General features: G+C 73.2%; 44 protein-coding genes and 2 pseudogenes (1 of these 46 cut by a window edge). 19 read left to right on the top strand and 27 right to left on the bottom strand.

Translation table 11 applies throughout. The features are described 5' to 3' along the window. Positions 1–93: 93 nt before the first annotated feature. Complete coding sequence (gene mgrA / locus IE94_RS0112515; RefSeq protein ID WP_030182516.1) at positions 94–1086, bottom strand: L-glyceraldehyde 3-phosphate reductase; 993 nt, start codon at positions 1084–1086, stop codon at positions 94–96. A 128-nt stretch (positions 1087–1214) separates the two neighbouring features. Here mgrA and IE94_RS0112510 point away from each other — a divergent pair, with 128 nt between their 5' ends. Together IE94_RS0112510 and IE94_RS0112505 are read left to right on the top strand one after the other, a co-directional pair. Continuing rightward, positions 1215–2099 carry a LysR family transcriptional regulator gene (locus tag IE94_RS0112510; protein WP_030182514.1) on the top strand — a complete coding sequence of 295 codons (885 nt, stop codon included), beginning with the start codon at positions 1215–1217 and terminating at the stop codon, positions 2097–2099. A 40-nt stretch (positions 2100–2139) separates the two neighbouring features. Beyond that, positions 2140–2655 (top strand): mycothiol transferase, encoded by a 516-nt coding sequence (locus tag IE94_RS0112505; protein ID WP_030182511.1) that lies wholly within the window; start codon positions 2140–2142, stop codon positions 2653–2655. Here the strand turns inward: IE94_RS0112505 and IE94_RS0112500 are convergent. From IE94_RS0112500 to IE94_RS41820, 5 genes and pseudogenes are all read right to left on the bottom strand, one after another. After that, positions 2637–3716, bottom strand: a complete 1080-nt coding sequence (locus tag IE94_RS0112500; protein ID WP_030182509.1) for an adenosine deaminase — start codon at positions 3714–3716, stop codon at positions 2637–2639. The genes IE94_RS0112505 and IE94_RS0112500 overlap by 19 nt on opposite strands. A 68-nt stretch (positions 3717–3784) precedes the next feature. After that, positions 3785–4180: a VOC family protein gene (locus tag IE94_RS0112495; RefSeq protein WP_030182506.1), complete on the bottom strand. Its 396-nt coding sequence runs from the start codon at positions 4178–4180 to the stop codon at positions 3785–3787. A 500-nt stretch (positions 4181–4680) separates the two neighbouring features. Beyond that, positions 4681–5571 (bottom strand): glycoside hydrolase family 19 protein, encoded by an 891-nt coding sequence (locus IE94_RS0112490; protein WP_030182501.1) that lies wholly within the window; start codon positions 5569–5571, stop codon positions 4681–4683. 238 nt (positions 5572–5809) lie between these two features. Continuing rightward, positions 5810–6013: pseudogene (locus IE94_RS0112485) on the bottom strand (LLM class flavin-dependent oxidoreductase); the annotation flags it as partial. 224 nt (positions 6014–6237) lie between these two features. Continuing rightward, positions 6238–6321 (bottom strand): putative leader peptide, encoded by an 84-nt coding sequence (locus IE94_RS41820; RefSeq protein ID WP_350891961.1) that lies wholly within the window; start codon positions 6319–6321, stop codon positions 6238–6240. Positions 6322–6546: 225 nt separating this feature from the next. On the opposite strand from IE94_RS41820, the gene IE94_RS0112480 reads away from it, so the two are divergent. Next, complete coding sequence (locus IE94_RS0112480; RefSeq protein WP_030182497.1) at positions 6547–6990, top strand: SPW repeat protein; 444 nt, start codon at positions 6547–6549, stop codon at positions 6988–6990. A gap of 144 nt (positions 6991–7134) precedes the next feature. Further along, entirely contained in the window at positions 7135–7404 is a 270-nt protein-coding gene (locus tag IE94_RS0112475; RefSeq protein ID WP_030182495.1) for a GlsB/YeaQ/YmgE family stress response membrane protein, read from the top strand. Between the two features lie 11 nt (positions 7405–7415). Here IE94_RS0112475 and IE94_RS35430 read toward each other — a convergent pair whose 3' ends face one another. Further along, positions 7416–8333, bottom strand: coding sequence for an SDR family oxidoreductase (locus IE94_RS35430; RefSeq protein ID WP_167343954.1), 918 nt, complete (start codon positions 8331–8333; stop codon positions 7416–7418). 197 nt (positions 8334–8530) lie between these two features. Here IE94_RS35430 and IE94_RS0112465 point away from each other — a divergent pair, with 197 nt between their 5' ends. Next, on the top strand, positions 8531–9016 hold the full coding sequence (locus IE94_RS0112465; RefSeq protein WP_030182494.1) for a nucleoside deaminase: 486 nt from the start codon (positions 8531–8533) through the stop codon (positions 9014–9016). A gap of 86 nt (positions 9017–9102) precedes the next feature. On the opposite strand, the gene IE94_RS0112460 is transcribed toward IE94_RS0112465, so the two are convergent. Next, positions 9103–9867 (bottom strand): chaplin, encoded by a 765-nt coding sequence (locus IE94_RS0112460; protein WP_030182493.1) that lies wholly within the window; start codon positions 9865–9867, stop codon positions 9103–9105. 233 nt (positions 9868–10100) lie between these two features. Between IE94_RS0112460 and IE94_RS0112455 the strand changes: the two genes are divergently transcribed. The 4 genes from IE94_RS0112455 (at position 10101) to IE94_RS0112440 (ending at position 15604) form a co-directional block, all read left to right on the top strand. Next, a complete protein-coding gene (locus IE94_RS0112455) occupies positions 10101–11741 on the top strand; it encodes an alpha/beta hydrolase (protein ID WP_030182491.1) in 1641 nt (546 codons plus the stop codon). A gap of 52 nt (positions 11742–11793) precedes the next feature. Then, positions 11794–12888, top strand: coding sequence for a baeRF3 domain-containing protein (locus IE94_RS0112450; protein WP_030182489.1), 1095 nt, complete (start codon positions 11794–11796; stop codon positions 12886–12888). 124 nt (positions 12889–13012) lie between these two features. Then, the gene (locus IE94_RS0112445) at positions 13013–14032 is read left to right on the top strand and encodes a Gfo/Idh/MocA family protein (RefSeq protein WP_030182487.1); all 1020 of its coding nucleotides are present in this window, start codon (positions 13013–13015) and stop codon (positions 14030–14032) included. A gap of 273 nt (positions 14033–14305) precedes the next feature. Beyond that, positions 14306–15604 carry a PAS domain-containing protein gene (locus tag IE94_RS0112440; RefSeq protein ID WP_030182484.1) on the top strand — a complete coding sequence of 433 codons (1299 nt, stop codon included), beginning with the start codon at positions 14306–14308 and terminating at the stop codon, positions 15602–15604. A gap of 35 nt (positions 15605–15639) precedes the next feature. Here the strand turns inward: IE94_RS0112440 and IE94_RS0112435 are convergent, their stop codons facing one another. After that, positions 15640–17148 carry a DNA-binding protein NsdB gene (locus IE94_RS0112435; RefSeq protein WP_030182482.1) on the bottom strand — a complete coding sequence of 503 codons (1509 nt, stop codon included), beginning with the start codon at positions 17146–17148 and terminating at the stop codon, positions 15640–15642. A 298-nt stretch (positions 17149–17446) separates the two neighbouring features. On the opposite strand from IE94_RS0112435, the gene IE94_RS0112430 reads away from it, so the two are divergent. Together IE94_RS0112430 and IE94_RS0112425 are read left to right on the top strand one after the other, a co-directional pair. Then, on the top strand, positions 17447–18589 hold the full coding sequence (locus IE94_RS0112430; protein ID WP_030182480.1) for an aminoglycoside phosphotransferase family protein: 1143 nt from the start codon (positions 17447–17449) through the stop codon (positions 18587–18589). 291 nt (positions 18590–18880) lie between these two features. After that, positions 18881–20818, top strand: coding sequence for an N-acetylmuramoyl-L-alanine amidase (locus IE94_RS0112425; RefSeq protein ID WP_051777448.1), 1938 nt, complete (start codon positions 18881–18883; stop codon positions 20816–20818). A 21-nt stretch (positions 20819–20839) separates the two neighbouring features. Here IE94_RS0112425 and IE94_RS0112420 read toward each other — a convergent pair whose 3' ends face one another. From IE94_RS0112420 to IE94_RS0112400, 5 genes are all read right to left on the bottom strand, one after another. Beyond that, positions 20840–21337 carry a hypothetical protein gene (locus tag IE94_RS0112420; RefSeq protein ID WP_003971896.1) on the bottom strand — a complete coding sequence of 166 codons (498 nt, stop codon included), beginning with the start codon at positions 21335–21337 and terminating at the stop codon, positions 20840–20842. 58 nt (positions 21338–21395) lie between these two features. Further along, positions 21396–22001, bottom strand: coding sequence for an ABATE domain-containing protein (locus IE94_RS0112415; protein ID WP_030182476.1), 606 nt, complete (start codon positions 21999–22001; stop codon positions 21396–21398). 36 nt (positions 22002–22037) lie between these two features. Next, the gene (locus IE94_RS0112410) at positions 22038–22940 is read right to left on the bottom strand and encodes a universal stress protein (protein ID WP_030182475.1); all 903 of its coding nucleotides are present in this window, start codon (positions 22938–22940) and stop codon (positions 22038–22040) included. Positions 22941–23023: 83 nt separating this feature from the next. Continuing rightward, positions 23024–23266, bottom strand: a complete 243-nt coding sequence (locus IE94_RS0112405; protein WP_030182473.1) for a DUF397 domain-containing protein — start codon at positions 23264–23266, stop codon at positions 23024–23026. 281 nt (positions 23267–23547) lie between these two features. Continuing rightward, a complete protein-coding gene (locus tag IE94_RS0112400; protein WP_030182471.1) occupies positions 23548–25047 on the bottom strand; it encodes an acyl-CoA synthetase in 1500 nt (499 codons plus the stop codon). A gap of 172 nt (positions 25048–25219) precedes the next feature. Between IE94_RS0112400 and IE94_RS0112395 the strand changes: the two genes are divergently transcribed. Further along, positions 25220–26995 (top strand): serine hydrolase domain-containing protein, encoded by a 1776-nt coding sequence (locus tag IE94_RS0112395; protein WP_030182469.1) that lies wholly within the window; start codon positions 25220–25222, stop codon positions 26993–26995. On the opposite strand, the gene IE94_RS0112390 is transcribed toward IE94_RS0112395, so the two are convergent. The 4 genes from IE94_RS0112390 to IE94_RS0112375 all read right to left on the bottom strand — a co-directional run bounded on the left by IE94_RS0112390 (position 26992) and on the right by IE94_RS0112375 (position 32216). Then, entirely contained in the window at positions 26992–28572 is a 1581-nt protein-coding gene (locus IE94_RS0112390; protein ID WP_051777445.1) for a phytoene desaturase family protein, read from the bottom strand. The genes IE94_RS0112395 and IE94_RS0112390 overlap by 4 nt on opposite strands. Before the next feature lie 61 nt (positions 28573–28633). Then, positions 28634–30874, bottom strand: coding sequence for a serine/threonine-protein kinase (locus tag IE94_RS0112385; protein WP_030182466.1), 2241 nt, complete (start codon positions 30872–30874; stop codon positions 28634–28636). A gap of 21 nt (positions 30875–30895) precedes the next feature. Further along, positions 30896–31798 carry an oxygenase MpaB family protein gene (locus tag IE94_RS0112380; protein ID WP_030182463.1) on the bottom strand — a complete coding sequence of 301 codons (903 nt, stop codon included), beginning with the start codon at positions 31796–31798 and terminating at the stop codon, positions 30896–30898. 40 nt (positions 31799–31838) lie between these two features. Beyond that, positions 31839–32216, bottom strand: a complete 378-nt coding sequence (locus IE94_RS0112375; protein WP_030182460.1) for a four-helix bundle copper-binding protein — start codon at positions 32214–32216, stop codon at positions 31839–31841. A gap of 125 nt (positions 32217–32341) precedes the next feature. Here IE94_RS0112375 and IE94_RS0112370 point away from each other — a divergent pair, with 125 nt between their 5' ends. Both IE94_RS0112370 and qcrB read left to right on the top strand, forming a co-directional pair. Then, on the top strand, positions 32342–32701 hold the full coding sequence (locus IE94_RS0112370) for a DUF6479 family protein (RefSeq protein WP_030182458.1): 360 nt from the start codon (positions 32342–32344) through the stop codon (positions 32699–32701). Between the two features lie 158 nt (positions 32702–32859). Then, positions 32860–34521 carry a cytochrome bc1 complex cytochrome b subunit gene (gene qcrB / locus IE94_RS0112365; RefSeq protein WP_030182455.1) on the top strand — a complete coding sequence of 554 codons (1662 nt, stop codon included), beginning with the start codon at positions 32860–32862 and terminating at the stop codon, positions 34519–34521. On the opposite strand, the gene ctaF is transcribed toward qcrB, so the two are convergent. From ctaF to IE94_RS0112335, 6 genes and pseudogenes are all read right to left on the bottom strand, one after another. Next, positions 34497–34907: an aa3-type cytochrome oxidase subunit IV gene (gene ctaF, locus IE94_RS0112360; protein WP_030182453.1), complete on the bottom strand. Its 411-nt coding sequence runs from the start codon at positions 34905–34907 to the stop codon at positions 34497–34499. The two genes, qcrB and ctaF, sit on opposite strands and share 25 nt — an antisense overlap. After that, a complete protein-coding gene (gene ctaD, locus IE94_RS0112355) occupies positions 34904–36580 on the bottom strand; it encodes an aa3-type cytochrome oxidase subunit I (RefSeq protein WP_471544490.1) in 1677 nt (558 codons plus the stop codon). The genes ctaF and ctaD overlap by 4 nt, the downstream gene beginning before the upstream one ends. 140 nt (positions 36581–36720) lie before the next feature. After that, positions 36721–39525 (bottom strand): alpha/beta hydrolase, encoded by a 2805-nt coding sequence (locus IE94_RS0112350; protein ID WP_030182451.1) that lies wholly within the window; start codon positions 39523–39525, stop codon positions 36721–36723. 107 nt (positions 39526–39632) lie between these two features. Further along, positions 39633–40256 carry a hypothetical protein gene (locus IE94_RS0112345; RefSeq protein WP_030182450.1) on the bottom strand — a complete coding sequence of 208 codons (624 nt, stop codon included), beginning with the start codon at positions 40254–40256 and terminating at the stop codon, positions 39633–39635. Next, positions 40253–41751, bottom strand: a pseudogene (locus IE94_RS35425) (ATP-binding protein). Before IE94_RS35425 ends, IE94_RS0112345 begins: the two are co-directional and overlap by 4 nt. An 11-nt stretch (positions 41752–41762) precedes the next feature. Next, positions 41763–42452, bottom strand: coding sequence for a response regulator transcription factor (locus tag IE94_RS0112335; RefSeq protein WP_030182449.1), 690 nt, complete (start codon positions 42450–42452; stop codon positions 41763–41765). A gap of 113 nt (positions 42453–42565) precedes the next feature. Here IE94_RS0112335 and IE94_RS0112330 point away from each other — a divergent pair, with 113 nt between their 5' ends. Beyond that, entirely contained in the window at positions 42566–43474 is a 909-nt protein-coding gene (locus IE94_RS0112330) for a DUF3152 domain-containing protein (RefSeq protein WP_030182446.1), read from the top strand. A 294-nt stretch (positions 43475–43768) separates the two neighbouring features. On the opposite strand, the gene IE94_RS0112320 is transcribed toward IE94_RS0112330, so the two are convergent. After that, positions 43769–44818 (bottom strand): SPFH domain-containing protein, encoded by a 1050-nt coding sequence (locus IE94_RS0112320; RefSeq protein WP_037922397.1) that lies wholly within the window; start codon positions 44816–44818, stop codon positions 43769–43771. 2 nt (positions 44819–44820) lie between these two features. Next, entirely contained in the window at positions 44821–45252 is a 432-nt protein-coding gene (locus tag IE94_RS0112315; protein ID WP_030182440.1) for an NfeD family protein, read from the bottom strand. A gap of 323 nt (positions 45253–45575) precedes the next feature. Between IE94_RS0112315 and IE94_RS0112310 the strand changes: the two genes are divergently transcribed. Next, entirely contained in the window at positions 45576–46025 is a 450-nt protein-coding gene (locus tag IE94_RS0112310; protein ID WP_030182438.1) for a DoxX family protein, read from the top strand. Positions 46026–46087: 62 nt separating this feature from the next. Here IE94_RS0112310 and IE94_RS0112305 read toward each other — a convergent pair whose 3' ends face one another. Next, positions 46088–47209 carry an FAD-dependent oxidoreductase gene (locus IE94_RS0112305; RefSeq protein ID WP_030182437.1) on the bottom strand — a complete coding sequence of 374 codons (1122 nt, stop codon included), beginning with the start codon at positions 47207–47209 and terminating at the stop codon, positions 46088–46090. 148 nt (positions 47210–47357) lie between these two features. Between IE94_RS0112305 and IE94_RS0112300 the strand changes: the two genes are divergently transcribed. From IE94_RS0112300 to IE94_RS0112290, 3 genes are all read left to right on the top strand, one after another. Continuing rightward, positions 47358–48068, top strand: coding sequence for a TetR/AcrR family transcriptional regulator (locus IE94_RS0112300; protein WP_030182434.1), 711 nt, complete (start codon positions 47358–47360; stop codon positions 48066–48068). Positions 48069–48364: 296 nt separating this feature from the next. Further along, positions 48365–49549 (top strand): beta-ketoacyl-[acyl-carrier-protein] synthase family protein, encoded by a 1185-nt coding sequence (locus IE94_RS0112295; RefSeq protein WP_030182431.1) that lies wholly within the window; start codon positions 48365–48367, stop codon positions 49547–49549. A 167-nt stretch (positions 49550–49716) separates the two neighbouring features. Continuing rightward, positions 49717–51609: the 5' portion of a SpoIIE family protein phosphatase gene (locus IE94_RS0112290; RefSeq protein ID WP_030182429.1), read on the top strand. The gene runs 267 nt beyond the window's last position; 1893 of the gene's 2160 nt are visible here — the first part of the coding sequence; it begins with the start codon at positions 49717–49719; its stop codon lies off the right edge, out of view.

The following is a 51609-nucleotide window of genomic DNA, read 5'->3' as shown; positions in this document are numbered from 1 at the left end:
ACGAGGTACGACAAACTCGCCGTCCGCTACGAAGCGACCGTGCTGGTCGCAGCCATCAATGAATGGCTGTGACCAGCACTTTCGCAACAGGCCCTAGCCCTGGACGATCTTGTCGACGCGGGCCAGTTCGTCGGCGTCGAAGTCGAGGTTCCCGATGGCCGCGACGCTGTCCTCCAGCTGCCGTGGGCTGCTCGCGCCGACCAGGGCGGAGGTCACCCTGCCCTGCCGCAGCACCCAGGCGAGGGCCAGCTGCGCCAGTGACTGGCCACGGGACCCGGCGATCTCGTTCAGGGCGCGCAGCTTGCCGACCAGCTTTTCGGTGACGGCGTCGGAGTTCAGGAAGGGGCTGTCGCTCGCCGCCCGGGAGTCCTCGGGGATGCCGTTGAGGTAGCGGCCGGTCAGCAGACCCTGCTCCAGCGGGGAGTAGGCGATGGAGCCCACCTCCAGCTCGTCGAGGGCGTCCAGCAGCCCGCCGGTCTCCGGGCGGCGGTCGAGCATGGAGTAGCGCGGCTGGTGGATCAGCAGCGGGGTGCCCAGCTCGGCGAGGACGCGGGCGGCCTCGCGGGTCTGCTCCGCCGAGTAGTTGGAGACGCCGACGTAGAGCGCCTTGCCCTGCTGCACCGCCGTGTGCAGGGCGCCCATCGTCTCCTCCAGCGGAGTCTCCGGGTCGGGGCGGTGCGAGTAGAAGATGTCGACGTACTCCAGGCCCATCCGGGACAGGCTCTGGTCCAGGGACGACAGCAGGTACTTGCGCGAGCCCCACTCGCCGTACGGTCCGGGCCACATCAGGTAGCCGGCCTTGGTGGAGATGACCAGCTCGTCGCGGTACGGCCCGAAGTCGGCCTTGAGGGCCTCGCCGAGCGCGGACTCGGCGGAGCCGGGCGGCGGGCCGTAGTTGTTGGCGAGGTCGAAGTGGGTGACGCCGAGGTCGAAGGCGCGGCGCAGGATGGCGCGCTGGGTCTCGACGGGGCGGTCCGGGCCGAAGTTGTGCCACAGGCCGAGCGAGAGCGCGGGGAGCTTCAGGCCGCTGCGTCCGGTGCGCCGGTAGCGCATCTCCGCGTAGCGGTCGGGGTGTGCGGTGTACAACGCGACTCCAGAGGGGTTGGCCCCCGAGGTTCGGGGCTTGGGCGGAACCGTCCTCCACTCTCCCGTGACCTGCGGGCAGTGGTCCAACAGAAGAATGCGATGGGATTGCGCGGTTACGCTTCTCAATCATGGAACTGCGTCATCTCCAGCACTTCGTGGCGGTCGCCGAGGACCAGCACTTCACCCGCGCGGCGGAACGGCTGCTGGTGTCCCAGTCCGGCCTGTCGGCGTCGATCCGGGCGCTGGAGCGGGAGCTGCGGGCGCCGCTGTTCGTGCGCACGACCCGCCGGGTGACGCTGACGGAGGCCGGTCGGGCGCTGCTGGGCGAGGCGCAGCGGATCCTGGCCCAGGTGCGGTCGGCGCACGAGGCGGTCGCCGCGGTGCAGGGCGTGCTGCGCGGGACGCTCTCGCTGGGCGCCGAGCAGTGCATCGCCGGGGTTCCCGTGGCCGGGTTGCTGGCGGCCTTCCGGCGGCGGCACCCGGACGTGGAGATCCGGCTGCGGCAGGCGGGCTCGGGGGAGCTGGCGGAGGAGGTCGCGGCGGGACGGCTCGACCTGGCCTTCGCCTACCGCACCCAGGCGGACACGGACCAGCTGCGCTCGGTGTCGCTGGCCGGCGAGCCGATGACGGTGCTGTGCCATCCGGACCACCGGCTCGCCGGGGACGGCGCGGTGCTGACCCCGCAGGACCTGGCCGACGAGGTGTTCGTCGACTTCCACCCGGACTGGGGTCCGCGCCGCGTGACCGACGCCGTCTTCGCCGCGGCGGGCGTCCGGCGGACCGTTCCGCTGGAGGTCAACGACGTGCACGGGCTGCTGGACCTGATCGACGAGAACCTCGGCATCGCGGTCGTGCCGCGGCACTTCCGGCACAAGCGGGCCGCCCTCACCTCGCTGCCGCTCAAGGGCGCGGACGGGACGGAGTACGAGACCATCGCGCTGCTCCCGCCCGCGCAGGCCACCAGCCCGGCAGCGCGGGCGCTGATGGGGCTGCTGGAGACGGGAGGCGCGTGAACGGGGGGCGCGGGCGGGCGGACTGCGCGATGGTGGACGTATGCATGCGAAGGACATCCTCATCGAGGGCTACGGCCGCATCCGGGAAGAAGTCCACGCCGCCGTCGAGGGCCTGGACCCCGACGGCCTGAACGCCCGGCCCACCGACGACGCCAACTCCGTCGCCTGGCTGGTCTGGCACCTCACCCGCGTCCAGGACGACCATGTCGCCGACGCCTTCGGGCTGGACCAGGTGTGGCTCACCGGGGAGTGGGAGAAACGCTTCGGCCTGGGGCTGCCCCGCCGCGACACGGGGTACGGCCACAGCCCCGCCGAGGTCGCGAAGGTGCGGGTCGACTCGGGCGACCTGCTGACCGGCTACTACGACGCCGTGCACGAGCAGACCCGCTCGGCCCTCGCCTCGCTGACCGCCAAGGACCTGGAGCGGGTCGTGGACGACCACTGGGACCCGCCGGTCACCCTCGCCGTGCGCCTGGTCAGCGTCCTGTCCGACGATCTCCAGCACGTCGGACAGGCCGCCTATGTGCGAGGGCTCGTTCAGAGCGCGGAGGCGTAGCCCGGCAGGACCACGTCCTCGATGAGGGCCTTGCGCTCGTCGAAGGGGGCGAAGGCGCTCTTGAGGGCGTTCACGGTGACCGTGCGCAGGTCCTCGACGCTCCAGTCCGCCTGCTCGACCAGCAGGGACATCTCGCGGGTCATCGTCGTGCCGGACACGAGGCGGTTGTCGGTGTTGAGGGTGACGCGGAAGCCGAGGTCCTTGAGCGCCGTGATCGGGTGCTCGGCGATGGAGGTGGCGGCGCCGGTCTGGAGGTTGGAGGTCGGGCACATCTCCAGGGCGACGCGGCGGTCGCGCACCCAGGCCGCGAGCCGGCCGAGCTTGCCCGCCGCGAGGTCGGGGATGTCGTCGGTGATGCGCACGCCGTGGCCGATGCGCTGGGCGCCGCACACCTGGAGGGCCTGGTGGATGCTGGGGAGTCCGTGCGCCTCGCCGGCGTGGATGGTGAAGGGCACGTTCTCGCGGCGCAGGTGCTCGAAGGCGTCGAGGTGGTCGGCGGGCGGGAAGCCGTCCTCGGCGCCGGCGATGTCGAATCCGACGACACCGGCGTCCCGGAAGGCGACCGCGAGGTCGGCGGCCTCGCGGACCCGGTCGAACATCCGCATCCCGCACAGCAGGGTGCCGACGCGGACGGGCGTCCCGGCGGCGGCCGCCTTGGCCATGCCGGTGGCGAGACCCTCCTGGACGGTCTCCACGACCTCCCTCATCGACAGCCCGCCCCTGGTGTTCAGCTCGGGCGCGTAGCGGACCTCGGCGTAGACGACGCCGTCGGCGGCGAGGTCCAGGACGTACTCCTCGGCGGTGCGCAGCAGTCCCTCGCGGTTCTGCATCACGGCGAGGGTGTGCTCGAAGGTGGCGATGTAGCGCACCAGGTCACCGGAGTTGGCGGCCTCGTAGTACCAGGCGGCCAGCTCGTCGGGGTCGGTGGTGGGCAGCGTGTGGCCGACGCTCTCGGCCAGCTCGACGACGGTCGCCGGGCGCAGGCCGCCGTCGAGGTGGTCGTGGAGGACCGCCTTGGGGAGGCGGCGGAGGGTGTCGGCGTCTATGCGCGTAGATGACATGTGCGGTGGTTCCTCGGCGGTTCTGGGCGTGAGCGCGGGGACGGGTGTGTGAAGTACCGGGGGGCGGGTCAGGGGACGGCGGGCTGGAGCAGGTCCCAGCGGTTGCCGTACAGGTCCTGGAAGACGGCGACCGAACCGTAGGGCTCGTGCCGGGGTTCCTCCAGGAAGGTCACGCCCGCCGCGGTCATGCGGGCGTGGTCGCGGGCGAAGTCGTCGGTGTGCAGGAAGAACCCGACGCGCCCGCCCGTCTGGTCGCCGATCCGGGCACGCTGCCCCTCCCCCTTGGCGCGGGCCAGCAGCAGGGCGGTGCCCCCGCCCGGTCCGCCGGGCTCGACGACGACCCAGCGGGAGCCGTCGGGCCGGGGCGCGTCCTCGGCGAGGCGGAAGCCGAGGGCCTCGGTGTAGAAGCGGATCGCCTCGTCGTAGTCGTCGACGACGAGGGCGACCAGGGCGATGCGTGTCATCGGCACCTTCCGGGACGGGCGATTGACGGGAGAGGTTATACGTAAAACCCAGCGGAAGCCAAGTCCCCGCCCGGGACCGGACGGCTCTGCGGCGCACGGCAGCCCGTGCGCACTCCGTCGAACGGTGCCGGGTGGGCGTGCCGGTGCGGCGCGGCGGGCCCGCGGCGCGGTGGTCCGGAGTACCGGCGCGGGGGTGGGCAGGACTCTCGACCCGTGGTGGCGGGGCCACCACGGGCGCGACGGCCTGGGCCTCGGACAGCCGGGGAGCCGGGGAGCCGATGTGAAGGCGGCACCACCGTCAGCGGTCCTGCCCGTCAACGGTCCTGCCCGTCAACGGTCCTGCCCGTCAACGGCACCGCCCGACAGCCGGATGCCGGATCGGGCCGGCGCCGACACGTTCGACGGGCAGCCGCCGAGGTGCCCGGTGTCCGCAAGCTCCGCGGACTCCCCGGCGACCGCTTCCGGCGTCGGCTGCGGAGCTTCGCGCACCCGACCGGAGGTCAGCAGTACAGGTTCCCGCCCGGCGAGACGCCGAGGATCTGGCTGAACTGCTGATACTTGGTGACCCGGCTCTGGACCTGTGCCGGGTTGCGGCCGTCGCACTCCAGCGAGCCGTTGATGGAGCGGATGGTCTGGCCGAAGCCCGCACCGTTGACCATCGCGTTGTGCGGGGTCATGGTGCCCGGCCCGGACTGGGTGTTCCAGTACCACAGGCCGGTCTTCCAGGCCACGGCCGCGTCGTTCTGCACCAGCCAGGGGTTGCCCAGCAGGTTGATGCCGAGCGCGTCGCCCGCGGCCTTGTAGTTGAAGTTCCAGCTGAGCTGGATCGGCCCGCGCCCGTAGTAGGCCGCCTGGCCGGCCGGGCAGCCGTAGGGCTGGCTCCAGTCGCAGTAGTGCGGGTAGTTGGCGGTGTTCTGCTCGACGATGTGCACCAGTCCGCCGGTCTCGTGGCTGACGTTGGCGAGGAAGGCCGCGGCCTCCTGCTTCTTGGTGGTGTCGCTGCCGGTGTTGGCGAAGCCGGGATAGGCGCTGAGCGCCGCGGTGAGGCCGCCGTAGGTGTAGAAGGAGTTCCGGCCCGGGAACATCTGGTTGAACTGGGCCTCGCTGACCACGAAGTTGCCGACCGGCGTCTGCGAACCGCCGTCACAGGCGTACGGCTCCCAGTACCAGGTGCTGATGAGCGGGTCGTAGCCCGGGTTGGGGTGCTCGGCGATGTAGGCCTTGCCGTCGGTGTAGCGGACGATGTCGCCGGTGTTGTAGTCGGCGTCGGCCGACCATGCGGGGTAGCTCGAACACGCGGCGGCGGAAGCCTCGCCCGCCGGCATGACCAAGGGCATCGCGCCCGCGAGGGCGAGGGCGGTCACCACGGCTGATATACGGCGCCTCGACACAGGTCTGTCTCCTTCTGCGGAGCACGGCCGCTCCCGTACCGGGGCAGGGCGGAGCGGAACCTTGTGCGCACGTGCCGGTCGGACCGGCCACGGCGTGGGGGCGGCCGTGGAGGGGGGTGTGAGACACACTCAACCGCGTTGGTATGTACCAGTCAAGGGTGTAGACCAATCCAATACGCCTGACCGGTCCGGGATTTGACGAACGCGCGGGCGCCCGCGGGGTGGCCCGCGCCCCGTCCTAGACGGCCACCGGCAGCGATGCCGCGTCGCGGTCGGCCGGTGTCCGGGCCCGGTGGCGCCACAGCCCCCGCCGGGCGAGGCGCGGCAGGACGCCCTCGCCGAACCAGTGGGCCTCTTCCATGTGCGCGTAGCCGGAGAGGACGAACTCGTCGATGCCGAGGGCGTGGTACTCGGCGATCCGGTCGGCGACCTCGTCGTGGCTGCGGGGCACGGGGCGCCGGCACGCCCGCCAGAGCGCCCCGTGGGCGTGCGTCGACCGGGACGCGGGAGGGCGGCGGGCCCGGCCCGGCCGTGCCGCGGTGCGGCCGAGCCCGGGTGGGGCGGCGAGCCCGGGTGGGGCGGCGGGTTCGGGTGGCGGGGGATCCCGCGTGCAGGGCGGTGCCGGGCCGGTGCGGCGAGGGCGGGACGAAGCGGCGGATCGGTGGATCAGGCCGCGGTGCGACAGGAGGCGCTGGAGACGCGCGCGAGGTCGACGTGGCGTCGCCTCGTGAGATCCGGTCGCGTGGTCATGCCGACGATCGTGGCAGCCGTGATCGAGGACGGCCAAGGAGATCCGGGGCGGTCTCACGTCCCGGCCCCGGAATTCACACGGGTGTGACCAAGCGGACCGTCGGGATCCCGGTCCACCCAGCTCTACACATAAGGGAGAAATAAGAGCAGAATGCACTTATGCGGCGCTGCGCTACCGCACACCGCATCGAAGCGGTCGGCCCTGCAAGTCAAAGGAGACGACTCATGGCCAACGTCTCGCACTCCCGAGGTGACATCACCAGCCACCCGGACGCCCCGGAGATGCAGGCGCGCTACGCGCGCGTGCTCGGTGGTCGCGACGTGGCACTCGTGGACGGGCCGGTGTTCCTGCTCGGCCTCTACTGTGCCGTGTCCCCGTGGATACTCCACTTCACCACCAGCCAGCCCTCACTCGTGGCCCACAACCTGATCGTGGGCATCGCCATCGGTCTGCTGGCGCTCGGATTCACCCGCGCCCCGGAACGCATGTACGGCCTCAGCTGGGCCATGTGCGCGATCGGGGTCTGGATGATCATCTCGCCCTGGATCGTCGGCACGAGCCCGGACGCCGGTGTCATCTGGAACAACATCGTCATCGGCGCCCTGGCCCTGATCCTGGGCATGGTCTGCGCCGGTACGGCGGCGCGGAGCGCGCCACGCAGGCCCTAGACGACCCGGAGGGAAACGGCACGGGCCGGCCCCGCACCCGCGGGGCCGGCCCGTCGCCCGTGCCGCCGCCGGACCGGCGGACTGCACCCGGCCGCAGCGGGCAGACGCACCACAGCGGAGGTCCTTTGAGGCAAAGGGGTGGAGATGGAGATCGACGGCATCATCAGCGCCATCGTCATCGGTGTGGTCATCGGCGTACTGGGCCGACTGGTCGTCCCGGGCCGGCAGCGCATCGGCGTCCTGTGGACGATCCTCGTCGGCATCGTGGCGGCGCTCGTCGGCTCGTGGATCGCGTCGGCGTTCGACGTGGCCGACACCGACGGCGTCGACTGGGTCGAGTGGCTCATCCAGATCGGCCTGGCCGCGGTCGGCGTGGCCGCGCTGGACCGGTCCCGGTCACGCCCGGGCCGTTGAGGGGCTGACCGTCACCGGCTGCGGAGCCACGCCTCGTACCAGGTGACGGTCGCGTCCACGGTGTCCGGGAGCGGCGTCGGAGCCGCCCCGAAGAAGCTCTCGAAGGCACTGGAGTCCATGATCTGCGGCTCCGTGTGCTGGTAGAACATCTCCTCGTACTCGGCCATCAACTGCTCGTCGAAGGGGCCGAAGGGACGGGGCCGGTCGAGCACGACGACGTTCAGCGGGCGGCCCACCCGCTTCTCGATCATCGTGTGGATCTCGCGCGTACTGACGGCCGGCGCGGTCGGCAGGTGCCAGACGCGGCCGTCGCCGTCGGAACGTTCACCTAGGGTCGCGAGACCGGCCGCCACGTCCTGGATGCCGCTGTAGCTGTGCGGCAGATCGACGTCGCCCATCGCCACGACGTCCCCGCCGGTCAGCGCGCCGGGGAAGACTGCAGCGCCCAGGGACGAGTTGAGGACGCCGGGTCCGACGAAGTCGGCGCTGCGACCGAGGACCACACGCGCCCGGCCCGACCGGTGGGCGGCGAGGTAGCGCTCGTCCAGTTCGGCGCGCATCCGCCCCTTGCGGCTGGTGGCCTTCCAGGGGCTGTCCTCGGTCATCACCGCTCCCCCGGTCTCGCCGTACGGGTAGAGCGTGTCGAGCACCACCAGCCGGGCGCCGCCGGCCTCGACGGCGGCCAGGACGGCCTGCTGGACACGGGGCATCACGTCGACCTGGAGGTGGTAGGCGACGTTGACGCAGTGGTACACGACGGCGGCGTCCCGTATGGCGGCGCGTGCGCCGTCCGCCGTGCCGACGTCGGCGGCGAACCGCTCGACGCCCTCGATCGCGGGACCGTCGGCTCGGCGGTCCACCAGGCGGACCGGGTGACCCCTGTGGACCAGCTCACGGGCGAGCGCGGTGCCGGCGGGGCCGGACCCCAGGACGACGTGGGGGGCGTGCGGCTACGGAGTGGCGGTGGACATGGCGCTCCTCTTGTCTCGGAATCACTTGCCTCGGACTACTATGACTACTCGCTTTCGTTAGATACTCTAACGCCCGTGATTACCGATAGCAAGATGTCCGAGTCGGGAGACATAGGCTGGCGGGAATGATCACGTCACGAGGAGGGCGGTACGCCATGGTCGTGAAGGACGCGGAACTGCCACACCTGCGCCGTTGTGTGGAACTGGCGGCCGAGGCACTGGAGGCCGGCGACGAGCCGTTCGGGTCGGTGCTGGTGGGCGGGGACGGCACGGTGCTGGCCGAGGACCACAACCGAGTGGCCTCCGGCGACCGGACCCGTCACCCGGAGTTCGAGCTCGCGCGCTGGGCCGCCGCCCGGCTGACCCCCGGGGAACGGGCCGCGGCCACGGTGTACACGTCGGGCGAACACTGCCCGATGTGCGCCGCCGCGCACGCGTGGGTGGGCCTCGGGCGCATCGTGTACGTCGCCTCGTCCGAGCAACTGGGCGCCTGGCTGGCGGAGTTGGGTGTCCCGGAAGCGCCGGTACGGCCGCTCCCGGTGCGGGAGGTGGCGCCCGGGGTGACCGTGGAGGGTCCGGTGCCGCACCTCACGGAGGAGATCCACGCCTTGCACCGGCGCTTCCACACGGGACGCGCCTGAGCCGGGCCCCCACCGGCCACCCGTCCGGACGGCGGGCGGGGCGGGGCGAGGGCAGAGGCAGGGGTGGCGCGGGGGCCCGGCCTCGGTCAGCTCTCGGCGCCCGGCCTAAAGCGCCGGTAGAGGGCTGTTCCGCCCAGCACGAGTGCGGCGCCACCGGCGAGGGGGGCCACAGTGTGGTCCGCCCCTGTGTGGGCGAGAGACACCTCTTCCCGGGGCGGGGCGGCGTGCGGGGACGGCTCGGACCCGGCGCTCTCCTCCTCGGGGGCGGACGGCTCCGGCTCCGCGGGTGGCCGTACGGGCTCCGGGTGGCCCCCGGAGTGGTTCGTCGACTCGTTGCCTGCGGCCGGGTTGCCGATGCCGACCACGTTGACGCTGTTGCCGCTGACATTCACCGGGAGGTGGACCGGCAGCTGCACCCCGTTGCCGGAGAGCACGCCGGGCGAATCCGTTCCGCTCCCCTCGGCGACCGCGCCGCCGGACGTACCCCCCGGGGCCCCGGCCTCCTGGTGCGACGCCCCAGTGTGGGGCGACCCCATGTGGGGCGACCCTGTGTGGGGCGACCCCATGTGGGGCGACCCTGTGTGGGGCGACCCCGTCTCCCCGGTGTTCTCGCAGCGGTTGCCCGCGGCAGGGTTGAGGAGCCCGGCCACGTTCACGGTGTTGCCGCACACGTTGACCGGCACGTCCACCGGGAGCTGGACGGTGTTGCCGGAGATCAGCCCGGGCGAACCGGTCGCGGAACCGTCGGCGCCGGCACCACCGGACGCGAACGCCGCGCACGTCGGCATCGCCACGGCCAGCGCGCCTGAGGCGGCGACGGCGAAGACACCGTTTCGGGTAACCCTTCTCATGAGGTTCCCTGCCTTCCAGACATGGTCGCGGGCACTCACCCGCACCGGTTAAAACGCGGACGCACCATCCGAGTTATGGCTCATCGGCCTTTCACCCCATCGAGTGGGCCTTTCATCGAACAAGCGGTGCGCCGTCCGATGCGCCGTCGCCCGGAGGCGCCGGTCGGGGAGCCCGCTTATGGTGGGCGAGGGCGCCGACCACCGGTCCGCGACGGTGCGCCCGGGAGGCATCGATGCAGGCCACGCTGGAGACTCGGCCCTCGGTCCGGCGCTGCGCGGTCACCGGAGCACTCGGACTCGCCCTGCTGGGTGCGGGGCTGCCCGCGGCCAACGCCGCGAACGCCGCGACCACGTGGGACGCCGCACCCGGCATGTCCCGGTTCTACGACCAGAAGGTCAAGTGGTCGGCGTGCGAGGGCTCGGACATGCCGAGCGATCTTCAGTGCGGCAAGGTCACCGTCCCCCTCGACTACGCGAGGCCCCAGGGGCGGACCCTCGACGTGGCTCTGGCCCGGTACCGGGCGACCGGTCACTCGCGGGGCTCCGTCCTGCTGAACTTCGGCGGGCCCGGCGGTTCCGGCGTCAGTGAACTCGCCGTGGGCGGCAAGGAGTTCATGCACCTCACCAACGGCTACGACGTGGTGACCTTCGACCCCCGCGGTGTCGGCCGCTCCTCCCCGGTGTCCTGCGGACCGGCCACCCTGAAGATCATGGAGGCGACCGACGGGGACGGGGGTATGACCGACCCGGAGGACGTGCTGAAGCGGCTGCGGGACGCGGCGGCCGAGTGCGCCAAGTACTCCGGCCCCGTACTGCCCCACATAGGCACCGTCGACGCGGCCCGCGACATGGAGGTGATGCGCCGGGCACTGGGCGACGACCGGCTCAACTACCTGGGCTTCTCCTACGGGACCCGGCTCGGGGCGGTGTACGCGGCCCGGTTCCCGGACCGGGTCGGCCGGATGGTCCTGGACGGGGTGGACACGCTGACGGAGCCGCTGACCGAGCAGGGGCTGGCCGGGGCCCGGGGGCAGCAGACCGCGCTGGAGAACTTCCTCGACTGGTGCGTGGAGGACGTCGCCTGCCCGCTCGGCCAGGACGCCCGCAACGCCCGCGACCAGGTCGTGCGCCTGGTCGCCTCCCTCGACTCCGACCCGGTGCCGTCCGCCTTCGGCGAGCCCTTCACCGGTCAGGACCTGGTTGGCGCGATCAGCCAGGCGCTGTACAGCCGGGAGCTGTGGCCGTCGCTGGAGCGGGCACTCGCGCAGTTGCTCGAGGACGGCGACACCCGCGGCCTGGAGGGCTTCTCCTCGGGCGGCGTCACCTTCCCCGTCCGTGAGCCGGGCCGTGCGCCGGGCCGCGTGCCGGCGCACGGGGACAAGGGCCCCGGCCTCACCGACGAGGAGGACATCCCCATGGACAACCTCCCGGCCGCCCTGATGGCGATCAACTGCGCGGACGACCCGGACCGTCCCACCGCCGCCCAGGTCACCGGGTCCCTGGGCCGGCTGCGCGCACGCTACGAGGAGGCCTCGCCGGTCTTCGGCCGGTACCGGCTCACCCAGGTGCTCATGTGTTACGGCCGGCCCAAGGGCACGGACTACATCAGGGACGACGTGAAGGACCTCGACACCGCCAAACTGCTCCTGGTCGGGACCCGCGGCGACCCGGCCACCCCGTACCGCTGGACCGTGGAGACGGCCGACCGGCTCGGCCCGTCCGCCGTGGTCCTGGACAACCGGGGCGAGGGACACACCGGCTACGCGTCCTCGGAGTGCGTGCACCGCAAGGTCGACGACTTCCTGCTGTACGGCTCCCTGCCGCGCGACGGCAGTTCCTGCGGGCCCGAGTCCGCCGACACGGGGTCCGACTGAGCGACGATCTGCTCCGAATGCCTGATATGCCCGTGGGGCCTATCGTGCTGACATGGAGCACGATCTGAGTCCCGACACCCTCGCCGAACTGCGACGTCCCCGTCCGTACCCGGCGGTGTCCGTCCTGACGCCGACGCACCGCCGCGAGCCGGACAACGCCCAGGACCGCGTGCGGCTGCGCAACGCCGTCGCCGCGGCCAAGAAACAGCTGGAGGAGGATCCGGCGGTCACCCGCGACCGGCGCACGCAGGTGTCCCGCGAACTAGACCGGGCGCTGGCCGAGGTCGACCTGACGTACGCCGAGGACGGACTGGCCATCTTCGCCGCCCCCGGTGAGCACCAGGTCTGGACGCTCAGCCGATCCGTCCCCGAGCGCGTGGTCCTCTCGGACACCTTCCTGACCCGCAACCTCGTCGCCGCGCAGGTCGCCGAGCGGCCGTTCTGGGTGCTGTCGGTGGCCGCCGACCGCGTCAAGCTGTGGAGCGGCGGCGCGGACCGGGTCGTGGAGGAACACCTCGGCGGCTTCCCGCTGGACCGGCCCGCGGAGGACTTCGACCCCGAGCGCCAGGAGCGCATCGGTGACGCGCCGAGCACCTTCCGGGACGAGGGCACCCGCAGGTTCCTGCGCGACGCCGACACCGCGATGGGCAAGGTGCTGCGCGCGCATCCCCGGCCGCTGTACGTCACCGGTCCCGAACCGGCGCTGTCCCTCTTCGACGAGGCCGGCGCACTGGCCGCGGACGCGGTCCTCGTCCCGCACGGCGGGCTCGCGCACGGCACCGCCGAGGCGGTGTGGCAGGCGGTGCGGCCGGTGCTGGAGGACGAGGCGCGCGGACAGGTCGAGGCGGTGGCCAGGGAACTGGACGCGGCCCGAGGCCGCAAGGACTACGCGGCCGGGGTGGACGAGCTCTGGGAGAGCGCCCACACGGGCCGCGTCCGGCTGCTGGCCGTCGAGGAGGGCTTCAAGGTGACGATGCGCGACGACGGCGAGCACCTGCTCCCGGCGGACGACGGCGACCTCGACGCCCGCGAGGACATCGTGGACGAGATCGTCGAGCAGTGCCTGGAGACCGGCGCCGACGTCCGCTTCGTGCCGGACGGGGCACTCGGCGACGCGGACGGCATCGCCGCGGTGCTGCGCTACTGACACCACCCGCCCCGCCCGACGGCCGCTCTCCGCCCGTGGCTCTTGACGGGCGTGAAAGCCTGTTCGCCGTACACGTACCCGCTGCTCGCGGGTGCGCGGCGGACGGCGAAGGAGCGGGCGCGGCGTGAGTGAACTACTGGGTGTGGCGGTCCTGGGCGCGGGGCACATGGGGGCCGACCACATACGGCGTCTTGACCGAGTGGTGAGCGGCGCCCGGGTCGCCGCGGTGGCGGACCCCGACGCCGAGCGGGCGAAGGAGGCCGTGGGCGGCATCGGCGGGGTCGTCGTGCACACGGACGTCGAGGCCGCCCTGGAGGCGCCGGGCGTCGAGGCGGTCCTGATCGCCTCTCCCGGCGAGGCGCACGAGGAGGCCCTGCTGGCCGCCTTCGCCCGGGGGCTGCCGGTGCTGTGCGAGAAGCCCATGGTGCCGGACTCCGCGGGCGCGCTGAGAGTGGTGGAGGCGGAGGCGCGCCTCGGCCGGAGGCTGGCGCAGATCGGGTTCATGCGGCGGTACGACGCGGAGTACCGGCAGCTGAAGTCCCTGCTGGACGGCGGGCGGCTGGGCCGTCCGCTGATGCTGCACTGTGTGCACCGCAACGTCACCTCCCCACCCCACTTCACCTCGGCGATGCTGGTCAACAGCTCCGTCTCGCACGAGATCGACGCGGCCCGCTGGCTGCTCGGCCAGGAGCTGAGCGCGGTGACCGTACTGCGTCCGCGCCCGTCGGCCGGTGCGCCCGAGGGCCTGTTCGATCCGCAGTTCGTGCTCTTCGAGACCGAGGGCGGCGCCCTGGTGGACGTGGAGATCTTCGTCAACTGCGGTTTCGGCTACGAGGTGCGCTGCGAGGCCGTCTGCGAATCGGGCAGCGCCCGCATCGGCGCGGCGCACGCCATGGCGGTGACGGCCGCGGGCGGCGCGCGGGAGGAGGTGCCGCAGGACTATCTCGTACGGTTCGCGGACGCCTACGACCGCGAGGTGCGCAGCTGGGTGGACGCCACCCGCCGGGGCCGGGTCACCGGGCCGGGCACCTGGGACGGGTACGCGGCCGCCGCGGTCGCCGAGGCCGGGGTGCGGGCGTTGGAGACCGGCGCGCGCACGCCCGTCGAACTGGCGCCCCGTCCGGCCCTCCACGACCCGGCATAGAACAAGGGTCCGACGAACACCAGAGCGACGACGCCCTCGGGGCACCGGACCCCACCAAGTCCCGTAGCGAGCCTACGACTTGTGCCGTCCCGCGGGTACGCCGAACGCGTACCCGCGTCGCCCCGGAGGGACTGTGGCATATGCCAGAAGCACCACCGTATCGTGTGTTGCCGAATCCCTTACGGGGCATGGCGTGCTGTGCAACAGTCGTAACGGTCCTTCCGCCAGCCTCGGTTCCCCCTTGGTCGTACCGTCAGCACATCGGAGTGCGTCATGTCGTCCCATCTCTCCGCGGACCACCCGGCCGCCCAGCCACCGGGACCCGGCTCGGTCGAGGCGCTCATATCGCAGGCCCGGCGGCTGCGGGGCGACGTGGACGCGGTACGGCGGGACAGCCAGGACGACGCGACGGACCCCCGCGGGCGCTGGCAGCGCTCCCTGTACAATCTGGCGCTGCACCAACTCACCGACCTCGACGCACACTTGGCGCAGTTGAGGGACGGCCCCGCACCCGCGCCCCGCGCCGGTTCGCTGCTCAGCCCGGTCGGCAGCGCCGAGTGGAACCTGCTGACGGACGAGGCCGAATGGTCCGGGGAACTCTTCCGCATCCTGGGCCGCGACCCCGCGTCCGTCCCGCTCAGCCTCGACGAATTCCCTTCCCTGGTCCTCACCGAGGACCGCCCGAAGCTCACCGCGATGGTCACGGACTGCCTCGTCGACGCCCGGCCCATCGACGGCGAGTTCCGCGTGGTGCGCCCCGACAAAACCGTGCGCACCGTGCACATGATGGGCGAGCCCGTCCTCGACGCCGACGGCAGTACCGCCTCGATGTGGGCGGTGCTGCGGGACGTCAGCGAACTGCGGCGCAGCCAGCGGGCGGTGAGCGAGACCCGTGACTCGCTCCGGCACCCTCCGCCGCCGCCCTGGCAGGGTCTGCTGCCATTCCCGGAGGCCGGGCGGCCCGGCCTGGACCTGGCCGCCGCCCAGCTCCCGCCGGCGTACACGACGGGCCTGCGGACTCGGTACGACGGGTGGTACGACGCGTGTCCGCTCGGCTCCGACGACGAAACCCTGCTCACCGTCGGCGACTTCGGCCGCCCGGAGACGGAGGCGCAGGGCCCCGCGGCTCTGATCGGCGCCCTGCGCGGCCTGGCGCTGGCCGGCCTCCGGCCCGCCGTGCTCCGGGACCGGCTCGCCGAGTTGCTCCGCACATCGGCCCTGCCGCCGGTGGAGGGCGCCGTGTACTGCGGCTTCCGGCCGGACACCCGCACCCTGACGTGGGCCCACGCCACAGGCCCCGGCCCGTTGCTCTTCCGCGGCGGAACGGGGCGTGGGCTGACCGTGCGGGACGGGCCGTCCGGGCAGGCCGAGGCGACCCTGGAAGCGGGCGACCTGCTGCTCCTGCACACCGGGGCACTCGGACCGGCGACCGTGGAGCACCTCCTCTCCCTGGCCCCCCGACTGACCGCCACGGGCTCCGCACAGGACGCCGTACGGATCGTGGCACGCGAGCTGGACGAGATTCCGGGACGTCGGGACGCCTGTGTGCTGATGGCCCGGGTGACGCCCTGAGACCTGCGGCAGCCCCGCGCCGGGCGCGTCGCCGCCTACGCCGGCGCGACGCTGCCGCCCGGCCCCTTCCCCTTGGGCGACCTGGCCTTGGGCAGGGCCAGCTTGATCTCCTCCCGCAGCTCCTGGATCTTCGGGTAACCGGCGTACTCGGCGGTGAGCCGGTACATCTGGCGCAGCCGGTCCCAGGTGCGCTGGGAGGAGTTGGACCCCATCGACACCAGGGCCAGGCGCGCGTACCGGTCCGCCTGTTCGGGGTCGTCGGCGATGAAGCAGGCGGAGGCCATCGACAGGTAGTCGAAGATCTTCGAACGCTGACGGCCGTCGATCCTCAGGGCCAGGGCCTTGTCCGCGTAGTGCTGGGCATGCGCGGCGGCTCCCGGCTCGAACTCGGCGAGCGTCCGGTAGGCGAGGGCCTGCATGCCGTACAGGTCCTCCTCCTTGAAGGTCTGCATCCAGTCCGGGGGCGGCACGTCCGCCTTGTCGGAGACGAAGAGGTCCTCGGCCCGTCCCAGGGTGCGGCGCATCGCCTGGCCCTTGCCCATGGAGGCCTGCGCCCAGGCCTCGATGGTGTAGAGCATGGCCTTGGTGCGCGGCAGTACCTGCTCGCCGGAGCCGGACTGGGCGAGCTTCATGAGGTCGAGGGCCTCGTCGGGCTTGCCCAGGTGGACCATCTGACGGGCCGCCCGGGACAGGGCCTCGCCCGCCCGGGGCCGGTCGCCGCCCTCGCGCGCGGCGTGCGCGGCGATGACGAAGTACTTCTGGGCCGTGGGTTCCAGGCCGACGTCGTGCGACATCCAGCCCGCGAGGACGGCGAGGTTGGCGGCGACGCCCCAAAGGCGCCGCTGGAGATGGGGTGGGTGGTGGTAGGCGAGCATGCCGCCCACCTCGTTGAGCTGGCCCACCACGGCCTTGCGCTGGAGACCGCCGCCGCGGGCGGCGTCCCAGGCGCGGAACACCTCGACCGAGCGCTCCAGTTCCTCCACTTCCTGCGCCCCGATGGGGGCGGCCTCGTAGCGGTCGAACCCGGCGGGGTCGGCGTGCAGGGGTTGGTGGGGGTCGGGAGCGTCGGCCGCCAGGGCCGGGTCGGTGTGCAGCCAGTCGTGCATGGCGCTGCTGAGTGCGGAGCCCGCGGCGAGCGCGGCGCCCGCGCCCACCAAGCCGCGTCGGTTGAGCATGAGGTCCATTCCCGTGAATTCGGTGAGGACCGCCGCGGTCCGCTCGGGCGCCCACGGCACTCCGTCGGGATGCTCTTCGCTCCCGCCGTGTGACCGTTTCCCCGCACGCCCGTGCCGGACCAGACCGAGGTCCTCGATGGTCACGACACGGCCGAGACGCTCGGTGAACAGCGCCGCCAGCACCCGTGGCACCGGATCGCGCGGGATCTCTCCCATGTCGATCCACCGCCGGACCCGCGAGGTGTCGGTCGCCAGCTGGGGGTGGCCCATGGCCGCCGCCTGCCGGTTGACCAGTCTCGCGAGTTCGCCCTTGGACCAGCCGGCCAGGCCGAACAGGTCCGAAAGACGGGTGTTGGGTTCTCCGCTCACGTCAAGCCCCCAGGTTCTCGGCTGAGTTGACAGTAGCTCCGTGCGGGTTGCCGGGCGACTATTCGCCACCGTTCGCCAGGGTGCGCCAGATGGTGTGCCACGGGCGGCCGGGTGTCAGGTAGGAATGCGCCACCCCGACCCGGTTGCCGTGGGGTTACTCCCCAGGGTGGCCCCGGGCGGCCGGTCGGGCGGCGCGACGGCTTTCGGAAGTGGTGCCCCACCGGCAGCGAACGGGCTGGACCGGACCGGTACTTCTTCAGGCAGGCACAGCAGGCACACGAAGGGATCTGTCTCGCCCATGTACGCAGCATCGTCCTCCGTGTCCGCCCCGCAGCGCTCGCTGCACCCCCGCCCGACGGCGGGTGGCGGCCCCTATCTCGCCCCCGCGCGTCCGGCGGCCCCGGTGCTGGGGTCCGGCAGGGCGCGGCTCGGCGCGGGGCACGGCACCCAGCCGCTCAGCGGAAGGATCGACCTGTCCGGCCCCCAGGGGGCCCAACTGCGCACGGCCATCGCCGCCGTGCACCGGATCTGCCCGGAGTTCTCCCCCGTGCAGGTGCTGCGGCGCAGCGGGCGGTCCGTGCTCCTGGTCGGCACGACCGGGCGCAGCACCGCGGTGGCCAAGTGCTTAGTGGACCACTCCCCCGCGTGGGCGGAGCGCAGCCGCCACGAGATAGGGGCGTACCGCTCGTTCGTCCGGCAGCGCCCCCCGGTGCGGGTGCCCCGGCTGATCGCGGCGGATCCGGACAACGGCACGCTGGTCATCGAGCGCATGCCCGGGCGGGTGGCGGCCTTGCAGCGGCACCCCCTGGAGGCCCCGCCGCGGGCGGACATCCGGGCGGCGATCGGAGCGGTCTGCCGGCTCAACGCGTGGCGGCCGCCGGCCGGCACCTTCGACGCCCCGCTGGACTACGCGGCCCGGATCTCCCGCTACCACGAGCTGGGCCTGCTCACCGACCGGGACCTCGGCGACCTGCAGAAGCTGCTGCACGGCATCGCCCACGCGGGCGGCCGCCAGGGCATGGGCCAGTTCTGCCACGGCGACGCCCTGCTGTCCAACGTGCTCATGTCACCGGCCGGTCCGGTGCTGGTGGACTGGGAGCACGCGGGCTGGTATCTGCCGGGCTACGACCTGGCGACGCTGTGGACGGTCCTCGGCGACGCCCCGGTGGCCCGTCGGCAGATCAGCCAGATCGCCCAGTCGACGGGCACGGCGGCGCGCGACGCCTTCCTGGTCAACCTGATGCTCGTACTGACCAGGGAGATCCGTACCTACGAGACGGCCGTGCAGCGCTCGATGCACGACACGGTCGCGGCACCTTCGGCGCCGACCCCTCCGGGTGCCGCGCCGACCGGCGAGGAGCAGCGGCTGCTGCTGCGCCGACTGCACGACGACTGCCAGATGGCCCGGCGGGCCGTGCGGGCGGCGGTCGGCACGCGCTGACGGCAGGGCCGACAGGAGGACAACGCTCCGCGGTGCGCCCCCGAGGGGGACGCACCGCGGTTTTCACGTGTGCGCCACCCGGGTGTGCGCAGGGGCCATTGGTGTACGCCACTGACGCCGTGCAGGCCCGCGAGCCGCCGCCACGAAACTCGCCGAACCCCTTGCTGACGTGGGAAATCGCCACCATGACGGCATGATTGACGGATCGTCCGACCGCCGGGTACCACTGACCCACGCCCGGCCCCGCACCCCGTCACGCCCCGTCATGCCCGACCGTCACAGGAGGCCGCTTTGCGAGGATCCCCCGTCGTGCCCGCCCTGGCCACCGCGGCTCTGCTGTTGCCGCTGCTCGGCGCGGCACCGTCCACCGCCGTGCCCGAGGACGCGCCGCCCGCCCCGGACCGCCTCCAGCGGGCGTTCGCCACCGCGGCGGCCGAGTACCACGTGCCGCAGAGCGTCCTGCTCGGCGTCTCCTACCTCCAGTCCCGCTGGGACGCGCACGGCGGCGCGCCGAGTGTGACCGGCGGCTACGGCCCGCTGCACCTCACCGACGCCCGCGCGGCCCTGGCCGGGGCGTCGCACCACGGCGAGGGCGCCGAGGACCCGCGCGGCGACGACGCGCGCGCCGCACTGCACCCGGAGGGCGGCGCCGCCACGGAGCCCACCGACCTGCCGGCCCGGCTGACCACGCTGCCGAGGGCCGCGGAGCTGACCGGGCTGAGCCCCGAGGCTCTGCGTACGGACCCGGCCGCGAACGTGTCCGGCGGTGCCGCGCTGCTCGCCGCCGCGCAGCGGGACCTGGGCGAGCCGCTCAGTGCCGACCCGGCGGACTGGTACGCGTCGGTGGCCCGCTTCTCGGGCGCGGAGGACTCCGCGACGGCGGCGGCGTACGCGGACGACGTGTACGAGGTCATCCGCAGGGGTGAGCGGCGCACCACGGACGCCGGCCAGCGGGTCTCCCTGGCCGCCCGCCCCGAGGTGGCACCGGACGTCTCGCAGCTGGACGACGCGGGCCTGCGCGCCGCGTCCGCCGCCGGCACGGAGTGCCCGGCGTCGGTGTCCTGCGAGTGGGTCCCCGCACCGTACGAGGAGTTCGGGGACGGCGACTACGGCAACCACGACCTGGGTGCCCGGCCGGCCTCCCAGCGCATCCGGTACATCGTCGTGCACGACACGGAGGGCACCTGGAACGGGGTCCTCAACATGGTCCAGGACCCCACCTATGTGTCCTGGAACTACACGTTGCGCTCCACCGACGGCCACATCGCCCAGCATGTGAAGGCCAAGGACGTGGCCTGGCACGCGGGCAACTGGTATGTCAACGCGGGGTCGATCGGCCTGGAGCACGAGGGCTTCCTCGCCGAACCGGACGCCTGGTACACGGAGGCGATGTACCGGTCGTCGGCGCGGCTGGTGAAGTACCTGGCGCGGAAGTACGACATTCCGCTGGACCGGCAGCACGTCCTCGGCCACGACAACGTGCCGGGCACCACCACGGCGACGATCCCGGGCATGCACACCGACCCGGGCCCGTACTGGGACTGGCGGCACTACTTCCAGCTGCTCGGCCGCCCCTTCGAGCCGACCGCGGGCAGGAAGTCCACCCTGGTGACGATCCGCCCCGACTTCGACGCCAACCGCCCCGCGTACACCGGCTGCGAGACGGCGGGGACGCCGTGCGCGGCGCACGGTTCCAGCGAGGTGCGGCTGTACTCCGACCACGACGTGAACGCGCCGCTGATCAAGGACATCGGTCTCGGCACCACCCCCACGACCGGGGTGAACGACCTGTCCTCCCGGGTCTCCACGGGCCAGCAGTACGCGGTGGCCGACCGCTGGGGCGACTGGACGGCCATCTGGTACCTGGGACAGAAGGCGTGGTTTCACAACCCGGCCGGGAACCCGGCGGCGGTGCCCGCGTCGGGCCGGGTGCTCGCCCCGAGGAAGGGCCTGGAGAGCGTCCCGGTGTACGGGCGCGCGTACCCGGAGAAGGCCGCCTACCCGGCGGACGTGCCCGCCCAGGCGGTGTCGCCGCTGCCGTACACCCTGCCCGCGGGGCAGAAGTACGTGATCGGTGAGAAGGTGCCCGGCGAGTACTACTACGCGGTCACCTTCGACGAGGCCTCCCACCGGGTGGTGACCGGCAAGGACCAGTACTACGAAATCCAGTACGGTCACCGGATCGCCTATGTGCGCGCCGCCGACGTGACGGTCTCGGCGGTGCGGTAGGGCCGGTCGGCGAGCCGGGCCTCAGCCCTGCTGGAAAAGCTCCGCCGGGAGCGGCTTCAGCAGGGCGTACAGGTCGTCGGTGATGGGGCGGTCCCAGGCGGCGATGGTCACCAGGACGCCGTCGCTGCGGTCGAACTGCACGCAGGAGATCCGGCTCTCGGAGAGCTTGAGGCGGCGCACGATGAGCAGGTTGTCGCCCTGCATCACGGGGACGTCCTCGGCACCGACGACCGTGATCTCCTCGTCGTTCTCCAGGGCGAGCAGCAGCTGGGCCACCTCGAAGGGGATCTCGCCCTCGGGGACCTCGCGGGCCGGGGAGCCGTCCGGGAGGTTACCGATGATCATCGCGGGGCCGCGGCCGCCGAACAGGTCGTAGCGCAGGAAGACGCCCTGGCAGCTGCCGTCGGGCGCGGGCAGCAGACCGGCGCCGAGGTTGCCCGGCCAGTCGCCCGGGTCCATGGCCAGTACGTCGAAGTCGGGCCCGGCGGGCGTGGCGCTGCGGCGGCGGAGGAACGACATGCCGCCATGGTACGTGGCCGGGGGCGGTGAACGGCGTACGGGCGGCGGCCCGGCCGGGCTACGCGGTCCGCCGGCGCCGGTCCTGGTGGCGGGCCACCCTGGCCCGGTTGCCGCAGGAGGGTTTGCACCACTCCTGGCGCGAGTGCTCCTTGAGGAAGTAGCGCACGCAGCGCGGTGCGTGGCAGGCCCGCAGCCGCGGCCGGTCGGGCCCCGCGAGGAATCCGATCACGGCCTGCGCGAGGGCGGCGGCGAGGTCGGCCCGCGTGCCCTGCGCGGGTGCGGCGCGCACGACGGGCTCGGCGGCTTCGGACCAGGCCAGGACGGGGACCGTGGGGGTACGGGCGGCGGCCTCGTTCAGGCGCCGCAGGGCCTCCGGCACGGGCAGCAGCCGGGCTGCGTCGGCGGGGCTCGGCCTGCCGGGGCGAACGGCGCGGGCGAAGAGGGCGCGGGCGGCGGCCCGTACGTCCCGTACGGCGGCCAGGGCGGACGCGTCGGCCACGAAGGCCTCGGTGTCCGGGACCACTCCGGGGTGCGCCAGGACCCAGGCGGTGAGTCCCGCGGGGTCGGCCAGGTCGTCGGCGACCTGGCCGTGCCCGTCGTGCCGGACGGTCAGTGCCAGGTCGAGCGCGAGCCGGGTGTCCGTGCCGGGAGAGTCCTGCTGCATGGGGCCGATGATAGGCACGCCGGGCGGGGCCGGGTCTCACTCCTCCGGGGGAGTGGGCGGCACCACCGCGATCGGGGCCGCCGCGTGCAGCAGCACGGCGTGGGTGACCGAACCCATCATGCGGGCGGGGGCCAGCAGGCGCCGGCGGTGCCGGCCGACGACGACCAGGTCGGCGTCCCTGGAGGAGGCGACGAGGTTACCGGCGGCGTCGCCGGGCAGGACGTGGGTGTCGGCCCGGACCTCGGGGTGGCGTCCCCGGTAGGGGGCGAGCAGACCGTCGGCCAGGACCCGCGTCTCGCTCTCGACGGAGACCTCGTCGATCACCAGGGGCATCATCTGCCCCGCGGCGGCCCAGGTCTGCACCGGCCAGGGGTAGGCGGCGACCACCTGGAGGCGGGCGCCGCGCGACTGGGCCTCGGTGAAGGCGAAGGACAGGGTGGCGTCGTCGGGACTGTCCACGTGGAGGCCGACCACCACCCGCGGACCGGGTTCGGCCGGTGTTTCGCCGTGGACCTCGCGTCCGGGGCGGGGCACCACGACAACGGGGCACTCGGCGTCGCGGGCGGCGGCCATGCCGTTGGAGCCCAGCAGCAGGCCGGCGAAGCCGCCCCGGCCCCGGGAGCCGAGGACCAGCAACTGGGCGTCGGCACCAAGTTCCGGCAGCAGGGCGCCCGGTACGCCTTCCATGCCCACGTACTCCGTCGGCACGGCGAAGGCCCGGCCCTGGAGGTGCGCGCGTGCCTGGTCGAGCGCGGGGTCCTCGGCGGTGTCCGGCGGGCCGGCGACCAGGACGTCGGTCTGGGCCCAGGCGGCGTACTGGCGGACGTGCACCACCCTCAGGGGCGCCTCGCGCCGGTGTGCGGCGTCGAGCGCCCAGTCCAGGGCGCGCAGGCCGTCCTCGGAACCGTCGACCGCCGCGATGACCGGCAGGGTGCTCATGGGTCCTCACCTCCGGAGTACGCACTTCCCCCCGGCGGCGGGCCGAACACCCGGGTTCGGCCGGTCGGCGCACGCCGCGGTGTCTACGTGAGGTCGAACTCCCCCTCGCGCGCCCCCGACACGAACGCGCCCCATTCCGCCGGGGTGAAGATCAGGGAGGGGCTCTGCGGGCTGCCGCTGTTCCGCATGGCGATGAACCCCTCGACGAAGGCGATCTGGACATCCCCCAGGCCCCGGCTGCTGGACTGCCACTGCGCGTTGCTGAGATCCAGCTCGGGCTTGTCCCAGCCCATGAGCGGGCGCTGGTGGGTGGTGCTTTCGGCCACGTCCGTGCTCCTCCCGGTGTCGTCGTCCGCGGCCAGCCTAGCGATCGGGTCGGACGGCCGACAGGCCATGTGGACAGTGCTTCGCGAAGCGACGCGCGGGAGATCGGTCCGGTCCGAGGAGGGCGGCGATCCGGTGGACCACGCCCGGCAGCGCCGGATGGCCGCCGGCCCGGCCCCAGGGCTCCTCCTCGCGCGGCGGCGCCGCCCGGCCGTCGGCGGCATGACCAGGACCCGGGCCGAGTGGGCGTGGAGTCGATGTGGCGCGCGACCGGGTCGTGGCGTCAGGAACCGGCGAAGCGCTCCCGCAGCTCCCTCTTGAGGATCTTCCCGCTGGCGTTGCGCGGCAGGGCGTCCACGAACCGCACCCGCTTGGGCGCCTTGAACGCGGTGAGCCGCTCGCGGACGTGCGCGATCAGCTCGTCCTCGGCGACCTCGCCGCGCGGGACGACGACGGCGGTGACGGCCTCGATCCACCGCTCGTCGGGCAGGCCGATCACGGCCGCCTCGGCGACGGCGTCGTGGGTGTAGAGGGCGTCCTCGACCTGGCGGGAGGCCACCAGGACGCCACCGGAGTTGATGACGTCCTTCACCCGGTCGACGATCGTGTAGTAGCCGTCCGCGTCCCGTACGGCGAGGTCGCCGGAGTGGAACCAGCCGTCGCGGAAGGCCGCCTCGGTCTCCTCGGGCTTGTCCCAGTATCCGTCGCACAACTGCGGGGAACGGTAGACGACTTCGCCGGGCGTGCCGTCGGGCACGTCCTTGCCGTCCTCGTCGACCACGCGCGCGTCGACGAAGAGGACGGGACGGCCGCAGGAGTCCATGCGGCCCTCGTGCTCGTCCGGGCCCAGGACGGTGGCGAGGGGACCGATCTCGCTCTGGCCGAAGCAGTTGTAGAAGGCGAGGTGCGGCAGGCGGGCGCGCAGCCGCTCCAGGACCGGCACCGGCATGATCGACGCGCCGTAGTAGGCCTTGCGCAGGCCGTCGAGGTCGCGGGTGGCGAAGTCGGCGCGGTTCGCGAGGCCGATCCACACGGTCGGCGGTGCGAAGAGGCTGTCCACGCGGCCCGCTTCGATCAGGTCGAGGAGCCGGTCGCCGTCGGGGGCGTCCAGGATGATGTTGGTGGCGCCGAGGGCGAGGTAGGGCAGCAGGAAGACGTGGGTCTGGGCCGAGTGGTAGAGCGGGAGCGCGTGCACGGGGCGGTCTCCGGCGCCGAGGTCGAGGGCGGTGATGGCGCTCAGGTACTCGTGCACCAGTGCCCGGTGGGTCATCATCGCGCCCTTGGGCAGGGCGGTGGTGCCGGAGGTGTAGAGCAGTTGCACCAGGTCCTCGGCGCCCGGTTCGGGGCCGTCGTACGCGGGCGCCGACGCGAGGCGGGCCAGGAGCGAGTCGCCGGCGTCGCGCAGCGGCAGGGCGCGGGTTTCGCCGGGGAGCCGGGCGGCGAGGTCGGGATCGGCGAGGACCAGGGTGCTGCCGGACTGGCCGACGAGGTAGGCGAGGTCGTCGCCGGTGAGGTTCTGGTTGACCGGGACGTGCACCAGGCCCGCGCGGGCGCAGGCCAGGAACGCGATCAGGTAGGCGTCGGAGTTGTGGCCGTAGGCACCGACCCGGTCACCGGGGGACAGTCCCTCGCCCAGCAGGACGCTCGCCGCGCGGGAGACCGCGGTGTCCAGCTCCTCGTACGTCCAGGAGCGGTCGCGGTACTCCACCGCGACGCGTGCCGGAGTGCGTCGGGCACTGCGCCGCAGCACCCCGTCGACCGTGCTGCCGTGTCCGGGCGTCATGACCTGATCCTCGGCCGGTAGCGGGGGCGGGTCAAGCGGTGTGCCCGGCCCGTCGGCTCCTCGCATCGGCCGCGTGCGCCCCATTGACACGACCCGTCGCTGACAGGAAAGTTTCACCCCGCACGGCGATCCGGGAAAGATACTTTCAGTTTCGGCGGCGGGAGGCTCTTCGATGGCCGGTCAGGCGACGAACGGATGGTCACGGCGTCAACTGGGCGCCGGCGCCCTGGCCCTGGGGGGTGCCCTGGCCATCGCCCCGTTCGCGGCCGGGCCTGCCGCGGCCGTCCCCGACCGGGGCCGGCGCCCCACCCTGCGGCGCGGCTCCGCCGAGGGTGCCGGGCTGCTCCCGGGCCATCTGCGGCAGCTCGTCACCGACGCCGAGGCGTTCCTCGGTCCGTCCCCCGTCCACCCGTGGTACGCGGGCGCCGTGCTGCTCGCCGGCCGGGGCGGCACGGTGGCGCTGCACGAACCGATCGGCATGGCGGTTCGCTACCGCTCCTACGACGAGGCGACCGACACCGGCGTCGAGTTCCCGGCGGGTGAGCAGATCCCGATGGCCCGGGACACGGTGTTCGACCTCGCGTCGATCTCCAAGCTGTTCACCTCGATCCTCGCCGTGCAGCAGCTGGAACGGGGCGCGCTGGAGCTGGAGGCGCCGGTCGCCTCGTACCTGCCGGACTTCGGCCGGGCGGGCAAGCAGGGCGTGACGATCCGTCACCTGCTCACGCACACCTCCGGCTTCCGGGCGTGGATCCCGCTGTACGGCGCGCCCACGTACGAGGAGAAGGTCCAGCTCGTCTACGACGAGGCGCCGGTGAACGCGCCCGGCACGGCGTACCTGTACTCGGACCTGAACATGATCTCGCTCCAGCTGGTACTGGAGGGGGTCACCGGCCGCACTCTGGACGCGCTGCTGCGGGACGAGATCACGCAACCCCTCGGTCTCACCCGCACCCGCTACAACCCGCCCGCCTCCTGGCGGCCGGGGATCGCCGCCACCGAGGACGCCCGCAAGCCCTGGTCCGGCCTGGACCGGGGGCTGGTGTGGGGCGAGGTGCACGACGAGAACGCCTTCAGCCTGGGCGGCGTCGCCGGTCACGCGGGGGTGTTCTCCTCGGCGTGGGACCTCGCGGTCCTCGGCCGTACGCTGCTCAACGGCGGCTCCTACGGCCGGGCCCGGATCCTGCGGCCGGAGTCGGTGGAGCTGATGTTCACCGACTTCAACACCGACTTCCCGGGCGACGAGCACGGCCTCGGTTTCGAGCTGTACCAGCACTGGTACATGGGTGCGATGGCGACGCCGCGCACGGCCGGACACACCGGTTTCACGGGCACCTCGCTGGTGCTCGACCCGACCACCGATTCGTTCCTCGTGGTCCTCGGCAACTCCGTCCACCCGGTGCGCGGCTGGCGTTCCGGGTCGGCTCCCCGGGTGGCGGCGGGCACCAACCTGGCACGGGCGGTGCCGGTCCGTCCGGCGCACGGGCGCACGGCGTGGTTCTCGGGGACGGCGAGTGCCGCCACGGCCACGCTCACGCTGCCCGCGCTGGACACGTCGGGCGGCCGGGCCCGGCTGGGCTGCGCGCTGTGGTGGGACACCGAGCCGGGGTCGGACACGCTGGTCCTGGAGGTCTCGACCGACGGCGGCGCCGGGTGGCGGCCGGTCCCGTTCACCACGACGCGCCGCGGCGAGGCTCCCCGCGAGCATCCGCAGGGCTCGGCCACCGGCTGGTCGGGGCGCGTCTGGCACCGGCTGGGCGCCGACCTCCCGGCCGCCCGCGGCCTCACCCTGCGCTGGCGGTACACGACCGACCGGCTGTACGTGGGCCGCGGGGCGTACGTCGACGGGCTGCGCGTGGAGGCGGCCGGCGACGTCCTGTTCCACGACGCGCGCCCGGCGGACGCGGCCCGTGTGGGGACGATGGGGTGGACGGCGTCGGCCGACTAGCGGGCCCCGTACCCGGTCCCGTCCAGCACCGCCATCGCCGCGTTGTGGCCCGGCACCCCGCTGACCCCTCCCCCGCGCACGGCGCCCGCGCCGCACAGCAGGACGTTCGCCTGCCCGGTCTCCACTCCCCAGTGGCCGGTGCCCTCCTGGGCGTGGGGCCAGGACAGCTCGCGGTGGAAGATGTTCCCGCCGGGCAGGCGCAGGTCGCGTTCCAGGTCGAGCGGCGACCTGGCCTCGATGCAGGGCCGCCCGTCGGCGTCGGTCGCCAGGCAGTCCGCGAGGGGCTCGGCGAGGTGGGCGTCGAGCTGGGCGAGGGTCGACTTCAGCAGTTCCTCGCGTACGGCGTCGTTGTCCCGGGCGAAGAGGCGGGCCGGGGTGTGCAGGCCGAACAGGGTGAAGGTGTGCATGCCCCGGGCGGCCAGGTCGGGGGCGAGGATCGTCGGGTCGGTCAGCGAGTGGCAGTAGATCTCGCAGGGCGGCGCCTCGGGCAGTTCCCCGGCGGTCGCGCGGGCGTGCGCGTCGGCCAATTGGCCGTAGCCCTCGGCGATGTGGAAGGTGCCGGCGAAGGCCTCGCGCGGGTCGGTCTCGGGGTCGCGCAGCCGCGGGAGCCGGGTCAGCAGCATGTTCACCTTGAGCTGGGCGCCCTCGGCCGGCGGGGGCGGCGCCTGGCCCGTGAGCGCCGCCAGTTCCCGCGGGGAGGCGTTGACCAGGACGTGGCGGGCGGCGGCGACGTGCTCGCCGTCGGCCGAGCGGTGGGTGACCTCGGCCGTGTGCCCGTCCGTGTCGATCCGCACCGCCTCGTGACCGGTGGCGAGCACGGCACCGGCGGCGCGGGCCGTGTCCGCCAGCGCGTCGGTGAGGGCGCCCATGCCGCCGACCGGCACGTCCCAGGCGCCGGTGCCGCCACCGATGACGTGGTAGAGGAAGCAGCGGTTCTGGACCAGCGAGGGGTCGTGGGCGTCGGCGAAGGTGCCGATCAGCGCGTCGGTGAGGGCGACGCCCCGGACCAGGTCGTCGGCGAAGTGCTCCTCGACGGCGACGCCGACCGGCTCCTCGAACAGGGCCCGCCAGGCCCTCTCGTCGTCGACCCGGCGGCGCAGTTCGTCCCGGGTGGGCAGGGGTTCGGTGAGGGTGGGGAAGACCCGCTGGGCCACATGGCCGGTCATGGCGTAGAAGCGCTGCCAGGCGGCGTACTCCTGCTCCGAACCGGTCAGCCGGGCGAAGGACTCGCGGGTGCGGCGCTCGCCGCCCCCGACGAGGAGCCCGGTGGGCCGCCCGGCGCGCTCGACGGGCGTGTAGGAGGAGACGGTGCGCGCCCGCACCCGGAAGTCCAGGCCGAGGTCCCGCACGATCTTCCTGGGCAGCAGGCTGACCAGGTACGAGTAGCGCGACAGCCGTGCGTCGACCCCGGCGAACGGCCGGGTGGACACGGCCGCCCCGCCGGTGTGGTCCAGCCGTTCCAGGACCAGCACGGAGCGTCCGGCCCGGGCCAGATAGGCGGCGGCGACCAGGCCGTTGTGGCCGCCGCCGACCACGACGACGTCAAAGGTGCGGGAGGTGCGGGGCGGGGTCGTCATGGCTCTTGGTAACACGGCCCGGCCGGGGGCGACCAGCCCGCCGTCGCGCCCCCGTGCGCGGTCAGCATGCGGCCCCGCGCAGTGCCGCTGCCCTGCGGTGGAGCTCGGCGGCCTCGGCGGCGCGGCCGAGCTGCTCCAGACAGTGGGCCTCGTCGTCGCGTGCGACGAGGGTGTCGGGGTGGCCGGGGCCCATCGCCCGTTCGCGGGCGGCGGCGACCAGGCGGTACTCGGTCAGGGCGGGCGACCAGTGTCCGAGCCGGCCCAGGGCGACGGCGACCTCGCGGTGGCTGACCAGGGTGTCGGGGTGGTCCGGGCCCAGGACGCGGGCGCGGACCGCGCACACCTGGCGCGCTTCGGCCAGGGCCTCCTCCCAGCGGCCCAGCCTGCCGAGGTTGACGCCCAGGCCGTGCCGGGCGCGCAGGGTCTCGGGGTGCTCGGGTCCCTGGGCGCGGGCGCGGTCGTCGATCAGCCGCTCGTACACGCCCAGCGCTTCGGCGCAGCGGCCGAGGCGACCCAGGGCGACGCCCGTCTCGTAGCGGGCGGCGAGCGTGTCGGGGTGGTCGGGGCCGAGCGCTCTCGACCGGGCCGCGGCGATCTCGCGGTAGGTCGCCAGGGCCTCCTGCCAGCGGTCCAGCCGCCCCAGTTCGTAGGCCACCTCGTAGCGGGTGACGAGGGTGTCGGGGTGCTCGGGGCCGAGCACGCGGGCCCGGACCGCGGCCACCTCGCGGGCCGTCCGGTGGGCGTCCTCGGTCCGGCCGAGCCGCCCGAGGTTGGAGGCGAGGTTGTGCCGGCAGCGCAGGGTGTCGGGATGGTCGGCGCCCATGGTGCGCTCGCGGGCGGTCAGCACCGAGGTGTACACCTGATGGGCGTCGGTGTGGCGGCCCAGCCGGCTCAGGGTGAAGGCCATCTCCTGGCGGACGGCGAGGGTGTCGGCGTGATCGGCGCCCAAAGTCCTGATCCTGGCCTCGGCGACGCCCTTGTACGCGCGCAGCGCCTCGGCGGCACGGCCGGTGCGGCCGAGGGTGAAGGCGGCCTCGTAGCGGCTGGCGAGCGTGTCGGGGTGGTCGGGGCCGAGCAGGCGTTCGCGCTCGGCGGCGACCGAGCGGTGCACCTCGCCGGCCTCCTCCCAGCGGCCGAGCCGCCCCAGGCTCAGCCCCGTTCTGTGGCGCTCGGCCAGCCCGGCGACGGTCTCGGACGCCGGGTCCGGCCCCTCACCCGCGACGGGTTCCGGGGTCCGGGCGCCGGCGGGACGCTCAACCCCGGGCCGCGGGATCCACACGCCGGACAGGCCCGCCCCGGGGTCCGGGGGCGTGGCGCGCGGGCCGGTGCCGGTCGCCTTGTGACCGGTGGTCATGCCGCGCGTCCAGGACGGCAGCCCGGCGCGGCCCGCGACCGGCTGGGGCCGAGGCGTCCGCGGCCGGGCGGTCGCCAGGGCCGGCACCGGCACCCCTTCCGCGCGTCCGGCGGTGATCCTGCGGCCCAGTTCGCGCGCGTCGTCCGGGCGCTGTTCGGGCCGTTTGGCCAGCAGGTCCAGGATGATCCGGTCCAGGTAGCCGGGCAGTTCGGCGCGTCGGGAACGGGGCGCCTCGGGCTCGGTGTCGCGGTGGCCGACGAGGATCGCCCAGGCGTCGTCGAGGTCGAACGGCGGGGCACCGGTGGCGATCTCGTACAGCACGCAGCCCAGGGAGTACAGGTCGCTGCGCCGGTCGACCTCCTCGCCGCCGATCTGTTCGGGCGACATGTAGTGCGGGGTGCCCATGGCGATGCCGGTGCCGGTCAGCCGGGCGGTGAAGCCCGCGTCGTGGCCCAGCCGGGCGATGCCGAAGTCGCAGATCTTCACGGTGCCGTCAGCGGTCCGCACGATGTTCGCCGGCTTGAGGTCGCGGTGGACGATGCCCTGCTCGTGGGTGTGGGCGAGCGCGGAGGCGACCTGTTCGGCGATGTCGACGACGTCGGCGACGGGCAGCGGGTGGCCCTTGTTGTCCTCCAGGAGCCGGCTCAGGTCGTGTCCCTCCAGCAGCTCCATGACCAGGAAGAGCACGCCGTCCCACTCGCCGAAGTCGTGGACGACGGTCACCCCGCGGTGCTGGAGCGCGGCGGCCACCCGGGCCTCGCGCCGGAATCTCTCCCGCAGGACGCGGGTGGAGGAGTGGTCGTGCTGCGTCCCCAGTGGTTTGAGGCACTTGACGGCTATGCGACGGCCCAGTGACTCGTCGCGCGCCCGCCACACCTCGCCCATGCCGCCGCGTCCGATCCTCTCGAGCAGCCGGTATCGGCCCTGGATCAGCGTGCTGTCCCCCATGACTTCGCCCGCCCCCGTGGTTCAGTCCGCCGCGCCCTCCCCTGGCCGGTCCAGTATGGCCGCTTGTCGTCCGATTTTGTATGGCGCGGGGCGTGCGCCCGGGCCGAGCCGTTCCATGGCGCGCAGGATGTGCCGGGGCGGCAGCTGCCAGCGCACACGCGCGGGGATCCGGCGCAGCAGGGTGCCCGTGGCGCACAGTCGGCGGGTGACGGTGGCGGGCGGGGGCGCGGGTCTGCCGTAGAGCTCGTGCGCGTACGGCGGCAGGGAGTCGTACGCGAGACGGGCGACCCGTCGCCACAGCAGCGCGCGGGCCGGGACCAGGAGCGGGTGCGTGGGCGGGCGGAGCAGGAAGTCGTCCACCTCGTGCGCGTCCGCTCCCGCGGCCAGTTCGGGCCGTACCCCCGCGAAGTAGGCCGCCAGTTCGGCGCGGTTCGCGGGTACGGAGCCGGGGTCGAGGCCGACGAGACGGGCGCTGTGCCGGTGTTCGGCGAGGTAGCGGTCGGCGTGCGCGTCGGTGAGCGGGAATCCGGAGCGGCGCAGGACGTGCAGGTAGGAGCCGATCTCGGCGCAGTGCACCCACAGCAGCAGGGCGGGTTCGTCGACGCCGTAGCGCTCGCCCGTCGCCGGGTCCGTGGCGCCGAGCATGCGGTGGATCTTCCGTACCCGGGCACCGGCCCGCTCGGCGGCCTCGGTGGTGCCGTACGTCGTGGTGCCGACGAAGCCCGCGGTGCGCATGAGCCGGCCCCAGGCGTCGCGCCGGAAGTCGCTGTTCTGCATCACGCCGCGCACGGCGCGCGGGTGGAGGGCCTGGAGGTAGAGCGCACGGATGCCGGCCACCCACATCATCGGGTCGCCGTGCGCCTGCCAGGTCACCGAGTCGGGGCCGAAGAGCCCGGGGTCGGCGTTCGTCCGCGTCGCCGTCATGGCGGCAGGCTAATGCCCCCGCGCGGCCGGATCCCAGGCCTCAGCGCAGGGTGGCGAGGAACTCTCCACAGGCGCGGGCGCAGTCGCGGCAGGCGCGGGCGCTCTCCTCGGCGCCCGGGTGGCCGTCGAAGACGTGCGCGCTCTCCAGGCACACCTGGCGGCACCACTCCAGTTGGGCGCGGATGGCGGACTCGTCCACCTGGTTCTGCTCGGACAGCACCCGGCAGGTCGCGTCGCAGACCTCCGCGCACATGATGCCCCTGCGCCGTACGAGTTCCTGGTTCTCGGTCCCGTCCGGGTCCACGAGGCTCGCCCGCAGGGCGCAGGCCCGGGCGCACTCGGTGCACGCCTGTGCGCAGGCGAAGCGGTCCTCGAGGAAACGGAACAGTTCCTGCTGGGAAGTCGTCGTCGATGTCACACCGCGCGGGTTGCCGCCGGTTGCGGCGCCAAACCGCCGGGCCCGTTGTTTCCGGGGCCTGCGACGCGGGTGCCGCCGGCCTGGGTGAGCAGGTTGGCCGGGCGGGCCGGGGGTACCCGCGCTCCATGACCAACGCATGGATGGACCTGGCCGCGGGCGGCTCCGGCGCATTCGCCGTCTGGCTGATCGTCGCTGCCGTGGTGGTGGTGGCCGTACTGATCGGCGCGTTCGCCTTCGGCAGCCGGCAGAAGCGCCGGGAGCCGCCGCCCCCGCGCCCCGAGGAGCAGCCCCGTATGCCCGACGACGGTCCCGTCCATGAGGAGCGGGAGCGTCGGGAGCCCGACGAGATGCCGCGGCGCGACGAGCGGACGCTGCCGCACGAGATGGGGCACCAGGGCAGCCGTACCGCCTCCGACCAGAAGCGGCCCCGCTGGGACGAGGGCAGCAGTGGCTCCTTCGGCAGCGGCGGGCCGGGCGGACGCTGACCTCCGGGCGGACGCCGACCCGCGCGAGGTGCCGTGGCGCGGATCCGGCCGCCGGGTGGGCCTGCGGGACACGCCGGAGGGCGGAGGGGCAAGCCGGAGGGTGACGGCACCCGCGCGGGGTGTAGTTTCCGGCACCGGCGGTGGGGAACCCATGCGCCGTGCTGTTGCAGAGGAGCAGGGCCCGCGCCGCTGCGCGGGCCCGTCACGCGGGCGAACACACCGTCAACTGGGCCGACGGGCGGCTCCCCGTCTCCGAGGGCGGGGGGCTGCTGCGCAAGGCCTTCCCCGAGCACTGGTCGTTCCTGCTGGGCGAGATCGCCCTGTACAGCTTCGTCGTGCTGCTGCTGACCGGCGTCTGGCTGACGCTGTTCTTCAAGCCCTCGATGACGGAGGTCGTCTACGACGGCTCGCACGAACCCCTACTGGGCATGAGCATGTCGGAGGCGTACCGCTCGACCCTGGACATCAGTTTCGACGTGCGCGGCGGGCTGCTGATCCGGCAGGTGCACCACTGGTCGTCCCTGGTGTTCCTGTCGGCCATCGGGGTGCACCTGCTGCGGATTTTCTTCACCGGGGCGTTCCGCCGACCGCGTGAGGTCAACTGGCTGATCGGTGTCACGCTGTTCGTGCTGGCGCTCGCCGAGGGCTTCGCCGGCTACTCGCTCCCGGACGACCTGCTGTCCGGGACGGGGCTGCGCATCGCGCAGGGGATCATGCTGTCCCTTCCGGTGGTGGGGACGTACATCAGCATGTTCGTCTTCGGCGGCGAGTATCCCGGCCACGACATCGTGCCGCGGCTGTACTCGGTGCACATCCTGCTGCTCCCCGCGCTGCTGGTCGCGCTGGTCACGGCCCATCTGATCCTGGTGTTCTACCTGAAGCACACCCACTGGGCGGGTCGCGGGCGCACCGAGCGCAACGCGGTGGGCAAGCCGATGTTCCCGCAGTTCATGACGAACTCCACCGGCCTGTTCTTCATGGTCTTCGGTCTCCTGACCGTGCTGGCGGCGGTGGCCGAGATCAACCCGATCTGGACGTACGGCCCCTACCGCCCCGACGTCGTCTCCACGGGTTCGCAGCCGGACTGGTACGTCGGGTTCCTGGAGGGCTCGCTGCGGCTGATGCCTCCGTTCGAGACGGCGGTGGCGGGCCACACCGTCATGTGGAACGTGCTGGTGCCGGCGGTCCTGCTGCCGGGCGCCCTGTTCACGGTGCTGTACGCCTACCCGTTCTTCGAGCGGTGGGTGACGGGCGACCACGAGGAACACCACCTGTGCGACCGGCCCCGGGACAGGCCGGTGCGCACCGGGCTCGGCGTCGCCGCGATCGTCTTCTACGGTGTGCTGCTGCTGGCCGGCGGGAACGACATCCTCGCCCACACCTTCCACGTCTCGCTGAACCTGCTCACCTGGATCTTCCGCGTGGCTCTGGTGCTGGCGCCGCCGCTGGCCTTCGTGGTGACCAAGCGCGTCTGCCTGGCCCTTCAGGAGCGCGACCGCGAGCGCCTGACCGAGGGCGAGGAGACGGGCGAGGTGCACCAGTCCCTCGCGGGCGGCTACGCCGAGAGCCACGCGCCCCTCGACCCCGAGGAGCGTCATGTGCTGCGGGCGGCGCGCAGGCAGCCCGAGCCGCTCACGCCGTCCGCGAAGGAGGGCGATGCCCCTCACGTGGGCCGACTGCGCGCGACGCTGAGCGAGTGGTACTACGGCGACCGGGTCGAGGCCGGGGAGCCGGAGCCGGAACGGTTGCCGGAGCGGCCGCCGGCGGAAGCGGCGGAAGCAGCGGAACGGGACGCCTACTCGGGCGAACCGGAGCGCTGAACACCCCGGTCGGCGTACTGGAAGACCAGTCCGCCGACCCCCATGGCGAGCAGGCCGAAGCCGATCAGCGCCAGCCACAGGCCGAAGACGACGCCGAACGCGAGGACCACGGCGGCCAGCGCGATCGTGATCGGCCAGGAGCTGCGCGGCGGGAAGAAGTCGACCGGTCCCGCGGTGTCCACGACCTCGCCCGCACCGCGGTCCTGCGCCCGCAGACCGCGCCTGCGGTACTGCACGCGCAGGAAGAACGCGACGAGCGCGGCCATGAGGAAGGCGATGACGAGCGCGGCGGTGCCGGCGGGTTCGCGCGACCACCAGCCGTAGAGTGCCGCCTCGGCACCGAAGAAGACCGCCACACCGGTGAACAGACGGGATTCGGTCCTCACTGCACATGCCTCTGGTCGTGTCGGGTGATGTCGGGGTGGTGCAGGTCGAAGGCCGGGGACTCGGAGCGGATCCGGGGCAGCGACGTGAAGTTGTGGCGCGGCGGCGGGCTGCTGGTGGCCCATTCGAGTGAACGGCCGTAGCCCCAGGGGTCGTCCTGCCCGACCTTCTCGCCGTACTGGTGGGTGCGCCACACGTTGTAGAGGAACGGCAGGGTGGAGAGCCCGAGGAGGAAGGCGCCGATGGAGCTGACGGTGTTCAGCGTGGTGAAGCCGTCCGCGGCCAGGTAGTCGGCGTAGCGGCGCGGCATGCCCTGTTCGCCGAGCCAGTGCTGGACGAGGAAGGTGGTCTGGAAGCCGATGAAGAGGGTCCAGAAGTGGATCTTCCCGAGGCGTTCGTCGAGCAGTTTGCCGGTGAACTTCGGCCACCAGAAGTAGAAACCGGCGAACATCGCGAAGACGACCGTGCCGAACAGCACGTAGTGCAGGTGGGCGACGATGAAGTACGAGTCGGTCAGGTGGAAGTCCAGGGGCGGGGAGGCGATGAGGACGCCGCTCATGCCGCCGAGCAGGAATGTCACGAGGAAGCCGCACGCCCACAGCATGGGGGTCTCGAAGGAGAGCGAGCCGCGCATCATCGTGCCGATCCAGTTGAAGAACTTCACCCCGGTCGGCACGGCGATGAGGAACGACATGAGGGAGAAGAACGGGAGCAGCACGGCGCCGGTGGCGAACATGTGGTGGGCCCACACCACCGCGGAGAGCATGGTGATGGCGATGGTGGCGCCGACCAGGCTGACGTAGCCGAAGATCGGCTTGCGGCTGAAGACCGGGATGATCTCGGTGACGATGCCGAAGAACGGCAGCGCGACGATGTACACCTCGGGATGGCCGAAGAACCAGAACAGGTGCTGCCACAACAGCGCCCCGCCGTTCGCCGCGTCGAAGACGTGCGCGCCGAACTTGCGGTCGGCCTCGAGCATCAGCAGCGCGGCGGTGAGCACGGGGAAGGCCGGCAGCACCAGGATCGACGTGAACAGGATGTTCCAGGTGAAGATCGGCATCCGGAACATGGTCATGCCGGGGGCGCGCAGGCAGATGATGGTGGTGATGAAGTTGACGGCGCTGAGCGTGGTCGACACACCGCTCACCACCAGGCCCATCGTCCACAGGTCACCGCCCGGGCCCGGGCTGAAGGTGGCGCTGTTCAGCGGTGCGTAGGCGAACCAGCCGAACGAGGCCGCTCCGCCGGGCGTCAGGAAACCCGCCACCACCATCAGGCCGCCGAAGAGGTACATCCAGTACGACAGCGCGTTCAGCCGGGGGAACGCCAGGTCGGGGGCGCCGATCTGAAGGGGCATGATGACGTTGGTGAACCCGGCGAACAGCGGGGTCGCGAACAGCAGCATCATGATGGTGCCGTGCACGGTGAACAGCTGGTTGTACTGCTCGTTGCTGAACAACTGCAGTCCGGGCCTGGCGAGTTCACTGCGCATCAGCATGGCCAGGACGCCGCCGAGGAGGAAGAAGCCGAACGATGTCGCCAGGTAGAGGTGACCGATCACCTTGTGATCGGTCGTCGTGGCCCACCGCACCAGCGCGCGGCCCAGCGTGCGGTTCGTCCGCTGCCGGGCCGGTGTCCGGCGCGGCGACTCGGTCCTTCTGTCCACCGCCATGCGGCGGAGAGTACCCAGGCGCCGGTGACTGAGACCCACGACCACGCCGAGGCCGGTGCCGGGCGTGAGGCGGATGGGCCACCCGGCGCACGGGTGCGGACCGGACGGTGCCGGGCCCGCACCCGCGCGCGGCGGTCGGATTACGAGGCGTCGAGCACGGTGCCGGTCAGGACCGGGCCCTGCGGCTCGCCCTCGTCGTCCGTGTTGCGCAGGCCGATGTACTCGGTGGGCTCCGCGGCGTCGTCGGTGACGGTGGGCACCCTCACCTCGGCGTCCGTCTCACCGGGCGGGACGATGGCCCAGAGCGCGAAGTAGTCCAGCCGGGACAGCGGGACCTCCCCGTCGGGCACCTCCCCCACCGTCTCGAGGAGCCAGTCGTGGTCGATGTCCTTGGTGGACAGCTCGGGACGGGTGTCGTCGGGGACCGGCACGAGCGCCGTGCCCAGTTCCACGTCGGCGGGCTCCGAGAGCGAGACCCGCCAGCGCAGCGGCTGCCCCTCGGTGACCCGGTCCGCGACGGGGGTCACGCTGATCCGCGGCATCGGGTCGTCCTCCCGGACCGTCACACCGCCGGCGTAGGAGCCGACAACGAAGCCGCGTACCGCCTTGACCAGCAGGTCGTGGCTGGAGTCGCCGCCGTAGCGCTTGTTGCCCCTCACCTTGACGCTCACGTCGACGAAGGGCGTGCCGGAACGCACGGTGACCAGGCGCTCCTCGGCTGGTGAGCCGAAGCCTTCCATGAGGTACATCCGGACCGTGCCGGTGCCCTTGCCGGAGACCCTCACCGGGACGTGGTAGGTCCGCACGCCCGAGTCGCCCTCCTCGACCGTCGTCCGGCCGACGTCGACGCGGGCCAGCGGGGCCGGTCGCACCCGGGGCGTGCCCGGCTGCCACGCGTAGGCGTCCATCAGCCAGGCCTTGCCCGCCCGGGAACGGGGGGTCAGCTCCAGCGCGGTGACGCGGCGCAGGTCGACTCCGGCGCGGGTGGCGGCGGTGAGCGGTACGCGCAGTTCCTGCGCCCAGTAGGACGCGGTGCGTTCGCTGCCCGCGAGGCCGTCGGCGCGGACGGTGCCGAGGGTGGCACGCCGACCGGCGGCGTCGGTGACGGACACGTCGAGCCGGGTGCCGGTGCTGCCCGGCGGCACGATGACGCGCAGGGCGAGACTCTGGGCGCCCTTCAGGGAGACGGGGGTGCCGGGGCGGACCCGGGTCGCGGTGCCCGGTGCGGACCAGTCCAGGGCGATCGCGCCGCGGCCGGTCTCGCGCTCGGGCCACCAGTACGCGAAGTGCGGCGAGGAGCCCTGCGCGTCCTCCCCGAGGCAGGCGACGCCGGGGTCGGGGTCGACCGCGGAGCACAGGCGGCCGCCGCCGGTCACCTTGACGCCGCCGTCCGGCAGGAACCCGGCGCCGCGCCCGGCGCCGACGGCGTGGGTCAGCACCCGGGCCGGGTCGGCCGAGGGGGCGCGGCGGCCGGTGCCGTCGATCAGCTCGCGCACCCGGTCGTCACCGGCGACGAACAGCCGGGCGGCGGCGGCCACGTAGGTCGCCCCGGCCCGGTGCTGCTGCCCGGCCGTCAGGCGGGTCGGGCTGTCCACCGAGCAGACCGGGTCGGGGCCCTCGGGGTCCTCCCAGAAGTCGTCGGAGGCGGGTGCCTCGGCCTGGCCGGGCGTCCACTCGCTGTTGAAGTAGTTGTGGTTGGCGCCGGTGATGTGGACCGCGCTGTGCAGGGCGCGCCCCCGGCTCACGCCCCGGGTGCCGTCGACGTAGAGCTGCCCCTGGAGGTCGGAGACGTCGCCGTCGCAGCCCGGCAGGATCGTCAGGGACGGCACGTCGGGCATCGGGTTCTGGCCGAAGGCGGTGGGGCCGACGAGTACGGTGCCGCGGATGTTCCAGCGGGCCCGCCCCTGTGGGCCGTCCTGGTCCGCGGGGGGCGGGTACAGGCTGTCCGTCGCCGCCCGGTCGACGCCTTCGCCGCCGCGGGAGTGGCCGACGAGCAGGACGCGGGAGAGGTCGGCCTTCGGGCCACGGCGTACGGCGTCCGGGGCGGCGGAGGTGGCGGCGGCCCAGTCGGCCCAGCGGGCCAGGTGCGAGCGGACCAGTGACGAGCGGGCCTGGGCGCCGCCGTCCTCGAGGTCGCCGTCCTGGCCGTTGATGCCGTTGGCGGAGATCGAGACGGTCACATAGCCCTGGGAGGCCAGCAGTTTCTGGTCCTGGAGGTAGCCGCGGTGGCTGGGGATGGGCTTGGCCCCCTCGGCGCAGGGCCAGTCGATCGTGACGGCCTCCTCGCCCTGGCCGGGGACGTAGCAGGTGGCGTGCCGGCCGTGCAGGAAGAGCGCGAGGGGGCGTTTGCCGGTCGCACCCTTCGGCGCGACGACCAGGCCGCGCATCTCGACCGGGACGGACAGGCCGGGCAGCCGGACCGGGTCGAGCGTGTACTCGCCGGTGGTCGTGGCGAACCGGCCGGGCCGGCCCGGGTCGACGCTGCCGGCGGGGAGGAGGGGCGGGAGTTTCGCCGGGGGCGCTTCAACGGGGCGGCGCTGCCGGGGGGCGGCTTGCGGTCCCCGGTCCAGTCGGCGACCGGCGGCGCGGACCTGGAGGTCGGTCAGTGCGTGCGGTGCGGCCGGCCGGGTCTCGTCCAGGGGGAGGCGGAAGGTCCGGCCGTCGCGGTCCGGCGCGGGCACGCCGAGCAGGCGACCGCCGGAGTGGAACTCCACCCGTGCGTCACCGGGCCGGACGGCCCGCGGGGAGCGCCACTCCAGGGATCTCGCCGCACCGGTGCCGGTGATCCGCCAGCCGGGCGGCAGGTCGGCGGTGCCGTTCGGTGCCGCCCGCACCGACGCGGCGCTGCGGGGCGGTTGCGGTGCGGCCTGGGCCGCGGCGGGCGCGACACCCACGAGTGTCAGGGCCGCTGCCGCGGCGGCCCCCATCGTTCGAGCGCGTATCAAGAATCCACTCCTCAACACCTCGGTGGTACCTCGGTCCGGGACAACGTCCGTGCGGACGCCCCCGGTTGGAGGAGGGGAGGAAGATCCCCGGGGTTGCCTGTGCGCCCTCAGCCGCCCGTCGTGCCGGCGTTCGCGCCGCCGCTCGTGCCGGTTCCGGGGACCGGGGCGGACCTCCGGGCGGTCCCGCCGAGCGGACAGTCTTCGCTGGAGCGGCCGGCCAGTCGGCCGCCGGGCTGCTCCACGGTCACCTGGGCGCTCCCCAGGGCCGGGTCCTGGCGCAGCCGGGCGACGGCGACCGTGCAGGCCAGTTGGTCGACGGCCGTGTCGCTGAGGCTCCCGGCGCTCCGCGGCAGCCGGACGCTGACGCCAGTGCCGTCGGTGCGGATGGTGGGGGCCTCGGCGGCGGGCGGCAGTTCGGTGGTCAGCCCCCTCCCGCGCTCCTTGACGTCGGGCCCCTTGAACAGCATGAGCAGGGTGCTGCCGAGGTCGGTCGGGCCCGGCACCGTGCGGTCCACCGCGACCAGGGACCCGTCCTCGACGAAGTAGAGCGGGACCTTGACGAGGGGCACCGCCTCGGGCACGGACTCCGACGGCGCGGAGGTGACGTCCGGGTCCAGGACTCCGGTGGCCGGTTCGCCCGCCTCGACCACTCCGGTCTCGGGGATGCCGCACGCGGAGAGCGGGAGCAGTGCCGCGAGCAGCAGCGGGAAGGCGCGCGCGGACGGGTTCATGGGCGGTCCTCCTTCGCCGGGGGCGGCGTCCGGTCCTGCGCGGCGTCGGTCGGCAGCGGCAGGACGACCGTGAAGACGGCGCCGCCTTCCGGGTGGTTGGCCGCCCGGACGGTGCCGCCGTGCAGGCGTACGTTCTCCGTGGTGATGGCCAGGCCGAGGCCGCTGCCCTCGCTCCGGGCGCGGGCGCCGGCCGACTTGTAGAAGCGGTCGAACACGTGGGGCAGGACGCTCTCGGGGATGCCGTCCCCGCCGTCGCGGACCGTGACGGCGGCCTGCCTCCCGGCCCGGGGGTCGTCCTGGGCGCGCAGTTCCAGGCGGACCGGGGGCGCGCCGTGCCTGAGGGCGTTGGCGACGAGGTTCGCCACGATCACGTCGAGGCGGCGCGGGTCGACGCGGCCGCGCAGCGCGCCCGGTTCCGGCAGGCAGGTCTCCACGGTCTCCTGCCAGCCGCGGGAGGCGAGCGTGCGGCGCAGGGACTCGGCGAGATCGATCTCGTCCAGGTGCAGGGCGGCCGCGCCCGCGTCGAACCGGGAGACCTCCATCAGGTCGTCCACGAGCGCGGCGAGTTTCGTGGTCTCCGCGCTGATGAGGCGTACGGCCGTGGCGGTGTCCTCGTCGAGTCCGGCCGCGTCCTCGTCCAGCACGTCCGTGACCGCCGACATCGCCGCCAGCGGAGTGCGCAGTTCGTGGGAGACGTCCGCGGCGAAGCGCCGGGCGCCGGCCTCCATGCGCCGCAGCTCCGCCACCGAGCCCTCCAGCGCCGCGGCGGTCTCGTTGAAGGTCCGGGAGAGATCGGCGAGTTCGTCGGAGCCGTGCACCGCGAGCCGGGTGTCCAGCCGCCCCTCGGCGATGCTCCGGGTCGCCCGCCGCAGCGCGCCCGTACCGGACGCAGCACACCGCGGGCGGCCAGCAGCGCGATCAGGACGGCCAGGGCCAGGGCCGGTACGGTGGCCCGCTCGATGGCGGCGACCAGCGCGTCGACGTAGCCCTGCTCCTCCTGCTGGGGCACCGTGAGGTAGACCTCGAACCCGGAGGAGCGCCGCTCGGTGCTGTACTGGCCGGCGAAGGTGACGGGCATGCCGACGACCAGCGAGGAGTGGCCGTCGTGCGACACCCGCTGGAACACGGTGGCCCGGCGGGAGCGCACCGACTCGCGCATCGCGGGGGACAGTTCCCCGAACGCGTCCCCGGGGACGGACGTCGCGCTCGCCTCCCGGTAGGCGACCAGCACCCGCCACGGCTGGGACCGGCCGCCTCTGGACACGTCGTCGGCGAAGGACTCCAGGCCGGCCGCGTCGGGCGGGAACCGGTAGTTGGGGACGAGGGAGTTGACGCGGTGCCGGAAGTCCTCGATCACCATGTCCTGGCTCTGTTGCAGGATCCCGGTCCGTGCCTCACGGAAGGTCAGCGCGCCCGTGGTCACCGTGGCCACCACCGCGACGAGGGTGAAGGCCACCACCAGCCGCAGGCGCAGGCCTATCAGCGCCCGCAGCACCCGGGGAACTCTCACCGGGGCCCGAACCGGTAGCCGAAGCCGCGCACGGTGTGGACGTAACGCGGACTGCCCGGCGGCTCACCGATCTTGGACCGCAGTCGCTTGACACAGGCGTCCACGAGCCGCGCGTCCCCGTGGTAGTTGTGCTCCCACACGGCCTCCAGGAGCTGCTGGCGGCTGAACACCTGCCCGGCCGAGGCGGACAGGGTGAGCAGCAGCCGCAGTTCGGAGGGGCCGAGGGCGACGGGCCGTCCCTGGTGGGTGACGGTCAGTCCGGCCCGGTCGATGACCAGGTCGCCGTGGTGTTCGGTGCGCGGCGTGCCCTGGTCGTCCGCCGGGCCGCCCACGCGGCGCAGCACGGCGCGTATGCGTGCGTCCAGTACGCGGGCGCGGACCGGTTTGACGACGTAGTCGTCGGCCCCGGACTCCAGTCCCACGACGATGTCGGTGTCGTCGCCGCGGGCGGTGGCCATGATGATCGGCACCTGGTCGTGGGCGCGTATGCGGCGGCACACCTCCAGGCCGGACATGCCCGGCAGCATCAGGTCGAGGACCACGGCGTCGGGCCGGAACGACCGGAGCTGCTCCAGTCCGTCCTCGCCGGTCGCGGCCGCGGCGACCTCGTGCCCCTGCCGGCGCAGGGCCAGTCGCACGCCGTCCCGTACGGCGCGGTCGTCTTCGATGATCAGGACCCGTGGCATGGAGCTCAGTATGCGTGTGCACGGGAGGCGGACCGCGCGGGGGTGACGGCTGTTACACAGCGGTCCAAAAGCCGTCCACGGACGATCACACGCCCGCGGCACCCTTTGTGATCATGAACGAGCGCCGTCGACCGACTCCTCCACCGTCCCCCGCGACGGGCCGCCGACGCCGCCGCGGCCACTCCCGCCGACGCGGTGAACGCCCGCGCCTGCTGTGGGCGGGTCTCGCGGCCGGCACCGTCCTGGTGCTCGCCGGCGGGCTGGCCGTCAGGGGGACCACGCCCCGGGCCGGCGGCACGGAGGAGGCGCCGAAGGAGGAGTCCACGGCCGCACCGGCGAAGGACCGGCAGAAGGTGACCGAGACGGAGAAGGGGAGGGAGAAGAAGCAGGAGCGGGAGGACGGCAGGGGAAAGGACGAGAAAGGGAACGACGGGAAGCCGGACCCGGACTCGATACCCGCGTCCGGCCCGGGGACGTTCGCCACCGCGGGCGGCGGTGGCGACCGGGTCGGCGGGAGCGGGCGGACGCTGACGTACGTGGTGCAGGTCGAGGACGGCATCGGGATCCCGGCACCGGACGTCGCCGCCGAGGTGGAGCGCATCCTGGCCGACGAGCGGGGCTGGACGGCCGACGGGAAGGTGGGCTTTGGGCGGGTGTCCGGCGGCGCGTCCGACTTCCGGGTACGGCTCGCCACGGCGGGGACGGTGGACGACATATGCGGTCGCTACGGCCTGGACACCGGTGGCGAGGTCAACTGCAACGTGGGCCAGGACGTCATGGTCAACCTCAAACGGTGGCTGCTGGCCACGCGGTACTACGCGGACGACGTCGCGTCGTACCGGGCGCTGATCGTCAACCACGAGGTGGGGCACTTCCTCGGCCACGGCCACGAGGGCTGTCCCGGGGCCGGACGTCCGGCGCCGGTGATGATGCAGCAGATCAAGGGCCTGCACGGCTGCCGCACCAACGTCTGGCCCTACGACGCCGAGGGCCGCCCCCTCACGGGCCCGGCCGTCGGCTGACGTCGTCGCGACCGGCTTCCCGGCAGTCCGGGTTCTGGCAGGTGCCCGGGCCCCAGACCGGGACGTAGATCCCCAGGGTCTTGTGCCGGCGGATCTCGGCAGGGACACGGTGTCCGCAGGCCGGGCAGGTGTCCTCGTACATCGCGTCGACCTGCCGTGTGGCGGTCCGCGTCGTTCTCGTCCTCTGCGTCTGACCGTTCATGACGCCCACACCCACGCTCGGGAGAGCTTCCGCATACCTTCACCTCCACCTTACGGCGCCCCCGTGCCCCGCGGCCCACGACCGTCGGGGGCTCAGCGGTCCTCGGTCCCGGGGGCGGAGCGCATCGCCTCGGTGGGGACGCCGTTGGCCCTGGCCGCGTCGGCGAGTGCCTGGGCGGCGGCCTCCGCGGCCTGCGCGGTGTCGTTGGCCGCCTGGGCGGCACCGTCTTCCGACGACGGGCTCTCCCGGGTGGCCGGCGACTGCGGCAGCGCTTCGGTGAAGGCGCGGGACACTCCCTGGAGCGCGGAGGTGACCTCGCTGGGGATGACCCAGAACGTGCTGCCGGAGCCCTGCGCCAGCTGGGGCAGTACCTGGAGGTACTGGTAGGCGAGGAGCTTGGGGTCGGGGTCGTTGCGGTGCACGGCCTGGAAGACCTCGTCGATGGCCCGGGACTGCCCCTCCGCCTTGAGGATCTCGGCGGTGCGATTGCCCTCTGCGCGCAGCACGGCGGCCTGCTTGTCGCCCTCGGCGGTGAGGATCTGCGACTGGCGCTGGCCCTCCGCGCCGAGGATCGCGGCCCGCTTGTCCCGCTCGGCCCGCATCTGCTTCTGCATGGCGTCCTTGATGGACTGCGGCGGATCGATCGCCTTGATCTCCACCCGGTTCACCCGCAGCCCCCATTTCCCGGTGGCCTCGTCGAGCACCCCGCGCAACTGGCTGTTGATGGTGTCGCGGGAGGTGAGGGTCTTCTCCAGGTCCATGGATCCCACGACATTGCGCAGGGTGGTGACGGTGAGCTGCTCGACCGCCTGGAGGAAGTTCGCGATCTCGTAGAAGGCCGCGCGCGGGTCCGTCACCTGGAAATACAGCACGGTGTCGATCTCGACGACCAGGTTGTCCTCGGTGATGACCGGCTGGGGCTTGAAGGAGACCACCTGTTCCCGCAGGTCGATCACCGGATACACCCGGTCGATGTACGGGATGACCACGCTGAGGCCGGGTTTCAGAGTGCGGTGATAGCGGCCGAGCCGTTCGACGTTGCGGGCACGGGCCTGCGGCACGATGCGCACCGCACGCACCACGGTGAAAACAGCGAGAAGCGCGACGATCGCACCGGCGATGAGGAACGCCGAGGCTTCCATGGTCACTCCCGGGGATAGACGAATGCGGTGGTGCCGCTGATCTCCAGGACGTCGACGGTCGCACCCCGGGGAATCACCAGCGTCTCGTCGTAGGAACGGGCCGTCCATTCCTCACCGCCGATGCGGACCCGGCCCTCCCTCCCGGTCACGTCGGCGATGACGTAGGCCGCCTGGCCGACCAGGGCGTCCACTCCGAAACGCTGGGTCTGGGGCTGGACGAGGTGGCGCAGCGCGACGGGACGGAGAAAGAGGAGGGTGACCGCGGAGACGACCGTGAAAACGAGGAATTGAAAAGGCGTGGAAAGGCCGGCCGCCGCGGATCCGGACGTGATGAGCGCGGCCACTCCCAGCATTCCGAGCGCGGCGGTCAAGGTGAAGATCTCCGCCACGATCAGGACCGCCGAAATGATCAGCCAGATCAGCCACGGATCCATCACGCCCCCTTTCCGCTTTGGAATTATTTTACCGGCTTTCCAGGAAAGGTGACACGGCTCGTTCGGCACCGGACGAAGGCGTTTTTCCGGTGTCCGACGGGACCGGCACCGGTGCCGGGGCTGCTGGGGCGCCGGGGCCCCGGGGGGCGCAACTCGTTGCGCTATTGGTCTAGACAAGGGTCGTTGTGATGGTTGAGAGTCGAATGGGTCGTGCGTCCTCCCTCCCTCGGGACGCCCTCGGACCCAGCCCCGTGCTGCGCACCGTCCCCCACCGGCCGCCGGGTCCCGACCCGCGGCCGCCGCGCCAGAGAGGAGCACCACCGTTGGAAGCGCTGGAAAAACGCAGGGAGCACGTGATCGCGCTGTTCCGCATCGTCGTCGGCCTGCTGTTCGCCTGCCACGGAGCCGCCACCCTGTTCGACGTCCTGGGTGGCCCGCACGGAGCCGCGCCCGGCTTCGCCGCGTGGCCGGGCTGGTGGGCCGCCGTGGTGCAACTCGTCGGCGGCACACTGGTGCTGTGCGGCCTCGCCACCCGCACCGCCGCCCTCCTGTGCTCCGGGTCCATGGCGTACGCCTACTTCGTGGAGCACCAGCCCGACGGGCTCTTCCCGATCGAGAACGGCGGGGAGTCGGCGGCCATGTTCTGCTGGTCCTTCCTGCTGGTCGCCGCCGTCGGTCCGGGCCGCTGGAGCCTCGCCTCCCGTCTCCGCCCGCGACGGGGTGAGGACGGCGGGCGGGCCGACCGGACGCTGGACACGCCGACGTCCGCCTGAGTCCGCGGGACCGGCCACAACGGCGCGGCGGTCGGCCCGTCGGCCGCCGCGCCGCCGCCCGTCTAGTCCCGTCCGGCGAACATGTCGATCAGGCCGTACGGTGCGTCGTCGCCGAACATCAGCGCGTGCAGCCGGTTCGCGTCGGCGGCCTCCGCCTCACCCCGGGGGAACAGGTCACGTTCGTACGCGGCGAGCGCGGCCTCCACGTCACCGGGGTGTGCGGCGAGGGCCCGGCCGAGTTCGGCGCCGTCGTACATGGCCAGGTTGGCGCCTTCGCCGGACGGGGGCATGAGGTGGGCGGCGTCGCCGAGCAGGGTCACTCCGGGGACCCGCTCCCACCGGTGTCCGGCGGGGAGGGTGTGGAGCGGACGCAGGACCGGCGTGGTGTCGGCGTCGGTGATCAGCGCGGTCAACTCCGGTGCCCAACCGGCGAACTCCCGCGCCACCCGCGCCGCGCCCGTCGCCGCGGCGGGAGCGACGCCGTCGAACCACTCCCGCGGCTTGCGCAGGGCCACGTAGGCGTGCAGGGTCCCGCCGGTCTCCCGGTGGGCCTGGATCGCCTTCCCGGGCGCGAGGGCGAACATCGCCCCGTCGCCGACCGCCTTCGCGGTGGCCGGGTGCCTGACGTCGGCGTCGAACAGGTAGGTCTCGACGAACGACATGCCGACGTACTCGGGTACGGCGTCCGACAGCAGCGGCCGCACCGTGGACCACGCGCCGTCCGCGCCGACGAGCAGGCCCGTGACGACCCGGGTGCCGTCGGCGAACGCCACCTCGTGGCGGCCGTCGCCGAGGGAGCGGGCGGCCCGGACCTTGTGGCCCCAGCGGACGGTGCCGACCGGGAGTGAGTCGAGCAGCACCTGCCGCAGTTCGCCGCGCATCACCTCGGGGCGGTCACCGGTGCCGTCGTCGCCCTCCTCGTACAGGACCGTCCCGTCCGGGGCCAGGGCTCGGCTCGCCTGACGGCCCTCCAGGACGAGACCGCGGAACTCCTCGAACAGGCCCGCGGTCCGCAGGGCGGGCTGGCCGTTGTGGTCGTGTATGTCGAGCATCCCGCCCTGGGCGCGGGCCGTCGGGGAGGTCTCGGCCTCGTGGACCGTGACCGGGATTCCGTGGACGTGCAGGACGCGGGCGAGCGTGAGGCCGCCGAGGCCGGCGCCGACGATCGTGACGTGCGTGGTCATGGTGCGTACCTCCTGATCGCGGTCCCCGGGGCGGCGGAGCCGAGGAGACCTACCCAGCTGGAACGGTGTTCCAGCTCGTCCAGAGTGGAACGCCGTTCCAGTACCTGTCAAGCTGGAACAGCGTTCCAGGCCGTCTAGGATGTGGGGCATGGCAACCAGGTCGCGTCGTCCGGAACGGCGGCAGGAACCCCTCTCGCGGGAGCGCATCGTCGGGGCCGCCGTCGAGCTGCTGGACACCGTGGGCGAGCGCGGCCTCACCTTCCGCGCGCTGGCCGAGCGCCTGTCGACCGGCCCCGGGGCGATCTACTGGCACATCACGGGAAAGGCCGAACTGCTCGCCGCCGCCACGGACGCGGTGGTCGCCGCCGCCGTGAGCGCCGATCCAACCGGCACCACCGGCTCGCCCGAGGACGCCGTCCGTGCCGTGGCGCTCGGCCTGTTCGACGCGACCGAGGCGCACCCGTGGCTGGCCCCGCAGCTCGCGACGCAGTTGTCCCGCACCCCCGGGGGCACCGTGGCGCCGCGGATCTTCGAGAGCCTCGGCCGCCAGGTCCGGGCGATGGGCGTCCCCGAGGCCGACTGGTTCACGGCGTCCTCGGCCCTGATGCACTACATCCTCGGCGCCGCCGGCCAGAACGCCGCGAACTCCGCGAGCGCCGGCCCGTCGGGGCGCGACGTGGACCGGGACGAGTTCCTGGACACCGTCTCGACGGCGTGGGAAGGGCTGGACCCGGCCGAGTACCCGTTCACCCGCGCCGTGGCGGACCAGGTCCGCGGGCACGACGACCGCGAGCAGTTCCTCGCCGGGATCACCCTCGTCCTGGCGGGCATCACGGCACTCCACCGGCCCGGCCGGTAGCTCCGGGCCCGACCGCCCGCCGGCCGGGCGGCCTTTCGGCGTGTGCGCCGTCTCACGCAGCCCGCACCTGCCCACGTTGCGTGGGTCACTGCGCAAATGCCCCTTTCGCCGCCATCCTCGAAGTGCGAGGCGCCGCGCCGAAGTCGCGTGTGCCGCCGCCGACTTGGCCGCGACGCGGTCAAGTGAGCCATGTCACGGCGCTGGTGACGCCCCCTCCTCCCCCCTCGCCCTTCCCCCACCAGCTCCCCGCTCCCCCGCTCTCCCCTCACCGCAGAATCCGTAGAAAGGTGCCGATCGTGGCCGCTTACCTGTGCGCACCCGCCGTGATACACGGCGAGCACTCTGTGAAGACCAGCGAGATCGTGGCGGAAGTGCGCGACCGGCACCCGGACGCCGCGTGGGCGCCGCGGGTCGACGGCATCGCGGCCAGTACGGGCATCGAGACCCGCGGCTGGATGCTTCCCCTCAAGAGCGCCGTCGCGCCCGGCAACGGCGGCGCCCTGGGGGCCGCGGGCCTCGGGGCCGCCCGGCAGGCCCTGGTCCGCGAGGGGTTCGCCGAGCAGGACGCGGAGCGGGTGATCGCCGCGCTCGGGGCGGTGCCCGCGCCGCAGACCGTCCAGGAACGCACCGCCCCGGCCTGGGAGGCCGTGCAGTCCTACGGGGAACGCGCGGCGCGCGGGGCCCTGCAGATCGCCGGACTGGACGCCTCGGACGTCGACTGCCTGATCACCAGCAACTCCACCACCCCGGCCCTGCCCGGACTGGACGTCGCCCTGGCCAACCGGCTGCCACTGCGTGGCGACACCATGCTCCTGCCCGCCACCCAGTGGGCCTGCGTCGCCGGGACCCGTTCCCTGGCACTGGCGGCGGACCTCGTGGCGGCGGACCCCGACCGGGTGGTCCTGGTGGTGATCTCCGAGGCGCTGAGCACGACCTACCAGCCCGCGGACGACACCCTGGAGTCCCTGATCGTCCGGCTGCTGTTCGCGGACACCGCGGTCGCCGCGGTGGTCACGGGCCGCCCGAGGCCCGAGTCGGTGCTCCGGCTCGACGCCGCCTGGCACCACACCCTGCCGGGCACGCAGGACCTCCACCGCCTGGAGACGCGGGCGGACGGCACCCACTTCGTCATGGACCGGCGCGGGCCGCGGGCGGTGCAGGAGACGGTCACCGCGATGTGGGAGTGGCTCCGCGTCCGTTACGAGGACGACCCCGCCTCCTGGCACCCCGACGTCCTGCTCGCCCATCCCGGCGGGACCCGCGTGCTGGAGTACATGGAGCAGACGATGCCCGACGCGTGGCCCGCGGGGCTCCTGGAGTACAGCCGGGACAGCTACACCACCGGCAACCGCGGAGGCGCCGCCGTCTTCGACATCCTGCGCCGGGCGCACGACGCCGGGCAGAAGGCGGGCAGCCGTGCCGTCCTCTACGCGGCCGCCCCCGGCCTCACGGCCACCGCCCTGGAAGGCGAGTGGCTCTAGGACCCGGTCACTTTCCGTGGTCACCGCGCGGTCCGCTGATGTGGGCGAAGCACGCGCCGGTGTTATTGAATGGGGTGTGCGGTCGGGATCCTCGGGGGCTCTTCCGCACGGGTTCGAGTACGGCCCCGGCACTGTGCCGGGGTTGGCGAGCGAGCTGAGGGAGCCGCATGGACTCCACACCCTCCCCTTCGTCCTCGTCGCCGTTCGGCCTGGTCAGCAGCGCTCTGGGGCGGTACATCCCGCGTGGCGGAGCGGCGGCGGCCGGTTCCGCCGAGTCGCCGGGGCACCCCGGCGACAATCAACCGGAGCACGACCATCCGGCCGTGGGCCGGCCGGAGCAGATCCTCGGCGCGGTCAATCTGGACCGTGAGCTGAGAGTCACCCACCGCAATCTCGAAGCCCCCGTCTTCGCGGGGCTGGACGCCGTGATCGGGCGCCCGTTCGTCGACCTCCTGCCCCGGGGTGACGTGCCGACGGTCACCCGGCGATTGCGCCAGGTCCTCGAAACCGGCGAGGCACACGTGGCCCGGGTCCAGCGGCTGCGTCGCCGCGACGGTTCGGAGCTGGTGGTCTCGATGAGCATCCTGCCCGCGGCGGCACCCCAGGAGGGCCTGACCGTCTCCGTGATCGCCATGGCCAGGAGGCTCCATCTGTACGCCGCCGAGACCGCGATCGGCACCTCGCTGGACATCGGCGAGACGGCGCAGTCGCTGGCGGAGTCCCTGCTGGCGTGGGGGGACGTGGCCGCCGTCGATCTCGACTTCGCCGTCTGGACGGGCGAGCGGGTCACCGAGCGGGCGCAGCGCCGCATCCGGCTGCGGCGGGCGGCCCTGGTGCCGGAGCGGGCGTGGCCCGAGGGCTATGTGACCCTCGGCGAGGATCTCCCCAGTGACGCGGGCCGCCTGCTGTCGCAGGCGACCATGCGCGCCGACGCCCCGCAGTCCATCGTCCTGCCCGACCGGGAGGCGATCGAGCGGGTGCTCGGCAGCCCTCGGCTGGTGCGTGCCCTGGTGCCCGGGGACCGTTCGGCGGGTGTGGCGTGCGTGCCGCTGGTCCTGGAGGGCGATCCGCCCGTCGTGCTGGGCGTGGCCGAGGTCTGGCGGCGGGCGGACCGGCCCTTCGTCGACAGCGAGCTGCTCGACCTCCAGGAACTGGTGGCCCGAACCTCCCACCACGTGGACCTGGCCCGCCAGCACCAGCGCGAGCACACCCAGGTGCTGGCCCTGCAACGCCGGCTGCTGCCCCGCTCCGGCGGCGGAACCGTCCAGACCGCCAGCGTCTACCAGCCCACCACCCCCGACAGCGCGGGCGTCGGCGGTGACTGGGTGAACAGCTTTCCGCTGCCGGACGGCCGTACCGCGCTGGTCGTCGGCGATGTCGTCGGGCACGGCCTGGGAGCGGCGGCGACCATGGGCCAGCTGAGCATGGAGGCCCGCGCGCTGCTCTCCGCCGGCCTGGCACCCGACGAGGTGCTGGAGCACCTGGACGACACCGTGACGCTGCTGGACGACTCGGAGTCCGGACTGGCGGCCGGTTACAGCGCCCTCGGCTCGACCTGCTGCATCGCCGTCTACGACCCCGTCAGCCACCGGGTGGCGCTGTCCAGCGCGGGCCACCTGCCTCCGATCCTGGTGACGCCGGACGGACGCGCCGGTCCCCTCCCGGTCCGCCCGCATCCCGGCCTGGGCGCCGAGTTCGCGCTGCGCGAGCCGTTCGGCGTGCACACGTTCACCGCACCCCCGGGTTCCCTGCTCGCCCTCTACACCGACGGCCTGGTCGAGGACCCGGCCGTGCCGATCGACGAGGGCATCGGCAGGCTGGCGGACGCCGTGTCCGCGGTGCACCCCTGGGACACGCTTCAGCAGGCCGCGCGGCGGGTGGTCGCGGAGGTGATGCCGACGCGCCAGCGCGACGACGTGACCCTGCTGCTCGCCCGCATGATCGGCTACCGCAAGGGGGACACCGCGACCTGGCGGCTGCCGGCCCGCGAGGACGCGGCGGCGCGGGCCCGTGCAATGGTCTCCGCGCTGCTGCGGCAGTGGCACACCAAGGACGGCACC

Origin of the sequence: Streptomyces violaceorubidus (assembly GCF_000717995.1) — a bacterium.
In the GTDB taxonomy this organism is placed as follows: Bacteria; Actinomycetota; Actinomycetes; order Streptomycetales; family Streptomycetaceae; genus Streptomyces; species Streptomyces violaceorubidus.
Note: the sequence above shows the minus strand (reverse complement) of the source record. Positions and strands in the feature narration are given on the sequence as shown.

What these genes read in the sequence shown, in the direction of transcription:
- IE94_RS0112510 (WP_030182514.1), top strand. Translation starts at nt 1,215, where the DNA reads ATGGAACTGCGTCATCTCCAGCACTTCGTGGCGGTCGCCGAGGACCAG.
- IE94_RS0112505 (WP_030182511.1), top strand. Translation starts at nt 2,140, where the DNA reads ATGCATGCGAAGGACATCCTCATCGAGGGCTACGGCCGCATCCGGGAA.
- IE94_RS0112500 (WP_030182509.1), bottom strand. Translation starts at nt 3,716, where the DNA reads ATGTCATCTACGCGCATAGACGCCGACACCCTCCGCCGCCTCCCCAAG.
- IE94_RS0112495 (WP_030182506.1), bottom strand. Translation starts at nt 4,180, where the DNA reads ATGACACGCATCGCCCTGGTCGCCCTCGTCGTCGACGACTACGACGAG.
- IE94_RS41820 (WP_350891961.1), bottom strand. Translation starts at nt 6,321, where the DNA reads ATGACCACGCGACCGGATCTCACGAGGCGACGCCACGTCGACCTCGCG.
- IE94_RS0112480 (WP_030182497.1), top strand. Translation starts at nt 6,547, where the DNA reads ATGGCCAACGTCTCGCACTCCCGAGGTGACATCACCAGCCACCCGGAC.
- IE94_RS0112475 (WP_030182495.1), top strand. Translation starts at nt 7,135, where the DNA reads ATGGAGATCGACGGCATCATCAGCGCCATCGTCATCGGTGTGGTCATC.
- IE94_RS0112465 (WP_030182494.1), top strand. Translation starts at nt 8,531, where the DNA reads ATGGTCGTGAAGGACGCGGAACTGCCACACCTGCGCCGTTGTGTGGAA.
- IE94_RS0112460 (WP_030182493.1), bottom strand. Translation starts at nt 9,867, where the DNA reads ATGAGAAGGGTTACCCGAAACGGTGTCTTCGCCGTCGCCGCCTCAGGC.
- IE94_RS0112455 (WP_030182491.1), top strand. Translation starts at nt 10,101, where the DNA reads ATGCAGGCCACGCTGGAGACTCGGCCCTCGGTCCGGCGCTGCGCGGTC.
- IE94_RS0112450 (WP_030182489.1), top strand. Translation starts at nt 11,794, where the DNA reads ATGGAGCACGATCTGAGTCCCGACACCCTCGCCGAACTGCGACGTCCC.
- IE94_RS0112440 (WP_030182484.1), top strand. Translation starts at nt 14,306, where the DNA reads ATGTCGTCCCATCTCTCCGCGGACCACCCGGCCGCCCAGCCACCGGGA.
- IE94_RS0112430 (WP_030182480.1), top strand. Translation starts at nt 17,447, where the DNA reads ATGTACGCAGCATCGTCCTCCGTGTCCGCCCCGCAGCGCTCGCTGCAC.
- IE94_RS0112420 (WP_003971896.1), bottom strand. Translation starts at nt 21,337, where the DNA reads ATGTCGTTCCTCCGCCGCCGCAGCGCCACGCCCGCCGGGCCCGACTTC.
- IE94_RS0112415 (WP_030182476.1), bottom strand. Translation starts at nt 22,001, where the DNA reads ATGCAGCAGGACTCTCCCGGCACGGACACCCGGCTCGCGCTCGACCTG.
- IE94_RS0112410 (WP_030182475.1), bottom strand. Translation starts at nt 22,940, where the DNA reads ATGAGCACCCTGCCGGTCATCGCGGCGGTCGACGGTTCCGAGGACGGC.
- IE94_RS0112400 (WP_030182471.1), bottom strand. Translation starts at nt 25,047, where the DNA reads ATGACGCCCGGACACGGCAGCACGGTCGACGGGGTGCTGCGGCGCAGT.
- IE94_RS0112395 (WP_030182469.1), top strand. Translation starts at nt 25,220, where the DNA reads ATGGCCGGTCAGGCGACGAACGGATGGTCACGGCGTCAACTGGGCGCC.
- IE94_RS0112390 (WP_051777445.1), bottom strand. Translation starts at nt 28,572, where the DNA reads ATGACGACCCCGCCCCGCACCTCCCGCACCTTTGACGTCGTCGTGGTC.
- IE94_RS0112385 (WP_030182466.1), bottom strand. Translation starts at nt 30,874, where the DNA reads ATGGGGGACAGCACGCTGATCCAGGGCCGATACCGGCTGCTCGAGAGG.
- IE94_RS0112380 (WP_030182463.1), bottom strand. Translation starts at nt 31,798, where the DNA reads ATGACGGCGACGCGGACGAACGCCGACCCCGGGCTCTTCGGCCCCGAC.
- IE94_RS0112370 (WP_030182458.1), top strand. Translation starts at nt 32,342, where the DNA reads ATGACCAACGCATGGATGGACCTGGCCGCGGGCGGCTCCGGCGCATTC.
- ctaD (WP_471544490.1), bottom strand. Translation starts at nt 36,580, where the DNA reads ATGGCGGTGGACAGAAGGACCGAGTCGCCGCGCCGGACACCGGCCCGG.
- IE94_RS0112345 (WP_030182450.1), bottom strand. Translation starts at nt 40,256, where the DNA reads ATGAACCCGTCCGCGCGCGCCTTCCCGCTGCTGCTCGCGGCACTGCTC.
- IE94_RS0112335 (WP_030182449.1), bottom strand. Translation starts at nt 42,452, where the DNA reads ATGCCACGGGTCCTGATCATCGAAGACGACCGCGCCGTACGGGACGGC.
- IE94_RS0112330 (WP_030182446.1), top strand. Translation starts at nt 42,566, where the DNA reads ATGAACGAGCGCCGTCGACCGACTCCTCCACCGTCCCCCGCGACGGGC.
- IE94_RS0112320 (WP_037922397.1), bottom strand. Translation starts at nt 44,818, where the DNA reads ATGGAAGCCTCGGCGTTCCTCATCGCCGGTGCGATCGTCGCGCTTCTC.
- IE94_RS0112315 (WP_030182440.1), bottom strand. Translation starts at nt 45,252, where the DNA reads ATGGATCCGTGGCTGATCTGGCTGATCATTTCGGCGGTCCTGATCGTG.
- IE94_RS0112305 (WP_030182437.1), bottom strand. Translation starts at nt 47,209, where the DNA reads ATGACCACGCACGTCACGATCGTCGGCGCCGGCCTCGGCGGCCTCACG.
- IE94_RS0112300 (WP_030182434.1), top strand. Translation starts at nt 47,358, where the DNA reads ATGGCAACCAGGTCGCGTCGTCCGGAACGGCGGCAGGAACCCCTCTCG.